The organism is Pseudomonas sp. IT-P12 (genome assembly GCF_949767465.1).
Lineage (GTDB): Bacteria > Pseudomonadota > Gammaproteobacteria > Pseudomonadales > Pseudomonadaceae > Aquipseudomonas.
Window position 1 is genome coordinate 504079 of sequence record NZ_CATKPY010000022.1, and the last position, 56281, is coordinate 560359.

The following is a 56281-nucleotide window of genomic DNA, read 5'->3' on the forward strand; positions in this document are numbered from 1 at the left end:
TCATGGATTACCTGGAACTGTGCCGGCGCTTCGATCACTGGTTCATTGACCAGTTGCCCAACCTCGCCGACTGTTCGATTGCCGCACAGCAGCGTTTCATCAACCTGGTGGACGTTCTGTATGACCAGGACAAGCACCTGACCCTGATTGGCCAGCGCTCGCTGTGCGAAAGCCTGGGCGGCGAGGCCATCGACCTGGCGCGCACGCGCAGCCGGTTGGGGCAATTGGTGGTCATTGGAGAATCGGACTGACGGCACACCGACCGTCACCGCACATTTGCCGCTATCATGTCGCCTTTTTTCAGGCCCCGGCCCCTTCCCCTCGATCAATAGCGAACCTTTACATGGACACCCTTGCCCAACTGCGCGCCGGTCTGCTGGCCGGTGCGACTCGCCTGGACCTGGCCGCCGACCTGACGCAATTCCCCCGGGAAATCCTCGATCTGGCAGACACGCTGGAGGTCCTCAATCTCAGTGGCAATGCCTTGAGCAGCCTGCCGGACGACTTTCACCGTCTGCACCGCCTGCGTGTGTTGTTCTGCGACCGCAACCGGTTTACCGAGCTTCCCACGTGCCTGGGACAGTGCGCGGCGCTGACCATGGTCGGTTTCAAGGGCAACCGCATCGAAAGCGTGCCGGGCAAGGCGCTGCCGCCGTTGTTGCGCTGGTTGATCCTGACCGACAACCGCATCGCTGAACTGCCGAGCGAACTGGGTGAACGGCCGTACCTGCAAAAACTGATGCTCGCCGGCAATCGCCTGACACAGTTGCCCCAGAGCCTGCGCAACTGCCATCGCCTGGAACTGACCCGCATCGCCGCCAACCAGTTGACCGAGTTACCCGACTGGCTGCTGACGCTGCCAAGCCTGACCTGGCTGGCTTACGCCGGCAATCCGCTGGAAACCGAAGCCGATGCCGCCGCGCTGGAGGCCACACCGACCATTGCCTGGTCGCAACTGAATCTGGGGAAAAAGCTCGGCGAAGGCGCGTCCGGCATCATCCATCAGGCCCTGTGGAAGCACAGCCAAGCCGTTGCGGTGAAACTCTACAAGGGCGAAATGACCAGTGACGGGTCACCCCTGCATGAAATGAACGCCTGCATCACCGCCGGCCTTCACCCCAACCTGATCCGGGTCGAAGGGCGGATTGTCGAACATCCGCAGGCACAGGCCGGGTTGGTCATGGCGCTGGTCGGTCCAAGCTATCGCAACCTCGCCGGGCTGCCGAGCCTGGAATCCTGCAGCCGTGATGTATACGCCGACGACACTCGGTTCAGCGCAACGGTGGCGTTGCGGATTGCCCGCGGCATCGCGTCGGTGGGCGAGCACCTGCATCGCCAGGGCATCACCCACGGCGACCTCTACGGCCACAATATCCTGTGGAACGAACAGGGTGATTGCTTGCTGGGAGACTTTGGCGCGGCGTCGTTCCATGCCACGCAGGACAGCCTCGAAAGCCGTGCGTTGCAACGGATCGAAGTGCGCGCATTCGGCGTGCTGCTCGGGGAATTGCTGGAGCGGATCGACTCAGGGTTGAGCGATTTGGATCGGGCGCGGCTTGAAGACTTGCAGCAGCGCTGCTGTCAGCCCCGGGTACTGGAACGGCCGGGGTTTGCTGAGATTGTGCAGGCGCTGGAGGGTTTGTGACCGCCGAGCGGTCATTCGCGAGCAGGCCCGCTGCCACAGGGATCGTACAGAACCTGTGTCAGCGGGCCTGCTCCGGGAGGCATTCGGGCGATGACGCCATCACCCAATCAGCCCGTTAACCGGCCAGGCCGACAAACATCTCCTGCACGTCATCGTGGTTATCGAGGCCTTCCAGGAATGCTTCGACTTCCGCCATTTGCTCGTCGCTCAAGCCGCTGACCGGGTTCTTCGGCTTATAGCCCAGCTTCGCCGACAACACCGTGAAACCCTGTTCAGGCAGGGCCTTCTGTACCGAATCCAGGTCGCTGGCCTCGGTGATGAACAGGGTCGCGCCGTCATCGGCCGGTTCGAAATCCTGTGCGCCGGCTTCGATGGCGGCGAGCTCCGGATCGGCGTCCGGGCTGTCCGGGGACGCCTCGATCATGCCCACATGGTCGAAGTCCCAGGCCACGGAGCCGGAAGCCCCCAGTTGGCCCTTGCGGAAGGCCACGCGGATTTCGGCGACGGTGCGGTTGATGTTATCGGTCACGCATTCGACGATCAGCGGCACCTGGTGCGGCGCGAACCCTTCGTACGTCACGCGATGGTATTGCACGGTTTCGCCGAGCTGGCCGGAGCCTTTCTTGATCGCACGTTCCAGGGTTTCGCGGGGCATCGAAGCTTTCTTGGCCTGTTCAACCACCAGTCGCAGGTGTGCGTTGGTGGCGACATCAGCACCGTTGCGCGCAGCAATGGTGATTTCCTTTACCAGTTTGCCGAAGATCTTGCCCTTGGCATTGGCTGCCGCTTCTTTGTGTTTAACCTTCCACTGTGCGCCCATTACTCACTCTCTTGGTCTGTGGCGCCGAGACATCTATTGGCCGACGCTTTGCGCAAGTTTATACGGCCTAAAGTTGGCAATCGACCAAAAATTCGATCCCGACGAATCGACATTTTCACCGAAAGTTGTAGGGCGATTCGGAAACCTCGATCGTGATGACCCTAAAGTGTCGTGGTTTCGTACCCTCTGCGCCTGTCCCCCCCTGGCCGAGGCGCGTTCGATGCATAACAACAAGGAAAGACCCTACACCCTGACCCTGCTCAACGGAGACTTGAGCTTGCAGGTCTTGCAGTTCAATGGCCATGAAGCACTCAACCAGCCGTACCGGTTCGAAATCGAAGTGATCGGCCTGGCCCCGGCCATCAATCTGGATCGGCTGCTGCAACAACCGGTGTTCTTCAGCTTCGCCGATGAGCAGGGCGTGCACGGCATCATTCACAGCGCCAGCCGTGAACATCGCGGCACGCAGCGGATCGACTACCGGCTGGTGCTGGTGCCCTGGCTGCAAAACCTTGACCGCCAGCGCTCGCGCCGGGTCTTTCATCAACTCAATGTCCCCGCCATCCTGCGCCAGTTGCTCGAAGAAAACGGCTTGCCTGAAGACAGCTACCGCCTTGAACTGCCGGACGGGCGGTATCCCGCCAGACCGTTCTGCATCCAGTTCGACGAGAGCGACCTGACCTTCCTGCAACGGCTGTGCGAAGAGGAAGGCATCCACTACCACTTCGAACATCGACGTGACGGTCATGTGCTGGTGCTGGCGGACGACAGCCAGAGTTTCCCCGAGGAACCGCTGTTGATGCGTTTCCAGGGCGACACGTCTGCCGGCGAACAGGGTCCGGTGATCAGCGAGCTGTTCCAGCGCCACACCTCGCCGCCCCATTGCGTGCCCCCCGCCCCGCCACCGCTCGACCACGAGCGGCTAAGCCGACGAATCCTCGAGCGCCTGCGCTGTCGGCAGGGGCAGTTGCAGGGGCGCAGCAACCAGAGCGCGTTGCGCAGCGGCGCACTCCTCCAGGTGTCGGAACATCCGCTGCCCCATTTCAACGATCAGTGGCTACTGATTGAAATCCGCCACCAGGGCCAGCAGCCTTCGATTCTCGAGCGCCGAGCCACCGACAGGGCTCGGCATTACAGCAACCAGTTCACCGCCCTTGTCTGGTCGACGGTGTTCCGACCCGCGCTCACCCACGCCAGGCCCGCCATCCCGGGTTTCCAGGCGGCGCGGGTGCTGGGCCCGGTCGGCGAACCGGCACCGCTGGACGAGCAGGGACGGGTCAAGGTTCGGCTATGGCCAACCACGCAGAGCGCTGACAATGAAGCCGACGGATTCTGGATACCCATGGTCGTCGCCACGCCCCATAGCCGGGTCGATCCACAGAGCCTGCCGATGGCTGGCAGCGACGTGCTCGTCAGTTTTCTCGACAGTGATCCGGATCGCCCGGTGCTGTATGCCGCCGCCAGCAACCCGCCGCGGCCTCGTCCTGGCCGGCAGCCCAAGGGCGATGATCGCCTGTTGTTCGACTGGCTGCTGAACCGCAAGGCTTGATCCGGCTCGCTCCCACAGGTTCCGCACATGCCTTTGTGGGAGCGAGCCGGCTCGCGATGGACTTGAAAGCGCCGCTGGATGTCAGGCCCCCGCGTAATGTTAAACGCCCCTCGTCGGCACGCCGCCCGGAACGAGGTCGCTCGTGCAAATCAGGTGGTGGCGTTGTATTCATACTCGCGCTGCAACGCCCGCGTCTGAACCACATTCAGCACCTCGCAGCCTTCCCTGGTGAGCAGGTGCACGGCGCGGATGACCCGTTCCAGATCACAATCGGAGGTGTTTTTCAGGTTCAGACTGGACAGCGTGTCCATCAGATCGCGCACCACCGTGAAGCGGTGCATGGCGCAGGCGGTGAGCTGGCTGAGTTCTTTGTGGGTGTTGACGAAGAGCACCGGAGATTCGGCGTCGTAGGTGTCGATCGGAAGGTACCGCGGCATGACTTCAAACATTGTGCAACTCCTGTAGTTGGAGCTGCCACCCTTCGCGGCCAAACGAGGTAGGTGGCAGCTGCACGCGGGTTGGCCGACCGGGTACAGGATCCGGCACACCCGAAGGTGTCCCACGCACAGCTGCCATAAAACAACACGTCAGGCACAAAGTGCCTGAGGTGGTGTTGATGCGCTGTAACGTTTCCTGCACCGACCGGCCAAGGTCGTTCGCGGATGATTCCGCGAGCCCAGACTATGGCGCCGATGCCGAAACGCGGCAATAAGATACGTTGTGGGAAAGGTCTTGAAAAGTTGTGTTCTACCCGATCATCCGTTCGGCATGTTGCGTGGGAACTGACCGGCTGAAAGCGATTTTTCTGTCAGCCTTTGCGTCGAATGTCACGGCGCCAGCTCGAAAAACGCCTGGATCAAGCGCAAATCCCGTCGCCGTTCCATGCACCCCATCCTGTGCCGGTTCACCAGGCTTTCACCGCTAATCTGCACCGCCACCACACGCGGGTCATTGATCAGCCTTTGTCGGCCTTTCCTGCGGCTGCCGCGAACTTCGCCAGACGCACATCCAGGTGCCGTGGCCGGCGTCCATGGTCTTCGGCGCGCTCCTTGCGGCGGATGGCGTTGCGCACCATCAGCGAGCCCAGGTAACGAATCGGCTCCGGCGGAAAAAAACCCAACGGGCCGTTGACCAGCGCGGAGCGGGTCCAGGCATTGTCGAGGCCCCGGACCATCGAGGCGAGAATCTGACCGCCCATGTGACAAGGCCCCACCCCGCTGCCGGAATAGCCAAATCCGTAGAACACGTTGCCGTGGGGACTCATTTGTCCGAAGAAGGGAAATCCGGTGACCGAGCGATCCGAGGGACCGTTCCAGGTCGCGTCCACCCTGACCCCGGCAAACGAAGGGAAAAAATCCGTCAGGCTGTGTTGCAAATGGTCGGCATACGGCGACGGCTGATCGAACACGGGCAGCATTCGCCCGCCGTAGGCGAACGTGTTGCCACCCTTGCCGAGCATGATTCGGCCGTCCGGGGTGTTGTGGTAGTAGTGCACGAAAATCCGCGAATCGAGCACCGTGACACCGCTGGTCAAGCCGATCTCGGTGAGCAGGTCCGGTCGTGGTTCGGTGATCAGCATGTCACTGGAAACGATCGCCACGCTGCGCTCGAACTGCGGGAACGCACGGGCCATCCAGGCGTTCATCGCCAGCACGACCCGGTCGGCGCGAACCCGACCCTTCGGGGTCTGGATGCCCGCCGATCGGCCTTCCTCCAGACCGGTCATTGCCGTGTTTTCATGAATCCTCACCCCAAGCTGCAAGGCCACCCGGCGCAAGCCGCGCACCAGTTTTCCTGGCTGCACGCTGGCCGCGGCTGGCGAAAACCAGCCTTCCAGGTGTTTGCTGGAACCCGCCATCCGTTGCACGTCCGCGACCGGTCGCTGTGTAAACGAATTGATGCCGTTGCGCTCCAGTGCGGCGATCACCGCGTCGGTCGAACCGCATTGCGCGCGGTTGGTCGCGGTGTAGAGCGTGCCGTCGAGGCGGTAATCGGCGTCCACGCCGTACTGTTCGCAGAAGGCGCCGATCGCCTGGATGCTGCGCTCGGACTCCTTGACCAGCCGCACCGCCTCTTCGACGCCGAACAACCTCTCCAGGGTGAAATACTTCGCCGACCACGACAGCGCACATCCGCCGTTGCGGCCGCTGGCGCCAGCCCCGCAAATGTCGGCCTCGATCAGCACGACATCCAGCTCCGGGTCCTGCTCCTTGAGCATGATTGCGGTCCATAACCCGGTGTAGCCACCGCCAACGATGCAGACGTCAGCGCAGGTGTCTGCGGACAAGGGTTCGCACGGCGCGCAGGACTCAGCCTCCAGCGCCTGTTCCAGCCAGAAAGGTCTCATCGGTCATTCCTTATGTTCGCAGGGTTTTGACACTCATCGGCCGGTTCGGCACGAAGGCGGTATCGGCACGCAGGCCAGCCGGACGGCTATTCCAGTGCGGGATCAGCACCAGCGCGGAAAACATCGCGCAGCCGGCAAAGATGATGAACACGGTCACGGAGTCGAAGTAGCCTGGCAGCAGACCTCCCAGAATCGCCCCGACCGAGCCGCAGCCGTTGACGAACCCGGCCGCCGTCGCACCGGCCTTGGCGGTGCCGAAATCGATGGCGGCCGCACCGCTGATCATCGAATCCGGTCCGTAGAGGGTCAGCCCCATCACGAACAACAGCGCCACCACCAGGATCACACTGCCGGTGTGCAGGGCGCCCATGAACAAGGCGAGCGATACGGTCAGCGCCAGCAGGCTGATCACGCAGGCCGGCATGCGGCGGGCGCCGAACAGTTTGTCCGACGCCAGCCCGAGCAGGATAGGCCCGAGCAACCCGGCCAGTTCAAAGGCTGTCGGAATGATCGCTGCACCGACCTTGCCCACCGCCGGCATCTGCTCGAACACAATCACCGGCCCCCACAGCAGAATGGCGTAGCGCGCCGGTTTCAGCAGGAAATACGCGAGGCCGAGAATCAGCACCGTGCGGTTGCGCAGGATTTCCTTCAAGGGTTCCAGTACGCTGAGCCGGCTTTGAACATACGCCTGTTCAGCGGTCAGCTCGGGTTCCGGCTCCACGGCCGGCAAGCCCACGTCCTCCGGCTTGTTGCGTTGAAAAATAAAAAACAGCACGGCGACCAGCCCGACGACCGCCGCACTGGAAACGAACGCCGCGTGCCAGGTGCCGACGAGCGTATAGGCCCACCAACCGGCAAACGGCGAAGCCACGAGCCCGCCAAAGGCATAGCAGGAACTCCATAAACCGAGCACCCGACCGCGCTGTTCGGCGGGGAAGAAACTGCCGATGTTCTTGCACAACCCCGACCATCCCGTGGACTGGGCCAGACCTTGAATCAGCATGCAGGTGGCGAAAATCGGCACCGTTGCGAAGTTGCCCATCACCAGCGCCGCCGCAGCGGAAATCACCAACCCGCCGAGCACCACGACTCGCGGGCCAAAGCGATCGGCAAGGATGCCCCAGGTGAATTGCCCGATGGCGTAGGCGCCGAGGTAAATGGCGTCGAGGTTGGCCATGGCCATTTTGTCGAGCGTGAACGTGGGGTCTTCGGCGATCCCCAGTTTGGCCACGGAAAATGCTTTGCGGGTGAAGTAGAAAGCGGCGTAGGCGAGCCAGGTGATCGCGAAGATCTGCACGCGCCAACGCTTGATGGTGCCGATGTGCTTGTTCATTGTGGTTCTGACCTCAGGGTGTGAGTGTGCCGGCAGAAATTGAGAAATAACGCCTGTCTTTTTATTGTTGAGCACTGCGATATCGCTGCTTCCCTAGGCGATACCGGTCAGATGAGTCCTGCAGTTGCACGCACAGGCTCATGGTCACCGCGCTGTTCGACTGAACAGTCACCGCGACTGAGGCTGATAAAAACAACTACTGATAAATAAGTGAAATCGATTTATCGTATTTCAAATATAAGCCCAGCTTGTTACTGGAGGTTTCGATGTCGGTTTCCCATGCCCAGCTCAAAGCCTTCCACGCCGTGGCCGTCCACGGAAGCTTCACCTGCGCCGCCGAGCGGCTTTTTCTCACCCAGCCCGCCATTTCCGATCAGGTGCGAAAACTCGAAGAGCGCTTCGGCGTGCTGCTGTTCCACCGCAATAAACGTTCGGTGCGCCTGACCGACCTGGGTGAGCGCTTGCTCAGCATCACGCAGCGGCTGTTCGTGATCGAGGCCGAAGCCCAGGAACTGCTCCACGACTCCCGGGCCTTGCAAACCGGCAGCCTGATCCTCGCGGTGGACGCGCCGGTACACGTGCTGCCGCAGATCGCGCGGTTCTGCGAACGCTACCCCGGCATCAGCGTGAAAATCGAAACCGGCAACACCGATGAATCGCTATACCGCCTGTTCAACTATCAGGCCGATCTGGCGTTGCTGGGGCGCGATGTCAGCGACGAGCGCCTCCTCTCCCTGCCCCTGCGCAATGACCCGATGGTGGCATTTGTTTCGCGCAATCACGCATGGGCGAATCGCGAATCGATCTGCCTGAAGGACCTCGACGACACGCCGCTGGTGTTGCGGGAGATCGGCTCGGTCACGCGCCAGACCCTGGAAGACGAAATGGCCCGGGCGGGCTTTCGCATTCGCCCGGCGATCCAGGTTGAAGGTCGGGAAGCGGCGCGTGAGGCGGTGGTCGTCGGGATCGGCGTCGGTGTGGTGTCGGCCGCCGAGTTCGGTGCCGATTCGCGGGTGTGCGCCTTGCCGATCATCGATTGCACCCGGCGCCTGACGGAGACGCTGGTGTGCTTGCGCGAGCAGAGTTCACGGCGGGTGGTGGCGACGTTTCTGGAGATGGTGCGCGAGAGTCTGGTGTAGGCAGGTCCGGCCGCTTCGCGAGCAAACCGGCTGCCGCGTTTGACGGTGTTCTACCTGAATGGACTCGCTCTACGGAGTGGGCGCCAGCTCGAAAAACGCCTGGATCAAGCGCAAGTCCCGTCGGCGTTCCATGCACCCCATCATGTGCCGGTTCACCAGGCCCTCACCGATAATCGGCACCGCCACCACCCGCGGGTCATGGCTGACCTCGACCGACGACACCACCCCCACGCCCAACTCTGCGGCGACCGCTTCGGTCACCGCCTCGCGGCTGTCCAGCTCCAGCAACACCCTCGGGTTGACCATCGCCTGCGCGCACGCCTGGTCAAACGTGCGGCGGGTGATCGACCCCGGCTCGCGCAACACCATGATCACCTGGTCCAGCGCCTTGAGCGGCACACCTTTGGGTTTGTGCGTCCACGGATGCCCCTGAGGCACCAACGCACACATCCGCGATTCGCTCAACGCTTGCAAATGCAACCCCTTGCGCGGTTCGACCTCGGTCAATACCGCGATGTCGGTATGTTCGGACAACAACGCAGCAAGGGTCTCCTGGGCGTTGCCCAGGCGCAGGTTCACAGTGATGCCCGGGTAGCGCGCACGCAAACTGGCCAACATCGGCATGACCATGTGCGGCCCGTCGGCGGCCACCTCCAGGCGTCCGGTGAGCAACTGCCGATTGGCCTCGAGCATCACCTGGGCCTCCTCCGCCAGGCTAAACATTGCCCGGGTGATGGCGGCCAGCTTTGTGCCCTCCTCCGTCAGTTCGACCCGACGCGCCGTGCGCCGCAGCAGGGTGATCTGATAGTGCTCTTCCAGGGCCTTGATGTGCCCCGTGACGGCGGGCTGGCTGATGAACAATCGCTCGGCGGCGCGGGTGAAGCTGCCTTCGCGGGCGACCGCATCGAAGGCTCGGAGCTGAAACAGGTTCATGGATAAGTCCCACTGATGACTGGCATAACAACAAACAATTTGATTGATGAGACGGCAAATTGCAATTTAAGCCCCGTAGCTTCATCCCACCGTTTGCGAGGACACGAGAATGAGTATTGCCGAACCCATCCTGCTCACCCCCGGCCCACTGACCACTTCGGCCCGCACCCGTCAGGCGATGATGGTCGACTGGGGTTCATGGGATGATCGCTTCAACCAACTGACCGCCAGCCTTTGCGAACAACTGCTGGCAATCATCAACGGCGCTGACAGCCACCACTGCATCCCGTTGCAGGGCAGCGGCACCTTCGCGGTCGAAGCGGCGATCGGCACGCTGGTGCCCCGTGACGGCAAGATCCTGGTGCTGATCAACGGCGCTTACGGCAAACGCCTGGCGAAGATCTGCGAAGTGCTCGGGCGTCCCTTCAGCACGTTTGAAACAGCCGAAGACGAGCCCACCACCGCCGCCGACGTTGACCGCCTGCTGCACGCCGATGCCGGGATCACCCATGTCGCGCTGATCCACTGCGAAACCAGCACCGGCATTCTCAACCCGCTGCCGGACATCGCCCAGGTCGTAGCACGGCACGGCAAACGCCTGATCATCGACGCCATGAGCTCCTTCGGTGCGTTGCCGGTGGATGCGCAGCAGGTGCCTTTCGACGCCCTGATTGCCGCCTCCGGCAAATGCCTGGAGGGTGTGCCGGGCATGGGCTTCGTTTTCGCTCGCAAGGATTCGCTGGCCCAGTCGGCCGGTCACTCGCATTCGCTGGCGATGGACCTGTTCGACCAGCACAGCTACATGGCCAAGACCGGCCAGTGGCGCTTCACCCCGCCGACCCACGTGGTCGCCGCCCTGCATGAAGCCCTGCTGCAATACAACGAAGAAGGTGGCCTGCCGGCGCGGCATGAGCGTTACGCCGCCAACTGCCAGGCACTGATGGAAGCAATGAGCAATCTGGGGCTGCGCAGCTTCCTGCCGGCGGCGATCCAGGCGCCCATCATCGCCACCTTCCACGCCCCGACGGACCCGCGTTATCAGTTCAAGGAATTCTACGAGCGGGTCAAGGCCAAGGGTTACATCCTCTACCCCGGCAAACTGACCCAGGTCGAGACCTTCCGCGTCGGCTGCATCGGTCATGTCCAGCCGGCCGACATGCGCCTCGCCGTGGCCGCCATCGGCGAGGTACTGCGGGAGATGGAAGTGCTGGAAATCTGACCCACACCCTTTTTGCTCGCTCCCACGAAGAACCGACCTTTGCCACAGGAAACGATCATCATGAATTACACCCAACCCACCAAACTCCAGGCTGCCATCCTCGACTGGGCCGGCACCGTGGTCGACTTCGGCTCGTTCGCGCCCACGCAGATCTTTGTCGAAGCGTTCGCCGAGTTCGACGTTCAGGTCTCCATTGAAGAAGCCCGTGGCCCGATGGGCATGGGCAAGTGGGATCACATCCGCACCCTGTGCGACCAGCCGGCCGTTGCCGAACGCTATCGCAAGGCCTTCGGCCGCACGCCGACCGACGCTGACGTCACTGCCATTTACAATCGCTTCATGCCGCTGCAGATCGAGAAGATCGCCGAGCACTCGGCGCTGATACCCGGCGCGCTGGACAGCATCGCGCAGTTGCGTGCCCAGGGGATCAAAATCGGTTCCTGTTCCGGCTACCCGAAGCAGGTCATGGACAAGGTGGTCGAGCTGGCCGCCACCAATGGCTACATCGCCGATCATGTGGTCGCCACCGACGAAGTGCCCAACGGCCGCCCATGGCCGGCCCAGGCATTGGCCAACGTCATCGCGCTGGGCATCGACGATGTCGCGGCGTGCGTGAAGATCGACGACACCGTGCCGGGCATTCTCGAAGGCCGCCGCGCCGGCATGTGGACCGTCGCCCTGCTCTGCTCGGGCAATGCGCTGGGTCTGGACTACGACGGTTACCTGGCCCTCGACAGCGAGCGACTGGCCAGCGAGCGCAAGCGTATCCAGGCGCTGTTCGAAGGTTCGCGCCCGCACTACATGATCGACAGCATCGTCGATCTGCCGCCCGTGATCGCCGACATCAACCGGCGCCTGGCCCAGGGTGAGATGCCGCAAAGCAACTGATCCAGTGGTCGTGAACCCCAGAAGGAGCGAGCCTGCTCGCGAAGGTGTCAACGACAACGCCGGGCGCCTGACACCCAGCGGTGCGCTGAACGCCATCGCCAGCAGGCTCGCTCCGACAGGGGCGGGCAAAGCCGACCAAACAGGATTACAGTTAACGCACACCGTCGGCCAAGAACGGTGGCTTGAACCGACCTGTGAGGAACGCCGTATGCCCTGGAAGAACTCCGAATCCCGGTACAGCACCGTCTCGATCACGCTGCACTGGTTGATGCTGGTCCTGCTGGCGCTGGTTTACGCCTGCATCGAGTTTCGCGGGATCTTCCCCAAGGGCAGCGGTGGCCGAACGCTGATCACCGAGTCGCACTTCATGCTCGGGCTGACGGTGTTCGTGCTGGTCTGGTTCAGGCTGTTCGCCCGCAGCCTCGGCCCGGCGCCTCAGATTTTCCCCGCCTCGCCGAAGTGGCAAACCACGCTTGCGCGCCTGATGCACGGGGCGCTGTACGTTTTCATGATCGCGATGCCGATCCTCGGTTGGCTGGTCACCAGTGCCAAGGGCCATCAGGTGATGTTCTACGGCTTTGACCTGCCGCTGCTGGTCGCGGAAGACAAGGCGTTCGCCAAACGCATCCAGGACTGGCATGAACTGGGTGGCACGATTGGCTACTGGCTGATCGGGCTGCATGCCCTGGCGGGGATCTATCACCACTATGTGGTGCGCGATAACACACTGCTGCGGATGATGCCCAAGCGCGACTGAACCGCGATCATTGAAAACCGCGACGGCCCTGCAAGCCGCCGGTGTGGATGAAGATCAAACGCGTGCCCCTTTCGAATCGTCCTGCTTCGACGTGCTGCCTGAGCGCCAGCAACGCCTTGCCGGTGTACAGCGGTTCGAGGGGAATGCCAGTGGCGTGTTCGGTCCGGGCGATGAAGTCCAGCAGCAACGGATCGACCTTGCCGAACCCGCCACGGCTGGCGTCGAACAATTCACAGCGCAGCCCGGGCGAGCCCGCCTCCTGTGCAATCGCCTCGACCTGCTGCGCCACGCCATGGTCGCCGGGCACCGCCAACGCACCGTAGACAGGATGTTCGCCCGCTTCGGCCAGCATCAGCCCCGCCAGCGTGGTGCCGGTCCCGCACGCCAGCCACCAGCCGTCGTAACCGCTCCAGCCCAACCTGCTCAGTTGCGGCCCGACCATCGCCTTCAACGACAGGCAGCCCTTGGCCCCCGGCCATCCACCACCCCCTTCGGGCACCGGCCACAGCTCCGGGTATTGCGCCTGCCAGGGCGTCCAGAAACCGGCCTCGTGCCGCGCGCGATAACCGCCGTAACCGAGCCAGTGCAATTGCATGCCGAACGCCTGCAGATCGTTGACCGTTGGCGTCTGCTGCGCATGCCCACGCAGCAGCCCCACGGTGCGGAAACCAAAGCGCTGGCCAGCAGCGGCCAGCGCGTGCAAGTGATTGGAATGGGCACCGCCCAGGCTGATGATGCCTGCTGCCCCCGCACGGTCGGCGGCCCTGAGGTGCTCGATGAGCTTGAACCACTTGTTGCCGCTGATGAACGGGTCGATCAGGTCGAGGCGCAGGATCGCGAGTTCGAGGCTGGCGGCGCTGAGCCAGTCGAGGTGGAGGGGTTCGAGCGGGGCCTGGGGCTGCCAGTCGCGGGGAGGGAGAAGCATGGAGGCCGGCTCTGGGTAAAGAGCCGGCATCTTAACAGCCTTGAGGACGCTATCGCGGGCAAGCCCGGCTTGGATCTCCAGTGTTTGCAAGCCCTTGTGGGAGCGAGCCTGCCCGCGAAAGCCACCGGCAGGATCAACCGGCGTGTTACAGCTCGGCCGCCAGGCGCGACCCCTGGTTGATCGCCCGCTTGGCATCCAGCTCCGCCGCCACGTCCGCGCCGCCAATCAAGTGCACCGTCTGCCCCGCCGCGACCAGGCCGTCGTGCAGTTCGCGCAGCGGGTCCTGGCCGGCGCAGATCACGATGTTGTCCACCGCCAGCACCTGCGGCTCTCCGGTTTCGCCGATGCGAATGTGCAGCCCCTGGTCGTCGATCTTCAGGTACTCGACGCTGTTGAGCATCTGCACGTGCTTGTTCTTCAGACCGGTGCGGTGGATCCAGCCGGTGGTCTTGCCCAGGCCGTCACCGACCTTGGTTTTCTTGCGTTGCAGCAGGAACACTTCGCGTGCCGGGGCATGGGGTTCAGCCTTGATCCCGGCCACGCCGCCGCGCGCCTGGAGCTGGGTGTCGATGCCCCATTCTTTCCAGAACGCTGCACGGTCCAGGCTGGTCGCCACCCCCTCATGCACCAGGAACTCCGACACATCGAAACCGATCCCACCGGCGCCGATCACGGCCACACGCTTGCCCACCGGCTTGCGCTCGAGAATCACGTCCAGGTAGCTCAGGACCTTGGCGTTGTCGACGCCCGGGATGGCCGGCGTACGCGGCGCGATACCGGTGGCCAGGATGATCTCGTCATAACCGCCTTCAACCAGTTGCGCCACGTCGACGCGGGTGTTCAGGCACACCTCGACGTGGCTGGTCTGCAGTTTGCGATTGAAATAACGCAGGGTTTCGTAGAACTCTTCCTTGCCCGGCACACGCTTGGCGACGTTGAACTGGCCGCCGATTTCGCTGGCCGAATCGAACAGCGTCACCTGATGCCCGCGCTCGGCGGCCACGGTGGCCGCCGACAGCCCGGCGGGACCGGCGCCGACCACCGCGATTTTCTTGATCGACTGCACCGGCAGGTAGTTGAGCTCGGTTTCGTGGCAAGCCCGCGGGTTGACCAGGCAACTGGTCAACTTGCCGCCAAAGGTATGATCCAGACACGCCTGGTTGCAGCCGATGCAGGTGTTGATTTCATCGGCACGGCCCGCGGCGGCCTTGTTCACGAAATCCGGGTCGGCCAGGAACGGGCGCGCCATCGACACCATGTCGGCATCGCCTTCGGCCAGGATCTGCTCGGCCACTTCCGGGGTGTTGATGCGGTTGGTGGTGATCAGCGGGATGCCCACCGAACCGCGCAATTTCGCCGTGACCTTGCTGAACGCCGCACGCGGCACCTTGGTGGCGATGGTCGGGATGCGCGCCTCGTGCCAGCCGATGCCGGTGTTGATGATCGTCGCGCCGGCCTGTTCGATGGCCTTGGCCAGGGTCACGATCTCTTCCCAGCTGCTGCCGCCTTCGACCAGGTCGAGCATCGACAGGCGGAAGATGATGATGAAGTTCGGGCCGACCGCTTCGCGCACACGGCGGACGATTTCCACCGGCAGGCGCATGCGGTTTTCGTAGCTGCCGCCCCAACGGTCGGTGCGGTGGTTGGTGTGCGCGGCGAGGAACTGGTTAATGAAATACCCTTCCGAGCCCATGATCTCGACACCGTCGTACTCGGCTTTTTGCGCCAGCATCGAACAGGTGACGAAATCGCTGATCTGCTTCTCGATGCCTTCCTCGTCCAGCTCCCGGGGCTTGAACGGGTTGATCGGCGCCTGGATGGCGCTCGGTGCAACCTGTTTCGGGCTGTAGGCATAACGACCGGCATGGAGGATCTGCATGCAGATCTTGCCGCCCGCCTCGTGCACCGCGCGGGTGACGATCTGGTGTTTGAGCGCTTCTTCCTCGGTGGTCAGCTTGGCCGCGCCGGAATACACGCCACCTTCGTCGTTAGGGCCGATACCGCCCGTCACCATCAGGCCGACGCCACCACGGGCACGCTCGGCGAAGTAGGCCGCCATGCGTTCGAAACCGCCGGGTTTTTCCTCGAGCCCGGTGTGCATCGAACCCATCAGGGTGCGGTTGCGCAACGTGGTGAAACCCAGGTCCAGCGGGGCCAACAGGTGCGGATAGTGAGCGGCGGTCATCGAAAACTCCACGTCGAGCGATCACGGAAAAAGTGAGGGCGCTCTTGGGCGCCCCTCTGTCATGCACAACAGATTATGGGCACTCGACCGGGCGCTCAATGACCGAAACTGACAACTTGATGATCTAATTGCGCAGCCGACACCCCTCTGCGTGTCGAAGGTTATTTTCGTATCACAGAGGCAAGGGTCGATCCTGCACGACCCGCTTCATAACGAGCGTCGACGTCAGCCTCTGCACATTCGGCAACGTCGAAAGACTCTCATCGTAGAGTCGCTGAAAGGCTGGCAAATCTTGAGTAATGACGTGAAGCAGGTAATCCGGTTCACCAAAAAGCCGTTGAGCATCGACTATCTGGGGAATTCCGAGGAGCGCCGTTTCGAAAGCCTCAACAGCTTGTCTGTCACCTTCGCGAAGGGTAGCGAACACCATGGCGGAAAAGTTGAGGCCCAAGGCGCCAGGGTCCAGTTGGGCTCTGTAACCGAGCAGTACTCCCGACTCCTCCAGCGCTCGGACTCGACGATGGCAAGGTGAAAGGCTCAATCCGACACGCTCGGCGAGTTCAGTCACTGAAAGTCGGCCGTCTTTTTGCAATTCAGAAAGAATCTTTCGATCAATTCGGTCCATTTGGAAGAATCTCCCTCATTCACGCGATACACCGAACATCTTTGAAAGTAAATTCTAACAACATTTCACTATTCTTCCTCGCATCCAATTCTTCCGGAGCAGGACGATGAGTTATCAGCAAGACACGTGGGTGGCGCCATGAGTCTCAGTGTGTTTATTGCCTTCTGGGCGGTGTCGATTCTATTCGTCATAACCCCGGGCGCAGACTGGGCCTACGCCATATCCGCCGGTTTGAAAGGAAGGGTCGTCATACCTGCCGTGGGCGGACTTCTGTCCGGCCACCTGATTGCAACCATGGTGGTTGCCGCAGGCGTCGGCACGCTGGTAGCCAACCACCCTTTGGCCTTGACCGTGCTAACGATTGCCGGAGCGGCCTATCTGCTTTGGCTGGGAATCAACATGCTTGCCCGCCCTTCGACACCCCATGCCGATGATGTTCAGGTTTCGAACTCCTGGACACGCTGGGCGATCAAGGGCCTGTGCGTGAGCGGGCTCAACCCGAAAGTGTTTCTGTTGTTCCTGGCGTTACTACCGCAATTTGCCCACGCCTCCGCCCCTTGGCCCGTGCCGCTACAGATGATTGCACTTGGTTTGGTCCACACGATCAGTTGCGGGGTGATCTATCTTTTGGTCGGCTTCGGTTCTCAGGCCGTTCTGCATGCACGACCCACGGCGGCTCGGTTCGTCAGCCGGTTCTCTGGCGCGGCAATGATCATCATCGCAGTCATTCTGCTCGCCGAGCAGATACTGGATTAATCCTTTTTTATCGAGGCAGTGTTCATGAGCGATCAGCCCGCACCTTACGGCAACGCAACTCACGCGCAGGCGGCGACCCGGGTGCGCATACCGCATCTGAAACAAATGAAAGTGGAAGGCCGGAAATGGGCGATGCTCACTGCATACGATATGTATAGCGCTGCCATTTTCGACGACGCGGGTATACCGGTTCTTCTGGTGGGCGACTCTGCCTCCAACAACGTCTACGGCAATGAGTCCACGCTATCGGTAACCGTTGATGAACTGATTCCGCTGGTTCGGGCGGTCAGTCGCTCCACTCAGCGAGCCCTGGTGATTGCCGATCTGCCTTTCGGTTCTTATCAGGCCTCGGCCGAGCAATGTTTCCATACCGCCGTGCGCTTCATGAAAGAAGCCGGTGCCCACGCGGTCAAACTGGAAGGTGGCATCGAGATGCTGCCTCAAGTCGAGAAGCTGACGAGTTCAGGCATACCGGTCATGGCCCACATCGGTTTCACGCCACAGTTCGAACATCAATTGGGCGGCTTTCGTGTCCAGGGCCGGGGCGAGGATGCACAGCGTTTGCTCGACAGTGCCAAAGCTTTTGAAGCCGCAGGCGCGTTCGCGATTTTGATCGAGATGGTGCCAGGCGATGTGGGTCGAGCGATTACCGAAGCGGTTTCAATTCCAACGGTTGGTATCGGCGCGGGAAATCAATGCGATGCCCAAGTCCTCGTCTGGCAGGATATGGCCGGACTGCGCACCGGTCGCATGCCGCGTTTCGTCAAGCAATACGCCGATCTTCGCTCGGCTCTTCACAACGCGGCGAAGGATTTTGCAATGGATGTAGGTGCTGGAACTTTTCCCGGCCCCGAGCACACTTTCTAGCCCAAGGATCTGCTATGAAAAGCCTCAGAGAACGCGCTGCCGAAGGTCTTCAGGTCGGAGACCGCTTCACCATCGATCGTTGTTTTTCAGATGAGGATATCCGCCGATTCGCGCAGATCTCTCGGGATTACAACCCTGTTCACTGCGACGCGCGTTATGCATCGATTCGCGGATTCAAGACACCTGTAGCCCATGGCCTACTGACAGCCAGCCTCATTACCGAAATCGGCGGACAAATCGGTTGGCTGGCCAAAGGAATGAGTTTTGAGTTCAAACGACCGGTTTACCCAGGAGAACAGATCATCTGTCACTGGCTTATTGTGAACATCGATGAACGCGGTCACGCAAAAGCTGAAGTCAGTGTTTCCAATGCACAAGGTGTCATCGTGCTGGAGGCCACGACCACGGGGGTACTGCCCGGCGTCGATGAACGAGAACGCATGAAACAGATGCTTTCTGAAGGCGACCCCACCAACGGTGCTGCCTCTTCGTCGAGGTGATGGCCACGCGTTGGCGACTGTCCTGTCTGTATCTGAAAAAAATTGCCGTAGCGGGGCGTCCTTGCCCCGTCTGCGACGGACTCACGCAGCCTTAAGCGTCCTGAAGCGAATGTTCAATGCCTCGACCGCAAGTGAGAACGCCATTGCAAAATAGACGTAACCCTTCGGTACGTGCATCCCCATCGCATCGGCAATCAGCACGACGCCCACAACAATCAGGAACGCCAGGGCCAGCATTTTCAGGCTCGGATGCTTGTCGATGAACGCACTGATCGCCCCGGCCGCAAGCATCATGATCAACACAGCGACGACGATAGCGGCAACCATCACCGGTACATGAGAAACCATTCCGACAGCTGTGATCACCGAGTCCAGCGAGAAGACGATATCGATGATCGCAATCTGAATGATGGTGCTCAGAAAGCCCGCCCCCTTTTTACCAAACTCAGCCTCCCCCTCTTCGCCACCTTCCAGTTCCTGGAAGATTTCGCTGCTGCTTTTCCATAGCAAGAACAATCCACCGAAGAACAGAATCAGGTCACGCCCCGAAATCCCTTGATCGAAGACATGAAACAGATCGGTAGTCAGTTGCATGATCCACGTGATGGACAGCAGCAGAAGAATGCGCGTGACCATGGCCAGTGCCAAACCGAAGAAGCGGGTTTTGGGCTGCATGGCTTTGGGCATGCGGCTGACCAAAATCGAAATCATGATGATGTTGTCGATACCCAAAACAATTTCCAACACTGTCAGGGTAAAAAACGCGATCCAGATTTCCGGATTGAGAAACCATTCCATAACGTCAAAACTCTCGATTGCCCAGAAAAAAAGGCATCACCAAATTCGGTGATGCCCGCATGCTCAAATGAGCGAGTCGTGGTAAGCCACATCGCCTCGACGGGGGCGACCAAACCAATCGTCGGTGCGGCGATGCACTGATGGCACCTGTCAGCCAATCAGACGGTGAGAAGCGAGTTGCCATCCATCTCAGACGGAATCGGCAAACCCAGCATCTGCAACAGGGTTGGAGCGATATCGCACAACCGGCCATGCTTCAGCCCGTGTCGCCCAGGTTGCTCACTGACCAGAATCAGCGGTACCGGATTCAAGGTATGCGCCGTGTGGGCCTGGCCAGACGTCGCATCGAGCATTTGCTCAACGTTGCCATGGTCGGCGGTAATCAAACATTCACCACCAACTGCGAGGGTTGCTTCAACCACGCGACGCAGGCATTCATCGAGCACCTCGACTGCCTTGACGGCAGCATCGAAGGAGCCCGTATGACCCACCATATCGCCGTTGGCATAGTTGCAAACGATCAGATCGAATGTGCCGCCGGCGATAGCGTTGACCAGTTTGTCAGTCAACAGTGGGGCGCTCATCTCAGGCTGCAAATCGTAGGAAGCAACGTCAGGCGACGGAATCAGGATTCGCTCTTCACCCTCAAAAGGCTGCTCTCGACCGCCGTTGAAAAAGAACGTCACGTGGGCGTACTTCTCGGTTTCGGCAATGCGCAATTGCGTTTTCCCAAGTCTGGCCAAGTGTTCCCCCAAGCTGTTGTGAATAGCTTCAGGAGGGAATGCACACAGGCAACTCAGCTCTTCGGAATACTGCGTCAATGTCAGCAAGCGATCCTTGTCCACCACTAACGGCCGCTCGAACGCCGTGAAATCCGGTTGGATCAACGCCTGGGTCAACTCTCGCGCCCGATCGGGGCGAAAGTTCATGAAGATCATGGCGTCATCGACACCGACTCTGACGGGTTGTCCAATCGTGGTTGGCTTGACGAATTCGTCCGACTCCCCACGTTCGTAAGCGGCAGACAAAGCTACCGACGCCGTTTCAGCCTGATGTTCGGCTTCGCCGCCGACAATCAATCGGTAGGCCGATTCCACACGCCCCCAGCGGTTGTCGCGATCCATTGCATAGTAGCGACCGACCAGCGAAACAATGCGCCCGGCGCCCAGTTTCACAAACGCGTTTTCCAAAGCCTCAAGCGAGGCTAAAGCGCTCTTGGGCGGCGTGTCTCGACCATCGAGAAAGCCATGCACATAAACTTTCCCGACACCTTGCTCAACCAGGCAACCACAAGCCGCGATAATCTGATCGATATGACTATGCACGCCGCCCGGAGAAAGGAGCCCCATCACGTGCACGGCACCATCGCGACTCTTTACCCCTTGGAGCAACAACTGTAGTGCCGGGTTGTGTGAGAACTCTCCGTCCGAGAGTGCTTTATCAATTCGGGTCAGGCTCTGGTACACCACCCGCCCCGCGCCGAGGTTCATGTGACCAACCTCGGAGTTCCCCATCTGCCCCTCGGGCAGTCCAACAGCAAGACCTGACGTCGCGATCTCGCTGTGGGCGAAACGTTTGAGCAGCGCATCAAACGTCGGCTTCCTCGCTGCGGCGAAAGCATTCGATTCAGTAGCCTGCCGAATACCGACACCATCAAGAATAATCAAAGAGCGCGTCGTCATCGTGCCCCCTAGAAGATGTAATCAGTGGTCAAGAAGCTCGACTCGCGATTGCGAATGATGTCGCTGACCAGTTCCTTGTTACTTTCCTGGAACTTGGTGGCGACGAGCGTGCGGATGGAGAACACGCGCAAGGCGTCATGAACGGAAAGCGTCCCTTCGGCAGAGTTTTTGCGGCCGTTGAATGGAAAGCTGTCTGGGCCGCGCTGGCATTGCGCGTTGATGTTGATACGCCCCACCTGATTGGCGAAGGCATCGACCAAACGACCCACTTGCGCGGAATCCTTGCCGAAGATACTGAGCTGCTGGCCGAAATCGGAATCGAGGACGTATTCGATGACTGTTTCCAGATCACGGTAAACCACCACAGGTACAACCGGACCGAACTGTTCTTCGTGGTACACACGCATGTCAGAAGTCACCGGGTACAGCACCGCGGGGTAGAAAAACGTCTCACAGACTTCTCCCCCGCCGGCGTTGACGACTTTGGCACCTTTGCTGACAGCATCGGCCACAAGTCCGGTCAGAAAATCAGTCTTGCCCGGTTCTGGTAGCGGCGTTAAAGCGACCCCCGTCTCCCACGGCATACCCGGTTTCAGCTGGGCCAGCTTCGCCTGAAACTTGTCGAGGAAAGCGTCAACGACGTTCTCATGAACGAACAGGATTTTCAGCGCAGTACAGCGTTGCCCGTTAAACGACAACGAGCCGGTAACAGCCTCGGAAACGGCGTTATCCAAATCGACATCGGGCAGGATGATGCCAGGATTTTTCGCGTCCAGACCCAGCGCGGCACGCAGACGGTGTGGCTTTGGGTGCAGCTTTTTCAGGTCGCTGGCAGCCTTGTTGGTTCCGATGAACGCAAAAACATCGATCTTGCCGCTGGCCATTAAAGCGCTGACGGTTTCCCGGCCGCTGCCGTAAATGATGTTGATAACTCCGGCCGGGAAGCTGTCACGGAATGCCTCGAGCAAAGGTCGAATCAGCAACACCCCGAATTTTGCGGGTTTGAATACAACGGTGTTGCCCATGATCAACGCTGGAATCAGGGTCGTGAACGTCTCGTTCAACGGGTAGTTGTACGGTCCCATGCACAGCGTCACGCCCAAAGGAACGCGACGAATCTGTCCCAGGGTGTCTTGTTCAAGCTCGAAACGGCTGGAACGACGATCCAGTTCCTTGAGGGCGTTGATGGTGTCGACGATGTAATCACAGGTGCGGTCGAACTCTTTCTCCGAGTCTTTGAGATTCTTGCCGATTTCCCACATCAACAACTTCACGACCGCTTCGCGTTGTTCACGCATGCGGCTGAGGAAGGACTCCACGTGTCGAATACGCTCGACCACGCGCAGGGTTGGCCAGATGCCCTGGCCACGGTCATAGGCTTGTACCGCTGCTTCCAGTGCGGTCATGGCCGTTTGCGCGTCCAGAAGTGGGGTACTGCCCAAAATCACGGACTCGTGACCCGATTCTTTTTTCAGGCATACAGGACTGCGGACGGGAGCGAGCGCGCCGTCCCACAACCGCAGCTCGCCATTGACCAGATACTCGCGCTGTTCAATGGAAGGTCCTGGACGAAACGCAGCAGGGATTTCGTCTGCGCTGGGGAAGAGAGTTTCAAGTCGGTTGTTCAACGTCATTTTTCATACCTCTGTGCGCACTGTTCAGTGCCGGGAGAGAAAGAACCGGGCACGCTGTGCTTTGCACGTTCAAATAGAATTCAGATCACAACGAATTCGGCAGCCGGCGCCGTTTGCGCCGCCCAGCAGATGGCAGCAAAGGACATCGCATCCAGCGAAGCTCCGCCGATCAGGCCACCATCGATGTCCACTTGATCAAACAATTGCTTGGCGTTATCGGCCTTCACGCTCCCGCCGTACAGAATCCGGCAATCGACGGCGGCTGCGCGATCATGCTCAGCCAGCCACTTGCGGATGTGCCGATGAACAGCTTGCGCCTGCTCTGGCGTCGCGGTTTCGCCTGTACCAATGGCCCATACGGGCTCATAGGCAATCACCCCCTTGACCAGGTCCTGAATGCCCACTGCCTTCAGAACTGCACTCAATTGTTGGGTGACGATTGCCTCAGTTTCACCGCCCTGTCGCTGAGCAAGTGTTTCACCCACACACAACACCGGGATAAGTCCGGCGCGAAGCGCGGTAGCGAATTTCTTTGCCACACGTTCATCGTCTTCTGCATAAAGCGCACGGCGCTCCGAATGCCCGACAAGTACGTAGCGGCAGCCGATATCCCGGAGCATGGAAGCACTGACTTCTCCGGTATGTGCACCTGACAGATGAGCGCTCAGATTCTGGGCTCCCAGCGAAACATCAGAATCGTCCAGCAGATCAGCTACGGTCGCCAGGTAGGGAAACGGTGGGCAAATTGCCGTCTCGACACTTTCAAAGCGTGAAACCACCGGAAGCAGGCTACGCAGCAACGAAGCATTGGCCGCGCTGCTGCCGTTCATTTTCCAATTGCCGATAACCAGTTTCTTTTTGTGAGAAGAGCTCTGCATGATTCAGGCTTTCCTGTTCAAAAGTGCGGCAGCGTCATAGGGCGCACGCCCTTGCAAGGCCTCTTCAATACGCAGCAAACGGTTGTATTTGCCCACCCGATCCGAACGACTCAGAGAGCCGGTCTTGATCTGTCCGGCACAGGTTGCGACGGCAAGGTCGGCAATGGTGGTGTCCTCGGTTTCTCCCGAACGGTGAGAAATGACCGCGGTGTAGCCTGCGTCTTGCGCCATACGAATGGCGTCCAGCGTTTCACTGAGAGTGCCGATCTGGTTGAACTTGATCAGAATCGAATTACCAATCCCTTTCTGAATGCCCTCACGCAGAATTTTGGTGTTGGTCACAAACAAGTCGTCACCCACCAGTTGCACGTGGCCGAGCTTCTGAGTCAGCCCCGCCCAGCCATCCCAATCGCTTTCATGCATCCCATCTTCGATGGAAATGATCGGGTACTTGTCGCATAGCATCGCCAGGTAATCGGCAAAACCTGCCGAATTGAAGGACTGGTCTTCGCCGGCGAGTACATAGTTGCCGTCCTCGTAAAATTCTGAGGCAGCACAATCCAGCGCCAGCGTAATGTCCTTGCCCAGCTCGTAACCCGCTCGACTTACAGCCTCCTTGATAACAACCAATGCTTCTTCATTGGAAGCCAGTGAAGGAGCAAACCCACCCTCATCCCCCACTGCAGTGCTCAGGCCGCGCTCCGTCAAAACCTTCTTCAAGGAGTGGAACACCTCGGCGCCCATGCGCAGGCCTTCGCGGAACGACGAGGCTCCGACTGGCTGGATCATGAATTCTTGAATATCGATGTTGTTATCGGCGTGCTCGCCACCGTTGATGATGTTCATCATCGGAACGGGCATGCTGAATTTGCCAGGTGAGCCATACAGCGCAGCCAAGTGTTCGTACAGCGGAACCGCCTTAACCGCAGCCGCAGCCTTGGCGCTGGCCAGGGATACCGCGAGGATCGCATTGGCCCCCAGAATGCTTTTACTCTCGGTACCATCCAGGGCAATCATCGCATTGTCGATTTCACGCTGATTCAGGGCATCCAGTCCGATCAGGCATTCACGAATCGGGTTGTTCACATTCTCGACCGCGCGCATCACGCCTTTGCCCATGTAACGCGATGCATTGTCTCTTAGCTCGAGCGCTTCACGGGAGCCCGTGGACGCACCTGAGGGAACGCTGGCCGTTGCACTGACGCCACACGCGAGGGTCACAACCGCTTCGACGGTGGGGTTGCCTCGCGAGTCCAGAATTTCACGGGCAAGGATGTGCTGGATACGGCTGTTCTTGTTAAACATGATTTGTCCCCTTCGTATGATTCACTGCCGTTGCCTCTTGGCCTTGCGTACCGAGCAATTCCTGCTGCTCGGCATACTGCGCCCGAAAATCGAAATCCCGTGGCCATGATGCAAAGTCGTGTTCTTCAACGACTTTGTGATCAGTAGAATTCGTCTCACTCATCAGAGCATCCTCAATCAGCGGATCGCTTCGCCTACGCGCACAACACGAAGTGAATTGGTCCCGCCTTGGGCGTTGGCGTAGTCGCCTTTGGTAATCAGAACGTGATCGCCTGCCTTCACCACACCACGGCGGGTCAACTCATTCACAGCTTTCTCGTTGACCAATTCAGGGGCGAAATCATCGCTGTCGAACGGAATGGTCGTGACACCACGAAACAACGTGACCCGATTTTGGGTGGCCAGATTGCGAGAAAACGCAAAGATCGGAAGGTGCGAGCGAATGCGCGACATCAAGCGAGGTGTATCGCCGCTTTCCGTCATGCAGATGATGGCTTTGACACCGTGCAGGTGGTTGGCCGCGTACATGGCGGACATAGCAATGGACTCGTCGATCTTGTGGAACACCTGGTCGACGCGATGTTTGGAACGATGGGATTGAGGATGCTTTTCTGCGCCGATGATGATCCGGTGCGTGGCCTCGACCGTTTCGATGGGATAAGCACCCGCCGCGGTTTCGGCGGAGAGCATCACCGCGTCGGTGCCATCAAGCACTGCGTTGGCAACGTCGAACACTTCTGCACGAGTCGGCATTGACTGCGTGATCATCGACTCCATCATCTGAGTGGCGGTGATCACCACACGATTAAGCGTGCGGGCACGTTCGATAATCAGCTTTTGAACGGCGACCAGTTCCGCGTCACCAATTTCCACCCCCAGGTCACCCCGGGCCACCATCACGCCTTCAGATGCTTCGATGATCTCATCGAGAATTCGCAGGTCATTGACGGTTTCTGCGCGTTCAATCTTGGCAATCAGGCCGGCCTGCCCTCCTGCCTCCTGCATCAGGCGACGAGCCAGGTGCATATCCGAGGCGTCGCGTGGAAACGAGACAGCCAGGTAATCCACCTGCATGTGTGCAGCCGTTTTGATATCGGCGAAATCTTTTTCGGTCAGCGCCGATGCCGACAGTCCACCGCCTTTGCGATTGATCCCCTTGTTGTTGGACAGCGGTCCGCTTATCAGGACTTCGCAGATCAATTGCGTCGCTTCGACGTTCAGAACCTTCAACTCGATTCGTCCGTCATCGAGTAACAGAATGTCGTCTGGGCGGCTGTCTGTGATCAAGGCCTCGTAGTCGATTCCGACCCGCTGATTGTCCCCGGCATTTTTGTCCAGCGCAGCGTCGAGAACGAATTGCTGCCCCTTCTCGAGAACGACTTTTCCTTGCGCAAACCGTGCGATGCGAATTTTAGGACCTTGCAGATCGGCCAGTACTGCCACGAAACGACCATGTTTGGCAGCCAGCTCACGCACCAGCCGGGCACGAGCAATGTGATCTTCAGCCTTCCCATGGGAAAAGTTCAGGCGCACGACATCAACGCCCGCTTTCACCAATCCCTCGAGGGCTTCGAATGATTCTGTTGCTGGCCCCAACGTGGCCACGATCTTGGTTCTGCGCTGCATGACAGATGCTTCCTCAAACAGGGTTTTATTATTGAACGCAAAGGAAATCTGGAGGCGCTTGTGATTATTTGCGTGCAAATAATCAATCAGCGCGAAGCAATCCAATTGACTGCTAAAACTGCAAGGGACCGACAAATAGCTTTTTACCTCAGTCTTTTCATGCTAAACGCCCAGCACCCGCTAAGCGTCATCGAAAAAACGCCTAAAAAATCTTGGCACATTGACACACCAAAATGCAATGCTATTTTAGTCAGCACAAATACACGCATCCGGCCACGACCCGGATCGCACTACTCTGCCGAAGGGATATTGATCATGCTGCCAAGACGCCTCTCCATCGCCAGTCGAATGGTTCTCGGGTTCGTCATCATTGCCGCGCTGAGCATTGCGCTAGGGGTTTTCGCCTTACGTCAGATCGATGAAGTGCAGGTCCAATCGACCCAGATAAAAGACAATTGGCTTCAACGGGTACGTGCTCTGGGGGCGGCGAATGCCGCACTGAACCGCTATCGGATGGGATCGATGCAGCACATTCTTTCGGTCAGCGAGAAAGACATGCAGTCTTACGAGGACAAAACCGCCGGGCGGTTGCGTCAGGTTCGCGAGCAAATGCAGATCTATGCCCAGTTGCTCACGAACGAGGACGATCAGGGACGGTTGAGCGCGTTCAATGCCAGCCTTGACGTGTACGCAAAAAATCACCTCGAATTGCTCACGCTTTCTCGCAAGGGTGACAAGACGGGCGCCAGGGAATTTCTGATGACGATCAGGGATTCCTACGATCAGATGACGCAAAACTTCGAAGACCTCATCGACCGTTCAAACCAAGGCGCAGAGATGGCAGGTAACGAGTCGATTGATGCCTATCAACGCGCCGTCCAAGGCGTGGGATTGGTCATCATCCTGGTTGGTATCGGGACAGTTCTGGTGGCATGGCTACTGACTCGCAGCATCACTGCTCCCTTGAATGTGGCCGTTAAAGCCGCGAAAACAATTGCCGAAGGTGATCTGAGCCAGCCCATTCAACCAACGGGCAACGATGAAGCTACTCGTCTGCTCGAGTCCTTGGCGACCATGCAAAGCAATCTGATAAAGACCTTGGGACAGATTTCAGGCTCATCCCGCCAATTGACCAGCGCCACTGCCCAACTAAACACGGTCACGGAAGCCTCCAGTCAGGATATTCAACAGCAACACGCCGAGATTGAGCAGGCAGCCACCGCGGTGACCGAAATGACCGCAGCCATTGAAGAAGTCGCCCGTAATGCGCTATCCACGTCCGAGCTGTCCGTGGCGTCACGGGACATTGCCCTGAAAGGGCAACAACGCATGGTCGAAACATTGGACGCCATAGAGACGCTCACCCGAGATGTGCAACTCAGTTCGGAGCAGATTGAAAGCCTGGCCGAACAGTCGCAGCGTATTGGCAAGGTACTGGACGTCATTCGCACGATTGCCGAACAAACCAACCTGTTGGCACTCAACGCCGCCATTGAAGCGGCTCGAGCAGGCGATGCGGGTAGAGGTTTTGCCGTCGTTGCAGATGAGGTGCGCGCCCTCGCCCACCGCACTGCACAGTCGACGCGGGAAATCGAAGAGATGATAAGTGGCATCCAAAGCGGAACGGATACTGCCGTTTCAACCATGCTCAGCAGCAGTGAGAACACCCGTCTCACGTTGTCTTTGGCCCAATCCACTCAAAGCGCGCTGGCAGAAATTGTCGCCGCCAACGACGACATCAATCAACGCAATCTAATGATAACGACAGCCACGGAAGAACAAGCGCACGTTGCACGTTCCGTTGACCGCAACTTGCTCAATATCCGCGATCTGTCCGTTCAGTCGGCTACGGGCTCACAACAAACCACTGACGCTTCGATATCCCTCGGCCATTTGGCTGTCGAACTCAACAGCATGGTGGGACACTTCAAGATTTAATCAGTGCAATTTTTTGCATAATGCCACGTTAAAAAGTAGTCAACGGCGACGAAACCTGTTCGAATCAAGCCATGCTTCATTCGCTCTCACTCGCCACTAATGCGGAAAGTGATCGTCGCCACTCTATTCGTAAGTGATCAAAAAATATGGCCTCAAGTGCCCTCGTACTACGCATCGCCGCTGAAATCCGGCAGAACATCCAGACAGGTAAGCTACCCCTGGGTGCTCATCTGAGCGCACAAAAAGTCGCCGACGAGTTCAACGTCTCCCGCTCCCCTGCACGCGAAGCGCTGGTGCTGCTCTCCGAGCAAAACATTCTCGAACAACTGCCAAATCGTGGGTTCTTTGTGCTGGAGCTCGTGCACGATCCGTCGCAAATCCACGATGAGGTACTTCCGCTTGAAGAGCCGGACGAATACTACCGACTCTCGGAAGACTGGCTGAACAATGCAATCCCCAACGAAGTGACAGAGCAGTTTCTGCGCACTCGCTACAACCTGACAAAGGCCCAGGTCATAGACATTCTCAACCGGGCGGCAAAAGTCGGTTGGGCCGAGCCGAAACCGGGTTATGGCTGGCGGTTCCTGGACGTGGCGAAGACACCGGAAACTCTCGAACAGATCTACAAGGTGCGCTCGTTGATCGAACCGGCAGCGCTGCTGGAGCCGACTTACCATCACGACCTGAGCAAGCTCCAGCGCTTGAAAAAAGAGCAGCAGGACATGCTCAACGGCGGCATTGATAACCTGCCGGCTGATGTGCTGCTCAAAAATGGTATTCGCTTCCACGAAGAGCTAATCAAGCTCTCCGGCAACCCGCTTTATCACATGATCCTGGTCCAGATGAACAACATGCGGCGGTTGATCGAATATCGCTCGATGATCGACCGCAAGCGCCTTTTCAAACAGTGCGCCGAACACATCCGGATGATCGAACTGGTGGAACAAGGCAACAACCTTGAAGCCGCGCATCTCATGAAACAGCACCTGAGTGGATCCTTCGCTCACAAATCGCCAATTCTGAAATTAAGGCCCGAATCCGCCGAGGCCAGCCTCTCACTTTCAGGCATCGGCACTGGCCTCACATCACTTCTCGAGGAGAGTACAAGTTGAGCACCGAAGAACAATTGCGCGAAGAAATCTGCACCGTCGGCAAAAGCCTGTACGAACGCGGTTATACCGTGGGTAGCGCAGGCAATATCAGTGCACGCTTGGAAGATGGCTGGTTGATCACCCCCACCGACGCCTGCCTGGGAAGATTGAAGCCGGAAGAAATCGCGAAAGTCAGCAAAGACGGCACCTGGGTATCCGGCAACAAGCCTTCGAAAACTTTGGAGCTGCATCGTCAGGTATACGACCGCAACCCGGAAGTGAATGGTGTCGTGCACACGCATTCGACGTCGCTCGTGGCTCTGACGCTCGCTGGCGTCTGGAAAAACGACGACATCCTCCCTCCACTGACGCCTTACCAAATCATGAAAGTCGGCCACATCCCATTGATCGCCTATCAGCGCCCCGGTTCTCCTGACGTAGCGGCACAAGTTGCGCAATTGGCCAACGATGTGCGCGGCGTCATGCTGGAACGGCTAGGTCCAGTGGTTTGGGAAACCTCAGTATCAAAAGCCAGCTTTGCGTTGGAGGAGCTTGAGGAAACGGCAAAGCTCTGGATGATGAGCAATCCGAAGCCTGCACCGCTAGGTGAAGAGGCAATCGAAGACTTGCGTCGGGTGTTCTCAGTCAAGTGGTGATGCCTCCAAGAAGCAACACAAGTTGTTGAATTGAATAATGCGTTGATACTCGCCTTGTTAATCATGATCTCCATTCATCTCGCTACAGAGGTGACTAGCAAGGCGAATGCCCGCTTGCATATTTGACACTATTTGACCCTCAACCTGGGTCATGCAGCCTGACCGGGCACTATCTAACTGAATTTCCGCGCTATTACGCTCGTTCTTCGAATTCGGGGTAGATCCGTAAGGTGCGCCGATGGAGAGTGACGGCCGGCTGCGAGTTATTTTCAGTCCATGCGCCAGGCAGCAATCGATTTCTGCGCTTCATGAAATGCAGAAAACGAGTGTGTATTCAATCGGTCGATGCAACAGATTGGCTAAATGAATCGCCTCTGGTTTCGTAGACATCTCGAACGGCTGCAAAGGGTCGATTACTGTCCTTGGTGATAGGCAGAAATCGGCCAATAGCGGACTATCCGCTCGGCCAGACCTTGGCCGCGCTTTTCATCTGGCGACTCGGACTGACAACCTTCGAATGCTCCGTTAACCCCCTAATGCCGTCACATTCATCTTGTTTGGGTCGCTGGCATCCGCCGGCGTTTTAAACCTTGCGGCGTCTCTGGCAGGCGGCAACCCGAACAAGCGTGCGTACTCACGGCTAAATTGCGAGGCGCTTTCGTAGCCAACAGTGAATGCGATGGCGGCCGCGTTGTGTGTTTCGAATAGCAGGAGCCATCGCGCTCTGAGTAGACGCAGGCGCTTTTGGTATTGGATCGGTGTCATTGCGGTAATGGCTTTGAAGTGCCGATAGAACGCCGCGACGCTCATGTCGGCCATGGCCGCTAAAGGTTCTACACGAAAGGGCTCGGTGTAGTGCTCGCGTATCCATTGGGTAGCTCGGCGGACCTGTGAAACTCGGCCATCCGGGCGAGCAATCTCGCGCAACATCTCCCCAAAGGGCCCTTGAAGCGCGCGAAACAAAATCTCGCGCTCGATCATCGGGGCAAGCACCGGCGCCTCATCGGGATGGTCAATCAGGCGCAGCATGCGCAACCAGGCATCAAGCATTTCAGTTGGCGCCGCAACAGGCGCGAAGCAACTGGGGGGAGGCTGACTTTCCGTTTTTGGTCTGTCCGCCAGCAACGACGCGATGATGCTGGGTTCCAGGGTCAAGCTGATGGCGAGATAGGGCTCGTCCGGCCCGCCTGGGTAAATCTCCCCGGTAGCCGGTACATCAATGGGCACCACAAAATACGTGGCCGCTCCGTAACTCAGCACCTGGTCGCCAATGGACAAGGCTTTCGAGCCTTGCAGTACGAGGTGCAGCATCGGCTGGTAAACCTGGCTGGCACAAGCCTCCGCATTCACCATCGCCACACGTGGCAACCCGGTTTCCGTCCACTGGCTTTGAGCGCGCATCACGATACTGCGCAATTCATTCATGGTGTCGTTCATGTGAGCGACGATGGCGTAGACCGATGTATAAAGCAATGCAGATGAGAAGAATAGGCAAGAGTGCGAGAAGAACCGGCAACGGCTTTACGCGGCGCGGACCCAATACTGATGGCAAGCAGCGTTAGGCCTTCGGAACTGATCGGAGGTCAATAACGGACGCTGCGTCACTTGCCACTTTAGAAAGGTCTCCTATGAAACTTGAAGGAAAAATCGCGGTAGTAACGGGTGCTTCCAAAGGCATCGGTGCTGGGATTGCCAAAGCAATGGGTGCAGCCGGTGCAACCGTCATTGTCAATTATTCATCCAGCAAAGACGACGCGGATTCGGTGGTCGCACATATTCAAGCACAAGGCGCGAATGCCGTTGCCATACAAGCGGACATGGGCAACGGCGCTGACGTGACTCGCCTGTTTGCAACCGTCGCAGCTGACTTCGGAAAGCTGGATATTCTGGTGAACAACGCGGGTGTTGCCGTGTTTCAAATGATTGAAGACCTCACCGAAGAGGCCTTCCATAAGCAGTTCAACCTCAATGTGCTGGGATATCTACTGGCGGCGCGCGAGGCTGTGAAACTGCTGGGCACATCCGGCAGCATCATCAATATCAGCTCAATCCTCAGCACCGACCCCTACCTTGCTTCGAGCGTTTACTCGGCTACCAAAGGCGCAGTCGATACGTTGACCTTCGCGTTGGCTAGAGAGTTGGGGCCGCGGGGTATTAGGGTTAACTCCATCCTCCCAGGCCATACCAACACACCTGCCACAGACGGCAATTTCGCCGGTGATTTTGGCGAGCAACTTATCGCCGGTACGCCGTTGCGTCGCTTTGGCGAGCCTGAGGACATTGCGCCGCTTGCCGTGTTCTTAGCGTCCGAAGATGCCCACTGGGTGACAGGTGAATCCATCCGGGCATCCGGTGGTGTGCGCGGCGTGGGCTACTAACGTCTGCCGAACAACTCACGGGCGTTCGGCAACGTGCGCCTGTATGCCTTCAGGTTTCGACAATGACGGATAGTTTAAAAGCCGCATCTCCTTTGGCGTTATCAACTACTCCAAGCACCCAGTCCCCACCGGCCTCTTGGAGCGCAGTTGTTGCCATCGGCGTAGGCGCGTTCACGCTGGTGACCGCAGAATTTTTACCCATGGGGCTGTTGCCGCAAATTGCCCAGAACCTTGCGGTCAGTGAGGGGCAGGCCGGCCTTATGGTCACGGTACCCGGCATCGTGGCCGCCGGTGCGGCGCTGTTAACCATCAGCGTGGGCAAGCGTATTCAACGTCAGCACGCATTATTGGTGTTGCTCAGTCTGTTGGTCATTTCCAATGCACTGGTCGCCTGCGCCAATAGCCTTGGCGTTCTTCTCGTGGCTCGGATGCTTCTCGGCGTCGCGGTGGGCGGTTTCTGGACCATTGGGGTTTCACTGGGCCCCAGACTAAGGCCCGACGCCATTGGCCGGGCAACGTCCGTCATCTTTTCCGGCGTGACAGTGGGCACCGTAGTCGGCGTACCAGCAGGGACATTCCTTGGCGGGCTACTGGGATGGCGATTAGCGTTTGCAGCCTTCGCGGCGCTGGTTGTGCTGGTGGTGGTGGCGTTAGTGGTGCTGCTGCCGCGTATTCCACCTGAAAGATCCCTGGGCGTCGCTCAAGTACCGGTGGTGATGAGGATGAACACCGTTCGGGCAGGGCTCGTGGCGGTTGTGCTCATTTTTATCGGGCAGTTCGCCGCCTACACCTATATCGCACCGTTTCTAACGCAAATTAGCGGTATCGAGTCGGGCCGCCTGAGTGCGTTGCTACTCGCCTATGGCGTGGCGGGAGTTTTCGGCAACCTTTTTTGCGGTTGGTTTGTCGAGCGCGATGTACGCAGATCGGTGCTGGCCACATCGATATTCTTGGGTGGTGCCATGTTGGCGCTGGGTATCTGTGGCGCGAGCTCAGGGTGGGCGGCAGCAGCGGTCGTCGCCTGGGGTGTTGGTTTTGGCATGCTGCCTATCGCCATCCAGAGTTGGATATTCAACGCCGCGCCCGATCAACTTGAGGTTGTAGCAGCGCTATTCGTTGCTGCCGGGCAGTTGGCGATGGGGCTCGGCGCACTGATCGGCGGTGTAGTGGTTGATCACTTCGGCGTTCAAATGGCTATGGGGGTGGGAGTGGCGGGTACGTTGGGCGCCACATTGTGGATTGTCGCGAGCTTCCCCAGGTAGCCCCTTAGGGCAACACGTGTGGGTGGGCAGCGAAATGGTCCACCAGCCAATCGACAAATGCGCGCACGCGAACGCTCAAGTGTCGGTTGGGCATGTACACCACCGACAGCGGGTTGGGCTCGGCCTGCCAATCTTGCAACACCGGCACAAAGGTGCCGGCGTCGATATACGGCTGCGCCATAAACCGTAACGTATGGATCACCCCTAATCCTGCAAGGCCTGCGGCGAGGTAGGCGTTGCTGTCGTTGACGGCCACCACGTAATGGCCTTGCACGGCGAAGTGTTCATCGCCCTTGATGAACTCAAGGTTGTTCTGCCTTCCGGAGCCCGGGAAAAAGTAACGTACGAGCGCATGGCCATCTTCCAGTTTACCTGGGTGGCTGGGCACACCGTGCTTAGCCAAGTAAGCCGGCGTTGCGCAGGTAACAAACGGCAGGCTTCCCAGCCGTCGCGCAATCAGCGAGGAGTCTTGGAGGACGCCGCCGCGAATCACGCAGTCAATGTTTTCGCTGGCCAGGTCTGCTGTGCGATCACTCGCACCAATATCAATTTGCACCTGCGGATAGCGGGCGTGAAAGTCAGGCAGCGCCGGTATCACCAGTAGGGTGGCAATGGTGGTGCCCATATCAATTCTGACCTTGCCTTTCGGGGCCGACTGGGTGAGCGCAATTTCCGCCTCCACCTCCAGCCAGCGATCAAGCACCCTACTCATCTGTTCGTAATAGACGCCGCCTTCATTGGTCAGCGTGACCCGCCGCGTGGTGCGGTTAAGCAGCTTTACCCGCAGGTGTGCTTCCAGCGCTTGTACCAGCTTGGTCACGGCATTGGGGTGCAGGTCCATTTGCGTGGCTGCTTTGACGAAGCTGCCGGTTTCGACAATGCGGTTGAACGCTTGTACGGCAAGAAAGTAGTCCACGCGGGCACCGTTTGAGGAATCTGGAGAAGTACGTTTATCACCAAAGCAGTGATAGAGCATACCGATTAGACCAGTTTATCCCCGCTTGGGTGGTGGTTAGTGTGACGGCACGGTTTGTCATTCGCGACTGGCCCCTCACTACACAGGAAGAAAATCATGAGCAAGTCCTTGGCAGGTAAAGTTGCATTGGTTACCGGTGGCTCACGTGGCATTGGTGCCGCTATAGCCAAACGTTTGGCCGCCGAAGGTGCTGATGTGGCGTTCAGCTACGCCACATCAGCGGAGCATGCCCGTACGATGGCGCACCACATCGAATCACTGGGTGTGCAGGCGTTGGCCCTGGTTGCCGATCAGGCGGACGCTAATGCCGTCGCTGCGATGGTCAACCAGGTACACGCGCACTTCGGTCGCCTGGACATTCTGGTGAACAGCGCTGGGGTGTTTGTCACCGGCGTAATCGGCGATCCGCAGGCCGATATTGCCGAGCTGGAGCGCCAGCAGGCCATCAATGTGGGTGGCGTTGTCGCGGCTGTTCGTGCGGCGGTGCCGCTGTTGGCTGACGGTGGACGAATTGTTTCCATCGGCACCATGTTTGCCAGCCGTGCGCCTTTCCCAGGTATCGCTGACTACGCTGCGAGCAAGGCGGCAGTCGCTGCTTATAGCCGTGGTTGGGCGCGCGATTTAGGCGGGCGTCATATCACTGTCAATACCGTGCAGCCGGGCCCGATCAACACCCAGATGAACCCAGAAACAAGTGATGTGGCTGCCATGGTTAAACAGATGACGGCATTGGGTCGCTACGGCCAGCCAGAAGAAGTGGCGGGCGCCGTGGCGTTCTTGGTGGGGCCTGACGCTGGATATATCACAGGCGCCACCTTGAATGTAGATGGTGGTCAGAACAGCTAAACGGCTTAAGCCCTTGTGTCCGCCAAAATTCGCGCGGCATCTCGCGCCGGCGGCAAGCCAAAAACACGGGCGTAGTCGCGGCTGAACTGGGTGGGGCTTTCATAGCCCACTTCAAAGGCCGCCGTGGTGACGCTCTTGGCGCTGGCCACCAACAGCGTGCGGGCCTGGAGCAGCCGAACGCGCTTCTGATACTGCAATGGGCTCAAGTTGGTCACTGCTTTGAAATGGCGGTGGAAGGCCGAGACACTCATCGCTGCTTTCTCAGCCAAGTCGTCGACACGAATGGGCTCGGCGAAGTCGCGACGAATCCACTGGATGGCCAGGCTTACTCGGGCCATGGCGGTGTCCGGGGCTGCGATTTCACGCAGCATCCAGCCTTGAGGCCCCTGCAAGACGCGGTAGAGAATTTCCCGCTCATACGCCGGCGCCAGAGCGGTGATGTCTTGCGGACGCTCCATCAGTCGTAACATACGCACCCACGCGTCCATCAGTTCGGGCGTGACAGCGGCTACGGAAAAGCCGTTTTCCTGTGCTGCCCGCTCGGCAGGTTTGGGCAGATCCGCCAACAGCGTGGCGAGAATCGTCGGGTCCAACGTCAGGCTCACGGCTAAGTACGGCTCGCCCGTGGCGGCGGGGTGCACCTTGCCCACGGCCGGCAACTCGATGGACATTACAAAGTAGGTCGCCGGGTCGTAGCGCAAGGTGCGGTTGCCAACAGTCATCGACTTACTGCCCTGCAAAATCAGGTTGATCATCGGGTCGTACACAGCGGCCAACAGATGTTCCGGTACCTCGCCTTGCACCATGGCGACACGTGGAATGCCGGTTTCGGTACGCCGGTTCTCGGCATGGGCGGCCAGCGCCCGGAGTTCGTTCAGTTGATTATTCATGCTGAGCATCTGACGCCAAAGCGGGTACGCCGCGCAAGCAAAAAGCAGAAACAGGCAGGTTTCAAGTAGGAATGGCTGCGTGGCTGCGCACGGTGATAGCTACTGTGGCATCTCAACTAATCCACACCGGAGCACACCATGAGCGTCATTCTGATCACCGGGGGCAGCCGTGGCATCGGCGCTAGTACAGCCACCCTCTGCGCCGAACGAGGTATGGGCGTAGTCCTGACCTATAACAACAACCCGAAAGCGGCGCAGGCAGTGGTCGAGCAGATTCAGGCAGGTGGTGGCAAAGCCGTTGCGCTGAAACTGGATGTGGCCGACGTGAGCACCTTTGGCGCTTTTGCTGAAACAGTTCAGCATGTCTTGCAGCAGGTATGGGATGTGGCGCACCTCGACGGTGTCGTCAACAACGCCGGCTACGGGCTGTTCAATCCAATCGCGACGGTCAGCGAAGCGCAATTCGATGGGTTGTTCAACGTCCACCTCAAGGGCCCGTTTTTTCTGACCCAGACGCTGCTGCCGTTGCTGGCCGATGGTGCCAGCATCGTCAACCTCACCAGCGCCACGACCCGCGTGGCCACGGCGGGCGTTGCGCCGTACGCCGCGTTGAAAGGCGGGCTGGAAGTGCTGACCCGTTACATGGCCAAGGAGTTTGGCGAGCGCCGTATTCGCGCCAACGCCGTCTCGCCAGGGGCCATTCGTACCGAGTTAGGTGGCGGCCTGAACGATGAGTTCGAAGCGTTGCTCGCCGGGCAAACCGCGTTGGGCCGGGTAGGCGAGCCAGAAGATGTGGGTCTTGTTATCGCCACGTTGCTCTCGGTGGAGAGTGCCTGGATCAATGCCCAGACCATTGAGGTTGCTGGCGGTTATATGGTTTAGAACACTCCACACACCCCTTTAAGCGAGGAAAACACCATGCTTGACCATATCTTTATTTCTGTCGCAGACCTGGAGCGCTCCATCGCGTTCTACAGCGCCGCGCTGCCACCGCTGGGCATCACCAGCCGTCTTGACTACGACGGCAAGGATGGCCCGCCCGGCCATCCCGACCTCAAGGGGTTTGGGGCTCACGGGCGCGTATTTTTCTGGCTGCGCGAAGGCGTTGTTCAAGGGCGCGCGGCGCATATCGGCTTTGTCGCCAATAGCCGCGCGCAGGTAAATGCCGCCTACGCCGCCGCTATTCAGGCCGGCGGCACAGACAACGGTCCGCCTGGCGCCCGTTTGCACTACGACCCCGAGTACTACGCCGCCAATGTGTTGGACCCGGACGGCTATAGCCTCGAATTCGTCTACAAAAAATGGCAGCACAGCGCATGAAAAAACTATTGATATACGGCGCTGCGGGTTACACCGGCGCCATGGTTGCAGAACAAGCCAAGGCCGCTGGTCTGAACGTTGAAATTGCCGGTCGCGATGCCGCCAAGCTGCGAATACTGGCCGAGCGCCTGGACGTGCCCTACCGGGTACTTTCGCTCGATGAGCCGCTGTCTAGGGCCTTGGAAGGAGTGAATGTACTCCTGAACTGCGCGGGACCGTTTGCACTCACCGCGCAACCCTTGATGAACGCCTGCATTGAGGCCGGCGTCAGCTACCTGGACATTACCGCCGAAATCAACGTTTACCGGTTGGCTGAACGGCTCAGCGTGCAGGCTGCCAAAGCGGGGGTGATGCTGCTGCCCGGTGTTGGCTGGGACGTGGTGCCAACCGACTGTCTGGCCATGCACGTAGCGGAGCGTGTGCGTAGCCCTCAATCACTGCGTGTTGCACTTCAGGTGGCGGGGTCCATGTCGAGAGGTTCGGCAATCAGCGCCAGCGAAATCATCGGCGCAGGCTTGATGGCGCGGATCGATGGGCGATTGGTTGCCACCCCCGACGCCCAGCCACAGTTGTTCGACTTTGGTAACGGCCCGGTCCTCTGCGCACCGCTGTCTTTTGGTGACCTGATTACCGCATGGCATTCGACGGCTATCCCCAATATCGCAATGTACGTTCACGTCACCGGTAATGCATTTCCCACAGGTGATCTGGCACAACTCCCTGATGGCCCGAGCGCCGAGCAGCGGCTGGCTCAACCCGCTCACGCGGTCGCTGAAGTGACCGGCGCTGACGGAACCGTGGCGCGCTCGGTGATCGGGACGGTGAACGGTTATTCCTATACGCCTCTGGCCGCAGTAGAGGCAGCGCGCAGGGTATTGGGAGGTGAAGTCAGGCAGGGCTTTGCAACGCCGGCACAGGTGTTTGGCGTCGGCTTTGCTCAAAGCATTCCTGGTACGTGGGTGACTGACCGGTAGATGGGCCGCTGATCATTCTTACGCGAATAGCGCTCAATCCTGCGGGCCTGACAGTTCATGGCTGATGAACCTGCCTGCGATCTGCGCCACGTCGATCAGTCGTTTGCGCGACATGCCATTGCACGCGGAGGCTGAAAGCCCGCGCAACGTAACCGTAATGTAATCCGCGAGGGTTTGCGCGTTACCCGGCTGCACGTCGTCCAGGTACGCCCGTATGACCTTAAGGCCGCCGTTAGCCAGGGTTTCAGCCATCGTGCGGGCCACTTCGTCATCGGCACGCAGGCCCTCGGTAATCATGCAGCCACGCAATGTGGTGTCTTTTCCATATTGCTTTGCAGCGGCGACCAACAGCGCGCAAAGCGCCTCGCCGGGCGGGTGCTCCGGCGCGAGGATCTTGTCCAGCGGGAGGGCGTTTTCGCGGGCGTAGAGCTGCATCGCCCGCTCAAACAACTCGGCTTTGCTGCCGTATGCCGCGTAGAAGCTTGGCGGCTTGATATCCATGGCGTCGACCAGGTCGGTAAGGCTCACCGCGTCGAAACCGTGTTCATGGAACATGGCCTGAGCGATGGCGACTCCCGCTTCTCTGTCGAAGGCCGGGCGACGTTGGCGAGTTTTCTCGTTCATGGTGACCTCGTGGATAAGCGTCCAGTGTAGCGATCACTAAATTCAACATCAATTGTCCGATGCGGATCGCTCAATTTATGTAGCGATTACTAAATGTGTTGCGTGGCTGATCGTGCTTATGTAGTGTTCGCTACATAAATTCAATCTTCCAAATCGCCTGTAGAGGACATCGCAATGCAATTTCAAGACAAAGTCGTTCTGGTCACCGGTGGGTCGTCGGGCCTTGGGCTCGCCATTGCCCAGGAGCTGGTGGAGCAGGGGGCTCATGTAGTCATCACCGGTCGCCGGGAGGCGCAGCTCAATGATGCCGTGGCCATCCTGGGTGATCGTGCCACCGCAATCGTGGCGGATGTTTCAATCGCGGCAGATTTGGCGGTGTTGTTCGGCAAGGTCAAGTCGCGCCACGGCCGCATTGACGTACTCGTGGCAAACGCCGGTATGGGCGAAGTAGAGCCTCTGGGCAGCATCACCGAAGCGTATTTCGACCGGGTGTTCAACACCAATGTGAAAGGCGTGACCTTCACCGTTCAGGGGGCGCTCGCCCTTATGGGAAAAGGCAGCAGCATCGTCATTATTGGCTCAACGGCCTCTATCGATCCGGGCCCAGGCCTGAGCGTCTATGGCGCGACCAAGGCCGCACTGCGAGCGCTGGTAAGAAGCTGGGTGCTCGACATTCGCGGCAGTGGGGTGCGGATCAATATGGTCAGTCCGGGCCCCGTCGACACCGATTCGTTGCGCAAGATGCTGGCCGAGCAGGCCGATGAAGTCATCAAGGCATTGAGTGAAAAAAGCACCATCGGCCGTATAGGCCAGGCCCACGAAATCGGTAAGGCCGTGGCCTTTCTGGCCAGTGATGCCGCGAGCTACATCAATGGCGTGGAGCTATTCGCCGACGGCGGCGCCTCTCAGGTGTGACCCCATCGCTGTCACCCCGGCTCGCCCTTAATCCCTGGAGAAAAACATGAGTGATACCCCACAACTGCTTGCACGTCTCGCCGCCGAGAGCGCCATCCACCGCCTCCACGCTATCTATATTCATCGTCTGGACAGTGGCGATTTTACCGGTGTGGCAGACGTGCTTCAGCATGCCGTGCTTCATGTTCTTGGCACCGAAGCGTCCACTCGGGAGGGCTTGCTGGCGTTCTTCGAAGCCGGCCTGCAAATGCATGAAGACGGCACGCCACGCACCTGGCACTCGATCACCAACGTGCTGATTGATGTCGCACCCTCGGGCGACAAGGCGAGTTCGGCCAGCTATTACACCGTGCATCAACAGCTTGATGGGTTTCCCTTGCAGCCTATCTGCACCGGCAAGTACCTCGACGAATTTGAATTGCACGATGACGAATGGCGATTCAGTCGTCGCGAGGTGACGTTGCGCTTCGCCGGTGACCTTCAGCACCACGTGCAAGGCGCGCAGCGCCATCTAGTTGCTTAGAGCGCCTGATGGGAAAAGCACGTCCCGCGCCGTTCCTGAATGGTGGGGGGCGGCTTGGCTTCTCGCTCATTTCGCATAAATGCCTGTCTCGCCAAGGCGTTTTTTATCCCGAGGAATTCAAATTTGAATAACAAACGACAGGCGCTGATCACCGGTGCCAACAAAGGCATTGGGCTCGCGATTGCCAAAGGTCTTGCCGAGGCCGGTTTTTTTGTCTGGATCGGCGCACGCGACGTTGCACGTGGCGAGCACGCCGTTGCTGAGCTGCGTAAAACAGGGCTCGACGCCGGCTTTCTTGAATTGGATGTTGCAGACGACGCCAGCGTGCAAGACGCTGCCACGACTCTGGCTGCGCACATTGAAGCGCTTGATGTGCTGGTCAACAATGCGGGCATTGCAGTCGACATGACGCGGGCGCCCAGCCAGGTGCGCATGCAGGACATGAAGGCTGTTTATGAGGTCAACCTGTTTGGCCCAGTGCGCGTCACCCAAGTGTTTTTGCCGTTGCTCAGGGCCGCCGATCAGGCGCGGATTGTCATGATGGGTAGCGGCGTTGGCTCGCTCACATTGATCACCGACCCCACCTCGCTCTATTCGACCGTCAACCTGCTTGATTACACCTCGTCGAAAGTCGCGCTCAACGCGGTCACCGTCTCCTTCGCCAAGGAGCTGGCGCCGTTGGGCATCAAGGTGAACGCGGTCGAGCCAGGTCATGTAAGGACCGACCTTAATGGCAACTCGGGTGTGCTCACCCCTGAAGAGGGTGCGGCTATCGCGATCAAGATGGCATTGCTCGAATCCGACGGTCCTACTGGTGGCTTCTTTGGAAGCCATGGCCGGCAACCATGGTAGTTCCTAACTACTTAATTTGATGATCCGCAGGAAACCTAAGCGCAGCGAGGGTAGCGCTGCTTCCAGTCGCGTTGTCAGGAGGACAGAGGCGAGTGCTATTGGCCGACACCGCTCCTTCGCGACCGTCAGCAATTGGCCGATTTCTGCCTGTCATTAGGGGTAGAAAACGCCCCAAAGCAGTCGATCAATAATGGATAATGGCAAAAACCGGCCCAAGAAAACTTCAGTTGCTAAACCTCTACGGCAAATTGGTCTCTGCAATGGACTGCAAATGTATGATTACTACAGTGAACCAGGATGATCGCTTAGACTATTTCGTCGTCGTGCATGGCATTGACGCTCAAACCTACGAACGGATGGCTGTTCACTTTGAATGTCGTCGCGGCGGAGTGCGACCGACAGACCAAAGCAGGTATATCTCTATCCCAGTAACGGTTGGCACTCTGGATAGCACCCTTGCTTGGATCAAAGCCGAGGTGAACGGACACCATGACGAGCTGTATGTGATAGTGTCCGTCGCGACAAATTTGTCTTGGGGCGAGGTTATAATTCCCGCGAAAATAGCTTTGCTCGCTGGTCAAGCTGAGGCCGCGATTAAGATTGCGTTCCAACTCAAGCGAACCTAATCCAATGGCAGGCAGTGCTTGCTTTGGATCCGCCTGCCCCGAAGGCCTGCTTTTGGCCGTTTGCTGCCTATCACAACTAGATGAAACTGACCCGTTGCTACCAGTGGAAAAGACAGAACGATCCGCCGCTACGATTGATCGCGTTCAATACATAGAGCTAAACAGCTGCTCAGAGTTCTTCAATTCACACGCCGCTTCTGCCTCCGCTCGCGTTGGAAAATGAAGGGGTAGACGGGACTTTTCCTTGTTGTCATAAATGTCGAATCCAGACGACTCCGTTCGCGAATAAAAGCGCACACCACACCTTGCAGATTCTGTCTCTTTAGGTGTTGCTGGTACGACAACAAATCTCAATACCATCTCCTCACCTATAGTTTTTTATTCCTAATTCTTTTGTTTTAGCGGCATATAGCCATCTTATCAATCTCCCGTCATGGGTCTCGACGAGTGGAAAGTACCTAGCCCAGATACAGAGTTAACCGATGGTGAGCCGATGAAAGCTTCAGGCCGAAGGCAGCTCAATATTTCGCTGTTTCGACCTGGAAATTTGTTCCGATGGCTATGCACGGCGGCAAGAAAATATCTGCCGTGGTTTTACAGCCCTCATGGCCCTCTGACAGTCTGCGCGCTTGGTTTTTAGCCACTTTGAAGGCGGCATCCCGCGATGCACTTCCCGCCTCCCTATCAGTTGCTCACCTGCGAAACGACCTTGCGCACGACATACGGCAGGATACCGCCCTCCTTCAAGTAGAGAATTTCCTGTTGCGAATCCAACTGTAGAATCAACGGCAGCGAGGTCTGACTTCCGTCCGCGCGATTGATCACCAGGCAAAGCGGGTTTGCCCCCACCTGCATTGTCTCCAGACCGTTGAAGTCCAGTGTCTCATCCCCTTTTAACTGCAAGTTCGTCGCGTCGACGCCTGCCGCAAACGTAATGGGCAAGATGCCCATGCCGATCAGATTGCTACGATGGATACGCTCAAAACTCTGCGCGACGACAGCCTTGACGCCCAAGGTGGCTTGCGCCTTGGCTGCCCAGTCACGACTGGAGCCCGCTCCATAGTTGAATCCGGCGAAGATCACCAGCGGCACGTCCTTGGCAACGTAGCTCAGAGCTGCGTCGTAAACGCGCTGGATCGAACCGTCAAAAGCCGTTGCAAAACCACCCTCCCCCGGCTGTTGCTCCAATAGCCGATTCTTCACTGCTCGATTCACGAATGCACCGCGCATCATCACTTCGTGGTTGCTGCGGCGGGTCGAGTATTGATTGAGATCGTTCGGGTTTTCGCCGCGCTCGATCAGCCACTGTCCAGCCTGGCTTTCGAGTGGAATCGCACTGGCCGGTGAGATGTGGTCAGTGGTGACGTTGTCGCCCAGCACCATCAAAGTTCTTGCACTATGAATCGACAACTCGGGTGAAGCTTCGGCTTTGACGTTTTGCAGGTAAATGGGGCGGCGCAGGTAAGTCGAATTCGACGCCCAAGGAAACTGCACGCTGCCACTCGCTGACAGTGCCTGCCAGTGATGAGTGCCATCCCACAGCATCGCGTTACGCTGGCGGAACAAATCCGGGCGAACGGTCTGGCTGACCAGTGCCTGAATCTGCTCTTCACTGGGCATCAGTTCATGCAAGTACACATCGTTGCCTGCCGCATCCTGTCCTAACGGCTCAGTCTGGATATCCATATTGATGGTGCCTGCCAAGGCATAAGCCACGACCAGCGCCGGCGAAGCCAGGTAGCCGACCTGTACGCGAGGATTGACCCGCCCCTCGAAGTTGCGATTGCCCGACAGCACCACCACGGTTTTGAGGCCCTGGTCCGAGAAGCGCTCCATGTGTTCCTCGAGGCTGCCGGAGTTACCGATGCAGGTCATGCAGCCAAACCCGGCGAGATCGAACCCCAAGGCCGAGAAGTCGCTCAGCAGATCGGCCTTTTCCAGGTAGTCCGCGACTACGCGTGAGCCGGGCGACAGAGATGTCTTGACCCAGGGCTTACTGCGCAAACCGCGACGCTGAGCGTTGCGGGCCAGCAATCCCGCCTGGATCATCTGGCTCGGGTTTGCAGTGTTGGTGCAACTGGTGATTGCCGCCAGGGAGATGGCGCCATGGGTCAGGGCCTGGCCAAACGAAGGCTCGAAGTATTCGGCTTCAGCATCCGAAGAACGCGCTATCACGCCCTCCCGCTCACCCAGAATTTCCTGACGAAAGGATGGCGCGGCGTCAGCCAGTTTGCGCCACTGATGCGGTTGATGAGGTCCAGCAACACTTGGCTCGATGGCCGCGAGATCCAGCTCGATCAAGTCATCGAAATGCGGTTCGGGCAGTGAGTCGTGGCGCCACAGGCCTTGCGCTTGGAGGTAAGTTTCAATACGCGCAATGGTGTCTTCGCTGCGACCGGTCAGGTGCATGTACTCCATCGTGCTGTCGTCGAACGGGAAGAATACTACGGTGGCGCCATACTCAGGGGCCATGTTCGACAGCGTGCCTCGCGCCGCCCAACTGAGCTTCGACAGGCCAGGGCCGCAGAACTCAACGAACTTGCCCACCACGCCCTTCGCACGCAATATTTGCGTGATGCGCAATGCCAGATCGGTGGCCGTCACCCCGGGCCGCAGTTCATTGCTCAAACGAATGCCGACGACTTCAGGAAAGCTGATCGGCACCGGCTCGCCGAGCATGGCAGCCTGTCCCTCCAGCCCACCCACACCCCAGCCCAGAACGCCGATGGCGTTGATCATCGGCGTGTGGCTGTCGGTTGCTACGATATCGTCAGGATGCAGCAGTGGCTGGCCATCGGCGGTCTGGCTTTCCCAAACCACGGTCGCCAGCGACTCCATGTTGACCTGGTGAATGATCCCGGTACCGGGCGGAACCACCTTGAAATTGGTCAGACTCTTCTGTGCCCACTTGATGAATTCGTAGCGTTCGGAGTTGCGGCGGTAGTCGATGTCCAGGTTCTTCTCCACCGCGTCCGCTTCGGCGTAGCGCTCGACAATCACCGAATGGTCAATGACCAGCACCGCAGGAATCATCGGGTTCATGGTTTCCGGTGCGCCACCCATCTCCGCCACCATGTCGCGCATACCGGCAAAGTCAGCAAGCGCCGGCAGGCAGGTCGTGTCGTGGAACATCAGCCGGTTGGGGTAAAAAGGCACTTCGCAGGCCGGCGCCCCTTGGCGTATGCATGCGATGAAGTTGTCCAGCGACGCCCGTGAGCACCGCGCCACATTCTCCAGCAGAATACGGATTGAATAAGGCAAGCCAATGAGCTCGGCCGGGGTGAGTATCTTGTGCAGATCCACGTAGGCGTAACGGGTGTCGCCCACTTGAAGATGACTTTGATGACGTGCGTCGATGGTGGAAATCATGGGCTTACCGTTCACCGGTTGAGTGCGTACGCAAACGAGTCTATTCGGTCGTTCAGTTGAACCCAGCGTAACGAAAGGCCGAGCCGGGGAAAATTGAACAATGAGCAAGTCATCGTTCGCCAACGGAGAACGCAGCCTTGATGAGTCTGAAATTGTCAGGTCTTGCTCACTTCCCTACTCTCAGGGGCGACGACAATTTCCATGGAGACCATTTATGCTCGCCCCTACCGCAAAAGTCCTTGCAGAGCTTGCCCCGACTGGTGTGCTCAAAGCTGCCATCAACTTCGGCAATCCGGTGCTTGCACAGCGCAATGCCGAAACGGGCCAACCTCAAGGTGTATCTGTCAGCCTGGCGGTGGAATTGGGCAAGCACCTGGGCGTTCCTGTCGAGTTCATCACCTACGACGCTGCGGGAAAAGTGTTCGAGGCGTTGGCACAAAATCAATGGAACATCGCATTCCTGGCCATCGAACCTGTGCGTGAAGCTCAAGTCGCCTTCAGTGAACCTTACGTGATTATCGAAGGTACCTATCTGGTCAAGGACAGCTCCCCATTCCGCAAGATGGAAGATCTGGATCAACCCAAGGTGCGGATCGCCGTGGGCAAGGGTGCAGCTTATGACCTGTACCTGAGCCGGACTCAACAGCACGCAACCCTGGTTCGCGCGTCAACCTCTGCCGGAGCGGTGGACCTGTTTCTCGATGAGAACCTGGATGCGGCGGCGGGCGTGCGTCAACCGTTGCTCAAGGTCGCCGAAGCCAACAAGGAATTGCGCGTCCTGGACGGTTACTTCACGTCAATTCGCCAGGCAATGGGCGTACCCGTGCGATGCGCCGCGGGTGCGGCGTATGTCAGAGCATTCCTGGAAGAACAGAAAGCCAACGGTTTCGTTACCAAGGCACTTGCCGCAAGCGGCCAAAGTGACGTCACGGTTGCCCCGCTTCAAGTCAATTGAGACCGCTGCGATAAGGGGATGAAACGCACTTGCCTGCTCAGCGGCGAAGGCGTTTCAACCAGATTTTATGCACCGGCTCAGCGCAGAGCATCACCACTATCAAGCGCATGATCTGCATTGCCGTAACGATGCCAACGCCCAGGTTCAAGGCTTCGGCCGTCAGGTACATTTCCGTACTGCTGCCCGGCATCATGCCCAGTGCCAGCGTCATCAAAGGAAAGCCCAGCAGATAACCGATTCCAAGTGCCAGCAACAAGGTGCAAACAATCATGCTCAAGGTGAACACCGAAACCTTGATCAGGAATGTCGGTGAGGCCTTGAAGAACTGGCGATCAAAATAGCCTCCCAGCGCGCAACCGATCATGAGCTGACCGTAATGGCTCAGCTCAACGGGTAATGCCGTCTGCAGATTGAAGCTGGCAGTGAATAGCGCGCACAGCGCCATCGGGCCGAACATCCAAGGGTTCGGCAACTTGTACCGTTTCCAGATAATCGCCGTCAGCGCCCCGCCGAGCAACAATGGCAGCAGCCAATACCAATCACTGGGCAATCGGGCATGAACCACAGATGGAGAGATTTTCGAGCTGAAAAACATCGCGGGCGGAACACAAAGCACAATCAGCACAAGCCGAACACTGTGAGCTGCAGCGATCTGACTGACGTTGGCCTTATGCCTGATCCCCGATTGAATCATCTCTGCAAAGTTCGCAGGCATGAAGGCGAAAAAGGCAGTCGTCAGATCCATGCCTCGACGCCGCATGAACTCGATGCCGAGCAAGGCAAGTAACAAGGTGAGAAATGCCGCGAACAGCATCATCGCGAAATGACCCAGGATCTGCTCCAGCACCGCGGGTGTGAAATGCAGGCCTATGGATGTCGCAATCATCCATTGCCCGGTCAATCGACCATTGGGGATCTCCCCCACCCGCCAGCCGAGACATCGCACCAGAATAACCGCCAACATCGATCCAATGATCCAGGGCAAAGGCCAGTTCAGGTAACTGGCAATCAGTGCGCCGGCCACTCCAACCAGCGGTGTCGCCCACCACAATCCCATTGAGGTGAAAAACGCTCTCATAGGTTGGTGCCACCAAAGACCATACACACTGGACTTCCTGTCTCAATCACCTCACCCGTCGGGGTCAAGCTGCCAGTCGTTGGGTCAATACTGAAAACCACGATGGTGTCGCTGTCCTCATTGGCCACATACATGCATCCGCCGTCGGGCGACAACGCGAAAAATCGAGGAGTGAGGCCTTGCGTTGGCGTAGCTGATTCGAATGTCAGCCAGCCCGATTGAGGATCGATGCTGAAGCACGCAATGCTGTCGCTTCCCCGGTTGGAGGCGTAGACGAAGCGCCCTGCCTTATCGACTTCGATCTCTGCGGCCGTGCTGTCGCCGGTGAAAGAATCCGGCAGCGTAGAGAGCACCTGCTGCGGCTGCAGCTCACCACTTTCGCTGTTGAAGCGATAGGTTGCGACGGTCGAGTCGAGCTCATTGACCGAGTAGACAACGGGTAGTCCCGGATGAAAAGCCACATGCCGCGGCCCGGCCCCTTTGCGGGTGGCAACAGATGGACAGGCTGTCGGGAGCAGCTTGCCCGACAGTGAGTCGAATCGGTAAGTGAAGATCCGGTCGAGACCTTTATCCGGTACGACGACTAGCTTTCCACTGGGGTCGAATGGATTGAAATGCGGTTTCGGGCCTTTTTGTTCAATTCGATGGGGTCCGATCGGCCCTTGCGTCATCACTTGATCGCAGAGTTCGCCGAGTTCCCCCGAATCGAGAATCGGTAAAACAACAACAGAACCACTGTAATGGTTGCTCACCACCAGGAAGTCGCCGTCCGGTGAAATCGCCAAATGTGCGGGATTGTGGCCATGGGTGCTTTGGCTATTGAGGTAGCGCAGCGTGCCATTGGCGCCGATGCTGAATGCGCTGGCCTGATCCGTATCACCATGGACGCAGTACAGGAAATCCTCCTGTTTACTGATCGCAAGAAATGAAGGGTTTACCAATCCATCAACCAACTGCACATGAGACAGGCGCCCAGTCTTTGAGTCGACGCTGTAGACGTTGATCCCGTTGCCACGGGCATTCCTTTCACGAGTGGTGCGACAGCCTACGTAAATGAACATGAAGTCATCTCAAAAGGCGAGCAGGTGCATGGATGGCACCTGTCACGCGGTCAAGTGTGCGACGAACGCGCGAGCGGTAGGAGGGAGCGCTTCGAATCGTCGAGCAACAATATTCAACTGACGCTTGGCCCATGGCTCGGCCAACGTGACAGCCTGCAAATGGAAGGAACGCAGATAGGGACGCAGAACATCGCGAGGCAAAATGCAAATGCCCAGATTGGTCGAAACCATCCGGCACATGCATTCAAAGCTGGAAACCCGAACCCGCTGCCTGATTGGCTTACCTAACAATTCGGCTTGTTCAGTCAGCAGCAAATGCACCGAGCTTTCCACATGAGGACCAATGAACTCGAAGATCAGCGCCTGCTCGAAACTGGCTTGCGTCTGCGCCGCCAATGGATGCCGTTCTGGAACCGCAATCACCAACTCATCCACGCGATAAGGAACGGATTCCAACCCTTGTGAAGGCGTCTGTTCGGCAATGATGCCGACATCCGCACGACCGTCCGACACCGCTCGTACGATTGCCGCACCGACGCGCTCCTCGATATCGAACTTGATATCGGGGTAGGTTTCCATAAATGTGCCGATATCCAGACTCAGCTGTTGGGCCAACGCCGATGTGATGGCGTGCAATCGAACATGGCCCTTGATTCCAGCACCATACTCACTCAACTCCTGGTCCATCTTCAAAAGAGTTTCGTTCACCTGCAACGCGTAATGGCGCAGCGACTGCCCCGCAGGGGTCAGCTCCATTCCGCGCGGATAGCGAATGAACAAGGGAGAACCCACCTTCTCTTCAAGCTCGCTGATCCGCTTACTGACTGCGGAGGTCGCCAGGTGGCAGAGCTGCGATGCCTTGGTCAGGTTTCGCTGCTCCGCCACAGCCATGAAGATTTCCAGGCTGAGCAGATCATGGCGCATTGGCCAATGCCTTCTCGAAGAAGTCTACCGTGCCGAAATTGCCGGATTTCAGCGCCAAGGCAACCGGGTCGTCGCGCAAGCCGAGTGTCCAAGGCACACCAGGATCGATGGTCGCACCAATTCGCAGAGCCTTGACTTGCAGTGCCTTGACTACCGCACCCGATGTCTCGCCGCCGGCAACCACCAGCTTGCGAACACCCATGCCGTAGAGGCCGACAGCGACGGCGGACAATGCGTCTTCAACGATCTGCCCAGCAGCCTCAACGCCTAGCTTTTGCTGAGCAAGCTTGACCGTCTCTGGATGCGCGCTTCCGTAGATCAGGACGGGACCCTTTTGAATCAGATCCTTTGCCCATTCAAGTGCTTCAGCAACCTGATCATGACCATTGGCAAGACGCAGCGGATCAATGGAAAAGCTCGGGCGGGTTTTCTGCCAGTGCTCGACCTGACCATTCGTCGCTACCGAACAACTGCCGGAAACAACGGCGCCCAAGCCCTCGATGACAGGCAGTACCGATGCCGTTTCGGACTGACCGAGCTTGCCCGCACGACGGAAGTTTTCAGGTAGACCCAGCGCAACGCCAGAACCGCCGGTAACCAGTTTATGGTCCGCTACGGCAGTGCCTATGGCATACAAATCTTCATCATCGATCGCATCGACAATGGCATAACCTCGACCTTGGGCAGTGAGGCTGTTGAAAGCCGCGGAAATGGCTTGCGCGCCCTTGTTTACGACCGAATGTGCAACAAGACCTACCGGTTTGAGCGTCTGCTGTTGCAATACCCGAACCAGATTGGAATCGGTCATTGGCGTCAATGGATGATTACGCATGCCGGATTCGCTCAACAGCACATCGCCGACGAACAAATGACCGTTAAAAATCGTCCGTTTGTTCTCCGGGAATGCAGGACAAGCCACAGCGAACGAGACGTTCAAAGCTTCAGCAAGTGCATCGGCGACAGGGCCGATGTTTCCGCGAGAGGTCGAGTCAAACGTCGAGCAATATTTGAAAAAAAACTGTTGGCAGCCTGCCGCACGCAACCATTCCAGCGCTTCGAACGATTGGGTAACGGCTTCTTCCGGGCTGACAGTACGGCTTTTCAGGGCAATGACGACAGCATCGATGTCGTCAGGCAGTGGCCCTTGCGGCACACCGATCACTTGTAGCGTGCGCATGCCGCCACGTACCAGCGTACTGGCCAAATCCGTACCGCCGGTGAAGTCATCAGCGATGCAACCGAGTAGTAATTGACTCACTGTGGTCTCCTCGTGCCCTCCTCCTTTGGATACCTAAAAGGAGAACAGGCGTTTTCTTGTTATAGATCCGCAACGCTCCAGATAACGGGCGACATGCCTGGCATGCCACCCGTTTCAATCAGCCCAGAATGACTTTGGCTACCGCTTCGCCGAACGCTTTGGTACCGCTGGAGCCGCCCAGATCAGGCGTGCGCTGCTTAGGATCCTGCAGCACAACATCCACTGCCTTTTCCATTTCCAGGCCGGCCTTGATCAGCGCTTCCTTGTTGTGGTGCTCGCCCATCCACTGCAGCAGCATGCCAACGGACAGAATCATCGAAACCGGGTTGGCCTTGTCCTGCCCGGCGATATCCGGCGCAGAGCCATGCTGGGCCTGAGCGCAGCAATGAGTGTCGCTGGCCATCATGGAACCGGCCAGACCCAGGCTGCCCGACAGTTCACTGGCAAGGTCGCTGATGATGTCGCCGTAGAAGTTGGTCGCAACCAGAACGTCGAAGCGCTCAGGGCTACGTACCAGGTGGGCAGTGGAGGCATCGACCAGCAGATCGTCCAGCGCGACCTCCGGGAAGTCCTTCGCTACATCACGAACGCATTCCAGGAACAGCCCGTCGGTCATGTGGAAGCTGTTGGCCTTGTGAATGGCGGTGACCTTCTTGCCACGCTTCATCGCCAGCTCGAATGCACGGCGGGCGATACGCTCGCTGCAATGACGAGTGATTTTACGAGTGGATAAAGCCATATCCGGAGTCGGCATCACTTCGCCCCAACCGCGGCTCATGTTGCGATCTGGATAAAAGCCTTCAGTCGCTTCACGCATGATCACCAGGTCCATGGTCTTGCCTTCCTTCATGTTGGAAGTCAGGAATGGACGGGTACGGGCAGGACGTACGTTGGCGTAGAGATCCAAGCCGATACGGAAACCGGCAGAAACGTTGCGACCGCCTTTTTCAGGCACTGGATAATCGGCGTGCGACTGGGTGCCGAGAATGATGCCGTCGTAGCCTTTGGCCTTTTCCAGCACTTCATCACGCAAGGTGGTGCCGTATTTATCCAGGCTTGTGAAACCGACATCGTCGTAATCGAAGCTCAAGCCCAGATCGAATTTTGTGTTGGCAGCCTTGAGCACCGACATCGAAGATTCAACGATTTCTGGACCAATACCGTCACCAGGAAGAACCAAAATACGCATCGCATACCCCTTACTTATTGTTTGAGCTGAATTTTTTCGAAGCCTGTGCGTGATGAACCGGCCCCATTTCTGTACATCGTAAATACAAAGTACAATATTGACGAGGCGAAGTCCTTAACCTTTTGCTCCCGTTCGTCCTGAGACGTTATGAGGAGCAGTTGCGCTATCGACCTCGACAGATTGCATTTTATTGCATGAATATTCAGTTTGTGCAACCTTTACGCTCAACGGTCACCCAATTCACCTTCCCAGGAGATTCCGCATGACAGTTAAAACCTCCGATCTTTGCGATCAATACCCAGACTCAATTCGCGTACTGGCCCCGATTTTTCAGGACTTTGGCGGCAAAAATGATTTCGAGGGACGCGCCTTCACCCTCAAATGTTTCGAGGACAATTCCCGAATCAAGGAAATAAGCAGTCTGCCGGGGCATGGCCGGGTGTTGGTGGTGGACGGAGGCGGCAGTGACCGCTACGCGCTGTTCGGCGATGTGATCGCTGAAGATCTGGTCAAGAACGGCTGGGCCGGTGTGATGATTTACGGTTACATCCGCGACAAAGCGGCATTACGTGACATGCCGATCGCCATCAAGGCACTGGGCACATCACCGCGAAAGACCGTCAAACGAAACGAAGGGCAGATTGGCATATCGGTGGAATTCGCCGGGCACACCATCGCCGATGGCGACCAGCTGTTCGGCGATGATGATGGTGTGGTGTTGTTAAACGAGCTGAGCGCTAGCTGACGACCGATATCTCAAGGCTGCGCTGGTATTCCAGCTCATCCTTGGCCTCTTTATCTGTTTTTTGCCGCCCGACCACATCAAGGTGGTTGCGTAGAAATTCCGCCGCCGCCTCTCGCTGTCCACTTTCGATGAGATCAAGAAGATGGATGTGTTCTTTACATTGGTTGATCAGGCGAGGCCGATCCACGTTGGCCTTGTAGGCCATGAAACGACGCAATTGGTTCTGGCGGCGGATTGCCTCAAGAAAAAAAGCGTTGCCCGAGCAGCGCACCACCAGCTCATGAAGCTGCGAACCGATCTGAAACAGCTGCGATCGCGACAAGGTGAAAATGTCGCCATCGAGCAATTGCTGCTGGATTTCCCGCGCTTTGGCAAACGCTGGCTTATCCACCTCGTAACCAGGTTCCAAAACGGCGGCCGGTTCGATTGCCATGCGAAAACGGTAGCTCTGAATATGGGCTTTGGAGTCATGCAGAAAACTGTTGATCTCCCACCCCTGCCCTGGCTTGCGCTCAATCATTGCCTCATTGGCCAGTCGGGTCAGAACCTTCATGAGCTGCCCTCTGGGCACCTCATATTTGCGCATCAATTCGGCTTCAAAAAAAGTCGTGGGAATGTCACCACGCAAGACGTCGTCAACAACGCGCAGGTAGAAGTCTTCAAAGGGATCGACTTCCAGAGGGAGCTTGCGACTGTCGATTCCTCGCGCGTCAGCCGTCAGGAAATAACCCCGGTTCGGCTCCTTGGTCGCCAGACCCAATTCGGCCAACAACGCAAAACCGCGTCGAATCGGAGACCGGGACACTCCCAACTCCTTGGCAAAAGACTCCTCGCGCAAAGGATCACCAGCGCGCATCGACCGGGCTCTGGCCATGTCGATGATCTTGGGTGCCAACTGCTCCGCAAGGTCTTTCTTTATCTTGGGCTTCATTTTGGCTGGTTCGCCCACCAAAGATTGTTGAAGAGTCGATTCTGCTGAATTCATGGAAACCGGTAATCAAAGGAGGATGACGTGCATAACCTGGTATGGAGTGATTACACCCGAGTCCAAGCTTTAAAGAAAAATAACACACCTGATGCACATCAACACGCCAGTGACCATTCAGGGCTTCACCGTACGACCACTTGACCTACAGCAACCAGGAAACCGTCATGACCGCACCACGCATCTATTTGATCCATGCAACGCCAGTAGCCATAGATCCCATCACTGAGGCGTTCACACGACTATGGCCTGAAGCCAGGCTGGCCAATTTATTGGAGGATTCACTCTCTAGCGATTTGACCGAGGCCGGTGAACTGACCCCGGACTTGAGCCAGCGGTTCTTGAAACTCGCGACCTACGCCGCAGAGTCCGGTGCTGATGCGATACTGTTTACGTGTTCGGCATTTGGTGAGGCGATCGATTTGTGCAAGCGCTCGCTGAGCATTCCGGTGCTTAAACCGAACGAAGCCATGATCGAGGCGGCCCTTCAACGCACAGCAAGAATCACCATCCTTGCGACATTCCAGCCGGCCATTGCATCGATGACCGAAGAGTTTTTAGCCCACGCGGGACAAACGGGCGTCGATATCGAGCTCGATACCCTTGTTTGTCCAGAAGCACTCGCCGAACTGCGCAAGGGAAATGCTGAACGCCATGACGCGCTGATCGTCGATTCAGCACGCTCCCCAACCAATAGCGAATTGTTGTGCTTTGCCCAGTTCTCCATGACCAGCGCAGCACAACAAGTGAGCCAAGCGAGTGGCTTGCCCGTACTGACAACACCCGACAGCGCCGTGTTGAAGCTGCGTGACCTTCTCAAAGCCTGATACAGATTGAATATTCAAGGAGTCCCCATGACCAGGTTGAACGCACACATCGGCTTCCAGTTTACGGAGTTGCCTTTCCTGGAGCGGTTCTCGGCAGCGGCCAACGCGGGTTTTCGAGCGGTCGAGTTTCCCTCGCCCTACGAATACGAAGCAGCGCAAATAGCCGAGCTTCTCTGCGAACATGAACTGCAGATGGTGCAATTCGCCGCGCCATCAGGACCAACCAAAGGCACTACCGGCATTTGCAGTTCAAAAGAAGTATTTCGATCGGATCTGATAAAAGCCGTCGACTATGCAAATGCACTCGACTGCCGAATGGTTCACCTGATGTCAGGCGTGTCGCAGGCTGCACTTGGGGTCATTGCCGATAGCAGCACTTACCGACGCAATTTGAAGTACGCCGTAGAGTTCTTGTCTGGAGAAGGCATCGAGCCTTTGATTGAAGTCATAAGCTCAGACGAAGTCCCAGGTTACCTGATGAGCCGATACGACTTCGCCGAAGAGATGCTTCAGACACTGCCCAGCCTCGGACTCATCCTGGACACGTACCACACCGAGCTTCTAGGCGAGGATTGCCTGCGCAAGCTCAATCAATGGTGGTCACGGGTAAGTCACATCCAGGTCGCCGACTTTCCCGGCCGCAACGAGCCAGGCACAGGCAACATCGATTTCCCAAAACTGCTCTCCATGCTGGAAGACCGCGCCTATCAGGGCTGGGTGGGTTGCGAGTACCGCCCTCGCTCCTCGACTCTCGATGGGCTGGAAGAACTCCGGAGGATCATGAAGCCGCATCCTCACGAGGATGACCGTTGGTAAGAAATCGTTTCTTTTTGGAGAAATTGTACTGCGTAATCTTGCAAAACAATTTCGAGTGGAGTTTATTAGCCATCAGTAGCCCTCGAAGGTTGCAGGCAATACTCCCAACAAAAAACACAACAGGAGTTTACGCATGAGCAAAAAGATCGCATTTGTTACTGCTGGCATGGGAAACCTGGGGACTGCAGTGTGCCAACGACTGGCACGTGACGGGTTCACCGTCGTCGCAGGGTGCGGCCCTGACTCCCCTCTGAAGGACACCTGGCTCGCCCAACAAAAGGAGCTCGGTTTCAACTTCATTGCTTCTGAAGGTAGCGTTGCTGATTGGGAGTCCTGCCAGAAGGCTTTCGATCAAATCAAGAAAAATGTCGGCCCCGTTGACGTTCTGATCAACAATGCTGGTACTGCTCGTAATGTTGTATTCCATGACATGCAGCCCAATGACTGGGCTACCGTCATCGACACCAATCTCAATTCGCTATTCAACGTAACCAAACAGGTTATCGATGGCATGGCCGAACGAGGCTGGGGACGAGTGATCAACATCTCATCGGTAAACGCTCAACTGGGCCAGGTGGGTCAGGTCAACTACTCCACTGCCAAATCCGCAATTCGAGGCTTCACTCGCGCACTGGCACGAGAAGTCGGCTCCCGTGGGGTCACCGTCAATACCGTCTCTCCTGGATACATTGCCACTGCCAAGCTCAAATCAGTCACCACGGCGGACGCGATGGATCGCATCATTCAGGACATTCCGACTCGTCGCCTGGGAACACCCGAGGAGATCGC

53 protein-coding genes and 2 pseudogenes (2 of these 55 running past the window's edge) are annotated in these 56281 nt (G+C 58.2%); 28 read left to right on the forward strand and 27 right to left on the reverse strand.

Features of this window, described 5'->3' with window-relative positions; all coding sequences use genetic code 11:
• Both zapE and ACM6IM_RS17080 read left to right on the forward strand, forming a co-directional pair.
• A protein-coding gene (gene zapE, locus ACM6IM_RS17075) for a cell division protein ZapE (protein WP_414865779.1) crosses the window boundary here: on the forward strand, positions 1–251 show its end. It extends 880 nt beyond the left edge of the window; only the last 251 of its 1131 coding nucleotides appear in the window; its start codon lies off the left edge, out of view; its stop codon occupies positions 249–251.
• Between the two features lie 92 nt (positions 252–343).
• Positions 344–1645, forward strand: coding sequence for a leucine-rich repeat-containing protein kinase family protein (locus tag ACM6IM_RS17080; RefSeq protein ID WP_414865780.1), 1302 nt, complete (start codon positions 344–346; stop codon positions 1643–1645).
• Between the two features lie 115 nt (positions 1646–1760).
• Here the strand turns inward: ACM6IM_RS17080 and ACM6IM_RS17085 are convergent, their stop codons facing one another.
• Positions 1761–2465, reverse strand: coding sequence for a YebC/PmpR family DNA-binding transcriptional regulator (locus ACM6IM_RS17085; RefSeq protein WP_192304463.1), 705 nt, complete (start codon positions 2463–2465; stop codon positions 1761–1763).
• Between the two features lie 220 nt (positions 2466–2685).
• Here ACM6IM_RS17085 and ACM6IM_RS17090 point away from each other — a divergent pair, with 220 nt between their 5' ends.
• Positions 2686–4014: a type VI secretion system Vgr family protein gene (locus tag ACM6IM_RS17090; protein WP_414865781.1), complete on the forward strand. Its 1329-nt coding sequence runs from the start codon at positions 2686–2688 to the stop codon at positions 4012–4014.
• A 149-nt stretch (positions 4015–4163) separates the two neighbouring features.
• On the opposite strand, the gene ACM6IM_RS17095 is transcribed toward ACM6IM_RS17090, so the two are convergent.
• From ACM6IM_RS17095 to ACM6IM_RS17110, 4 genes and pseudogenes are all read right to left on the reverse strand, one after another.
• Complete coding sequence (locus ACM6IM_RS17095; RefSeq protein ID WP_192304467.1) at positions 4164–4463, reverse strand: hypothetical protein; 300 nt, start codon at positions 4461–4463, stop codon at positions 4164–4166.
• 378 nt (positions 4464–4841) lie between these two features.
• Positions 4842–4967, reverse strand: a pseudogene (locus tag ACM6IM_RS17100) (LysR family transcriptional regulator); the annotation flags it as partial.
• Between the two features lie 2 nt (positions 4968–4969).
• Positions 4970–6361, reverse strand: a complete 1392-nt coding sequence (locus tag ACM6IM_RS17105) for an FAD-dependent oxidoreductase (protein ID WP_414865782.1) — start codon at positions 6359–6361, stop codon at positions 4970–4972.
• Positions 6362–6371: 10 nt separating this feature from the next.
• Positions 6372–7697 carry an MFS transporter gene (locus ACM6IM_RS17110; protein WP_192304471.1) on the reverse strand — a complete coding sequence of 442 codons (1326 nt, stop codon included), beginning with the start codon at positions 7695–7697 and terminating at the stop codon, positions 6372–6374.
• A 266-nt stretch (positions 7698–7963) separates the two neighbouring features.
• Between ACM6IM_RS17110 and ACM6IM_RS17115 the strand changes: the two genes are divergently transcribed.
• Positions 7964–8836 (forward strand): LysR family transcriptional regulator, encoded by an 873-nt coding sequence (locus ACM6IM_RS17115; RefSeq protein WP_192304473.1) that lies wholly within the window; start codon positions 7964–7966, stop codon positions 8834–8836.
• Between the two features lie 69 nt (positions 8837–8905).
• Here ACM6IM_RS17115 and ACM6IM_RS17120 read toward each other — a convergent pair whose 3' ends face one another.
• A complete protein-coding gene (locus ACM6IM_RS17120) occupies positions 8906–9769 on the reverse strand; it encodes a LysR substrate-binding domain-containing protein (RefSeq protein ID WP_414865783.1) in 864 nt (287 codons plus the stop codon).
• A 109-nt stretch (positions 9770–9878) separates the two neighbouring features.
• Between ACM6IM_RS17120 and ACM6IM_RS17125 the strand changes: the two genes are divergently transcribed.
• From ACM6IM_RS17125 to ACM6IM_RS17135, 3 genes are all read left to right on the forward strand, one after another.
• Positions 9879–10988, forward strand: a complete 1110-nt coding sequence (locus tag ACM6IM_RS17125; RefSeq protein ID WP_192304477.1) for a 2-aminoethylphosphonate--pyruvate transaminase — start codon at positions 9879–9881, stop codon at positions 10986–10988.
• A 60-nt stretch (positions 10989–11048) separates the two neighbouring features.
• Positions 11049–11876 (forward strand): phosphonoacetaldehyde hydrolase, encoded by an 828-nt coding sequence (gene phnX / locus ACM6IM_RS17130; protein ID WP_192304479.1) that lies wholly within the window; start codon positions 11049–11051, stop codon positions 11874–11876.
• A 208-nt stretch (positions 11877–12084) separates the two neighbouring features.
• Entirely contained in the window at positions 12085–12633 is a 549-nt protein-coding gene (locus ACM6IM_RS17135) for a cytochrome b (RefSeq protein ID WP_414865784.1), read from the forward strand.
• A 7-nt stretch (positions 12634–12640) separates the two neighbouring features.
• On the opposite strand, the gene ACM6IM_RS17140 is transcribed toward ACM6IM_RS17135, so the two are convergent.
• The 3 genes from ACM6IM_RS17140 to ACM6IM_RS17150 form a co-directional block, all read right to left on the reverse strand.
• Entirely contained in the window at positions 12641–13558 is a 918-nt protein-coding gene (locus tag ACM6IM_RS17140) for a 1-aminocyclopropane-1-carboxylate deaminase/D-cysteine desulfhydrase (RefSeq protein WP_414865785.1), read from the reverse strand.
• A 145-nt stretch (positions 13559–13703) separates the two neighbouring features.
• A complete protein-coding gene (locus ACM6IM_RS17145; protein ID WP_414865786.1) occupies positions 13704–15743 on the reverse strand; it encodes an FAD-dependent oxidoreductase in 2040 nt (679 codons plus the stop codon).
• A 172-nt stretch (positions 15744–15915) separates the two neighbouring features.
• Complete coding sequence (locus ACM6IM_RS17150) at positions 15916–16368, reverse strand: Lrp/AsnC family transcriptional regulator (protein ID WP_007973385.1); 453 nt, start codon at positions 16366–16368, stop codon at positions 15916–15918.
• A 138-nt stretch (positions 16369–16506) separates the two neighbouring features.
• On the opposite strand from ACM6IM_RS17150, the gene ACM6IM_RS17155 reads away from it, so the two are divergent.
• From ACM6IM_RS17155 to ACM6IM_RS17165, 3 genes are read left to right on the forward strand one after another with little or no spacing between them, the layout of a single operon-like run.
• Positions 16507–17124 (forward strand): LysE family translocator, encoded by a 618-nt coding sequence (locus ACM6IM_RS17155; RefSeq protein WP_414865787.1) that lies wholly within the window; start codon positions 16507–16509, stop codon positions 17122–17124.
• A 24-nt stretch (positions 17125–17148) separates the two neighbouring features.
• A complete protein-coding gene (panB, locus tag ACM6IM_RS17160; RefSeq protein WP_414865788.1) occupies positions 17149–17991 on the forward strand; it encodes a 3-methyl-2-oxobutanoate hydroxymethyltransferase in 843 nt (280 codons plus the stop codon).
• Positions 17992–18005: 14 nt separating this feature from the next.
• Positions 18006–18491, forward strand: coding sequence for a MaoC family dehydratase (locus tag ACM6IM_RS17165; RefSeq protein WP_131106816.1), 486 nt, complete (start codon positions 18006–18008; stop codon positions 18489–18491).
• Between the two features lie 81 nt (positions 18492–18572).
• On the opposite strand, the gene ACM6IM_RS17170 is transcribed toward ACM6IM_RS17165, so the two are convergent.
• The 7 genes from ACM6IM_RS17170 to pyk all read right to left on the reverse strand — a co-directional run bounded on the left by ACM6IM_RS17170 (position 18573) and on the right by pyk (position 26414).
• Complete coding sequence (locus tag ACM6IM_RS17170) at positions 18573–19289, reverse strand: TerC family protein (protein ID WP_414865789.1); 717 nt, start codon at positions 19287–19289, stop codon at positions 18573–18575.
• 158 nt (positions 19290–19447) lie between these two features.
• A complete protein-coding gene (gpmI, locus tag ACM6IM_RS17175) occupies positions 19448–20971 on the reverse strand; it encodes a 2,3-bisphosphoglycerate-independent phosphoglycerate mutase (protein ID WP_414865790.1) in 1524 nt (507 codons plus the stop codon).
• An 8-nt stretch (positions 20972–20979) separates the two neighbouring features.
• Positions 20980–22605: an NADP-dependent glyceraldehyde-3-phosphate dehydrogenase gene (locus tag ACM6IM_RS17180; protein ID WP_371049586.1), complete on the reverse strand. Its 1626-nt coding sequence runs from the start codon at positions 22603–22605 to the stop codon at positions 20980–20982.
• Between the two features lie 80 nt (positions 22606–22685).
• Positions 22686–23483 (reverse strand): triose-phosphate isomerase, encoded by a 798-nt coding sequence (tpiA, locus tag ACM6IM_RS17185; RefSeq protein WP_414865791.1) that lies wholly within the window; start codon positions 23481–23483, stop codon positions 22686–22688.
• A gap of 3 nt (positions 23484–23486) precedes the next feature.
• A complete protein-coding gene (eno, locus tag ACM6IM_RS17190) occupies positions 23487–24788 on the reverse strand; it encodes a phosphopyruvate hydratase (RefSeq protein WP_371049588.1) in 1302 nt (433 codons plus the stop codon).
• The gene (locus tag ACM6IM_RS17195; protein WP_371049589.1) at positions 24781–24951 is read right to left on the reverse strand and encodes a hypothetical protein; all 171 of its coding nucleotides are present in this window, start codon (positions 24949–24951) and stop codon (positions 24781–24783) included. Before ACM6IM_RS17195 ends, eno begins: the two co-directional genes overlap by 8 nt.
• 14 nt (positions 24952–24965) lie before the next feature.
• Positions 24966–26414, reverse strand: coding sequence for a pyruvate kinase (gene pyk, locus ACM6IM_RS17200; protein ID WP_414865792.1), 1449 nt, complete (start codon positions 26412–26414; stop codon positions 24966–24968).
• A 315-nt stretch (positions 26415–26729) separates the two neighbouring features.
• On the opposite strand from pyk, the pseudogene ACM6IM_RS17205 reads away from it, so the two are divergent.
• The 4 genes and pseudogenes from ACM6IM_RS17205 to ACM6IM_RS17220 form a co-directional block, all read left to right on the forward strand.
• Positions 26730–27263, forward strand: a pseudogene (locus ACM6IM_RS17205) (MCP four helix bundle domain-containing protein); the annotation flags it as partial.
• Positions 27252–28352 carry a methyl-accepting chemotaxis protein gene (locus tag ACM6IM_RS17210; RefSeq protein ID WP_414865919.1) on the forward strand — a complete coding sequence of 367 codons (1101 nt, stop codon included), beginning with the start codon at positions 27252–27254 and terminating at the stop codon, positions 28350–28352. The pseudogene ACM6IM_RS17205 and the gene ACM6IM_RS17210, both read left to right, overlap by 12 nt.
• A gap of 146 nt (positions 28353–28498) precedes the next feature.
• A complete protein-coding gene (locus ACM6IM_RS17215; RefSeq protein ID WP_414865793.1) occupies positions 28499–29464 on the forward strand; it encodes a GntR family transcriptional regulator in 966 nt (321 codons plus the stop codon).
• Entirely contained in the window at positions 29461–30099 is a 639-nt protein-coding gene (locus ACM6IM_RS17220; protein ID WP_007946566.1) for an aldolase, read from the forward strand. The genes ACM6IM_RS17215 and ACM6IM_RS17220 overlap by 4 nt, the downstream gene beginning before the upstream one ends.
• Positions 30100–30624: 525 nt before the next feature.
• On the opposite strand, the gene ACM6IM_RS17225 is transcribed toward ACM6IM_RS17220, so the two are convergent.
• A complete protein-coding gene (locus ACM6IM_RS17225; RefSeq protein WP_414865794.1) occupies positions 30625–31536 on the reverse strand; it encodes an AraC family transcriptional regulator N-terminal domain-containing protein in 912 nt (303 codons plus the stop codon).
• A 191-nt stretch (positions 31537–31727) separates the two neighbouring features.
• Here ACM6IM_RS17225 and ACM6IM_RS17230 point away from each other — a divergent pair, with 191 nt between their 5' ends.
• Entirely contained in the window at positions 31728–32477 is a 750-nt protein-coding gene (locus tag ACM6IM_RS17230; RefSeq protein WP_414865795.1) for an SDR family NAD(P)-dependent oxidoreductase, read from the forward strand.
• 62 nt (positions 32478–32539) lie between these two features.
• Positions 32540–33739 (forward strand): MFS transporter, encoded by a 1200-nt coding sequence (locus tag ACM6IM_RS17235; protein ID WP_414865796.1) that lies wholly within the window; start codon positions 32540–32542, stop codon positions 33737–33739.
• A gap of 4 nt (positions 33740–33743) precedes the next feature.
• Here the strand turns inward: ACM6IM_RS17235 and ACM6IM_RS17240 are convergent, their stop codons facing one another.
• On the reverse strand, positions 33744–34655 hold the full coding sequence (locus ACM6IM_RS17240; protein WP_414865797.1) for a LysR substrate-binding domain-containing protein: 912 nt from the start codon (positions 34653–34655) through the stop codon (positions 33744–33746).
• A gap of 156 nt (positions 34656–34811) precedes the next feature.
• Here ACM6IM_RS17240 and ACM6IM_RS17245 point away from each other — a divergent pair, with 156 nt between their 5' ends.
• Positions 34812–35561 (forward strand): SDR family NAD(P)-dependent oxidoreductase, encoded by a 750-nt coding sequence (locus ACM6IM_RS17245; protein WP_414865798.1) that lies wholly within the window; start codon positions 34812–34814, stop codon positions 35559–35561.
• Positions 35562–35566: 5 nt separating this feature from the next.
• Here the strand turns inward: ACM6IM_RS17245 and ACM6IM_RS17250 are convergent, their stop codons facing one another.
• Positions 35567–36451: an AraC family transcriptional regulator N-terminal domain-containing protein gene (locus ACM6IM_RS17250; RefSeq protein WP_414865799.1), complete on the reverse strand. Its 885-nt coding sequence runs from the start codon at positions 36449–36451 to the stop codon at positions 35567–35569.
• A 138-nt stretch (positions 36452–36589) separates the two neighbouring features.
• Between ACM6IM_RS17250 and ACM6IM_RS17255 the strand changes: the two genes are divergently transcribed.
• The 3 genes from ACM6IM_RS17255 to ACM6IM_RS17265 are packed head-to-tail and all read left to right on the forward strand — an operon-like array spanning position 36590 to position 38745.
• Positions 36590–37333, forward strand: a complete 744-nt coding sequence (locus ACM6IM_RS17255) for an SDR family NAD(P)-dependent oxidoreductase (protein WP_414865800.1) — start codon at positions 36590–36592, stop codon at positions 37331–37333.
• Between the two features lie 36 nt (positions 37334–37369).
• A complete protein-coding gene (locus ACM6IM_RS17260) occupies positions 37370–37771 on the forward strand; it encodes a VOC family protein (protein ID WP_414865801.1) in 402 nt (133 codons plus the stop codon).
• A complete protein-coding gene (locus ACM6IM_RS17265; RefSeq protein ID WP_414865802.1) occupies positions 37768–38745 on the forward strand; it encodes a saccharopine dehydrogenase family protein in 978 nt (325 codons plus the stop codon). Before ACM6IM_RS17260 ends, ACM6IM_RS17265 begins: the two co-directional genes overlap by 4 nt.
• A gap of 33 nt (positions 38746–38778) precedes the next feature.
• Here the strand turns inward: ACM6IM_RS17265 and ACM6IM_RS17270 are convergent, their stop codons facing one another.
• A complete protein-coding gene (locus tag ACM6IM_RS17270; protein ID WP_414865803.1) occupies positions 38779–39369 on the reverse strand; it encodes a TetR/AcrR family transcriptional regulator in 591 nt (196 codons plus the stop codon).
• Positions 39370–39543: 174 nt separating this feature from the next.
• Here ACM6IM_RS17270 and ACM6IM_RS17275 point away from each other — a divergent pair, with 174 nt between their 5' ends.
• From ACM6IM_RS17275 to ACM6IM_RS17285, 3 genes are all read left to right on the forward strand, one after another.
• A complete protein-coding gene (locus ACM6IM_RS17275) occupies positions 39544–40284 on the forward strand; it encodes an SDR family NAD(P)-dependent oxidoreductase (protein ID WP_414865804.1) in 741 nt (246 codons plus the stop codon).
• A 46-nt stretch (positions 40285–40330) separates the two neighbouring features.
• Positions 40331–40807, forward strand: coding sequence for a nuclear transport factor 2 family protein (locus ACM6IM_RS17280; protein ID WP_414865805.1), 477 nt, complete (start codon positions 40331–40333; stop codon positions 40805–40807).
• Positions 40808–40930: 123 nt separating this feature from the next.
• Complete coding sequence (locus ACM6IM_RS17285) at positions 40931–41659, forward strand: SDR family oxidoreductase (protein ID WP_414865806.1); 729 nt, start codon at positions 40931–40933, stop codon at positions 41657–41659.
• Positions 41660–42969: 1310 nt separating this feature from the next.
• Here ACM6IM_RS17285 and acnA read toward each other — a convergent pair.
• Entirely contained in the window at positions 42970–45654 is a 2685-nt protein-coding gene (gene acnA / locus ACM6IM_RS17290) for an aconitate hydratase AcnA (RefSeq protein ID WP_414865807.1), read from the reverse strand.
• A 214-nt stretch (positions 45655–45868) separates the two neighbouring features.
• Between acnA and ACM6IM_RS17295 the strand changes: the two genes are divergently transcribed.
• Complete coding sequence (locus ACM6IM_RS17295) at positions 45869–46609, forward strand: ABC transporter substrate-binding protein (RefSeq protein ID WP_414865808.1); 741 nt, start codon at positions 45869–45871, stop codon at positions 46607–46609.
• Positions 46610–46646: 37 nt separating this feature from the next.
• On the opposite strand, the gene ACM6IM_RS17300 is transcribed toward ACM6IM_RS17295, so the two are convergent.
• The 5 genes from ACM6IM_RS17300 to ACM6IM_RS17320 all read right to left on the reverse strand — a co-directional run bounded on the left by ACM6IM_RS17300 (position 46647) and on the right by ACM6IM_RS17320 (position 52119).
• Positions 46647–47687: an AbrB family transcriptional regulator gene (locus ACM6IM_RS17300; protein ID WP_007946576.1), complete on the reverse strand. Its 1041-nt coding sequence runs from the start codon at positions 47685–47687 to the stop codon at positions 46647–46649.
• On the reverse strand, positions 47684–48748 hold the full coding sequence (locus ACM6IM_RS17305) for a lactonase family protein (protein WP_414865809.1): 1065 nt from the start codon (positions 48746–48748) through the stop codon (positions 47684–47686). The genes ACM6IM_RS17300 and ACM6IM_RS17305 overlap by 4 nt, the downstream gene beginning before the upstream one ends.
• A 42-nt stretch (positions 48749–48790) precedes the next feature.
• Positions 48791–49672 (reverse strand): LysR family transcriptional regulator, encoded by an 882-nt coding sequence (locus ACM6IM_RS17310; protein ID WP_414865810.1) that lies wholly within the window; start codon positions 49670–49672, stop codon positions 48791–48793.
• A complete protein-coding gene (gene otnK, locus ACM6IM_RS17315; protein WP_414865811.1) occupies positions 49662–50930 on the reverse strand; it encodes a 3-oxo-tetronate kinase in 1269 nt (422 codons plus the stop codon). The genes ACM6IM_RS17310 and otnK overlap by 11 nt, the downstream gene beginning before the upstream one ends.
• A gap of 118 nt (positions 50931–51048) precedes the next feature.
• Positions 51049–52119, reverse strand: a complete 1071-nt coding sequence (locus ACM6IM_RS17320; RefSeq protein ID WP_414865812.1) for an isocitrate/isopropylmalate dehydrogenase family protein — start codon at positions 52117–52119, stop codon at positions 51049–51051.
• Positions 52120–52381: 262 nt separating this feature from the next.
• Here ACM6IM_RS17320 and rraA point away from each other — a divergent pair, with 262 nt between their 5' ends.
• A complete protein-coding gene (gene rraA / locus ACM6IM_RS17325) occupies positions 52382–52864 on the forward strand; it encodes a ribonuclease E activity regulator RraA (RefSeq protein WP_414865813.1) in 483 nt (160 codons plus the stop codon).
• On the opposite strand, the gene ACM6IM_RS17330 is transcribed toward rraA, so the two are convergent.
• Entirely contained in the window at positions 52857–53795 is a 939-nt protein-coding gene (locus ACM6IM_RS17330) for a GntR family transcriptional regulator (RefSeq protein WP_371049674.1), read from the reverse strand. The genes rraA and ACM6IM_RS17330 overlap by 8 nt on opposite strands.
• A 221-nt stretch (positions 53796–54016) precedes the next feature.
• Between ACM6IM_RS17330 and ACM6IM_RS17335 the strand changes: the two genes are divergently transcribed.
• From ACM6IM_RS17335 to phbB, 3 genes are all read left to right on the forward strand, one after another.
• Positions 54017–54676, forward strand: a complete 660-nt coding sequence (locus ACM6IM_RS17335; protein WP_371049598.1) for an aspartate/glutamate racemase family protein — start codon at positions 54017–54019, stop codon at positions 54674–54676.
• Positions 54677–54703: 27 nt separating this feature from the next.
• Positions 54704–55492 carry a hydroxypyruvate isomerase family protein gene (locus tag ACM6IM_RS17340; protein WP_414865814.1) on the forward strand — a complete coding sequence of 263 codons (789 nt, stop codon included), beginning with the start codon at positions 54704–54706 and terminating at the stop codon, positions 55490–55492.
• A 133-nt stretch (positions 55493–55625) separates the two neighbouring features.
• On the forward strand, positions 55626–56281 hold the 5' portion of the coding sequence (gene phbB / locus ACM6IM_RS17345) for an acetoacetyl-CoA reductase (RefSeq protein WP_056854789.1). It continues 88 nt past the right edge of the window; the window shows 656 of its 744 coding nt (coding positions 1–656); the start codon lies at positions 55626–55628; its stop codon lies off the right edge, out of view.

Coding starts and splice junctions, on each gene's coding strand:
- ACM6IM_RS17305 (WP_414865809.1), bottom strand. CDS start 48,748: ATGTTCATTTACGTAGGCTGTCGCACCACTCGTGAAAGGAATGCCCGT.
- ACM6IM_RS17295 (WP_414865808.1), top strand. CDS start 45,869: ATGCTCGCCCCTACCGCAAAAGTCCTTGCAGAGCTTGCCCCGACTGGT.
- ACM6IM_RS17275 (WP_414865804.1), top strand. CDS start 39,544: ATGCAATTTCAAGACAAAGTCGTTCTGGTCACCGGTGGGTCGTCGGGC.
- pyk (WP_414865792.1), bottom strand. CDS start 26,414: ATGCAGCGCAGAACCAAGATCGTGGCCACGTTGGGGCCAGCAACAGAA.
- phnX (WP_192304479.1), top strand. CDS start 11,049: ATGAATTACACCCAACCCACCAAACTCCAGGCTGCCATCCTCGACTGG.
- ACM6IM_RS17225 (WP_414865794.1), bottom strand. CDS start 31,536: ATGAACGACACCATGAATGAATTGCGCAGTATCGTGATGCGCGCTCAA.
- ACM6IM_RS17340 (WP_414865814.1), top strand. CDS start 54,704: ATGACCAGGTTGAACGCACACATCGGCTTCCAGTTTACGGAGTTGCCT.
- ACM6IM_RS17265 (WP_414865802.1), top strand. CDS start 37,768: ATGAAAAAACTATTGATATACGGCGCTGCGGGTTACACCGGCGCCATG.
- ACM6IM_RS17320 (WP_414865812.1), bottom strand. CDS start 52,119: ATGCGTATTTTGGTTCTTCCTGGTGACGGTATTGGTCCAGAAATCGTT.
- ACM6IM_RS17155 (WP_414865787.1), top strand. CDS start 16,507: ATGAGTCTCAGTGTGTTTATTGCCTTCTGGGCGGTGTCGATTCTATTC.
- gpmI (WP_414865790.1), bottom strand. CDS start 20,971: ATGACGACGCGCTCTTTGATTATTCTTGATGGTGTCGGTATTCGGCAG.
- ACM6IM_RS17335 (WP_371049598.1), top strand. CDS start 54,017: ATGACCGCACCACGCATCTATTTGATCCATGCAACGCCAGTAGCCATA.
- ACM6IM_RS17280 (WP_414865805.1), top strand. CDS start 40,331: ATGAGTGATACCCCACAACTGCTTGCACGTCTCGCCGCCGAGAGCGCC.
- ACM6IM_RS17145 (WP_414865786.1), bottom strand. CDS start 15,743: ATGACCGCCGCTCACTATCCGCACCTGTTGGCCCCGCTGGACCTGGGT.
- ACM6IM_RS17170 (WP_414865789.1), bottom strand. CDS start 19,289: ATGGAATGGTTTCTCAATCCGGAAATCTGGATCGCGTTTTTTACCCTG.
- ACM6IM_RS17270 (WP_414865803.1), bottom strand. CDS start 39,369: ATGAACGAGAAAACTCGCCAACGTCGCCCGGCCTTCGACAGAGAAGCG.
- ACM6IM_RS17105 (WP_414865782.1), bottom strand. CDS start 6,361: ATGAGACCTTTCTGGCTGGAACAGGCGCTGGAGGCTGAGTCCTGCGCG.
- ACM6IM_RS17095 (WP_192304467.1), bottom strand. CDS start 4,463: ATGTTTGAAGTCATGCCGCGGTACCTTCCGATCGACACCTACGACGCC.
- ACM6IM_RS17215 (WP_414865793.1), top strand. CDS start 28,499: ATGGCCTCAAGTGCCCTCGTACTACGCATCGCCGCTGAAATCCGGCAG.
- ACM6IM_RS17330 (WP_371049674.1), bottom strand. CDS start 53,795: ATGAAGCCCAAGATAAAGAAAGACCTTGCGGAGCAGTTGGCACCCAAG.
- ACM6IM_RS17250 (WP_414865799.1), bottom strand. CDS start 36,451: ATGAATAATCAACTGAACGAACTCCGGGCGCTGGCCGCCCATGCCGAG.
- ACM6IM_RS17120 (WP_414865783.1), bottom strand. CDS start 9,769: ATGAACCTGTTTCAGCTCCGAGCCTTCGATGCGGTCGCCCGCGAAGGC.
- ACM6IM_RS17180 (WP_371049586.1), bottom strand. CDS start 22,605: ATGACGTTGAACAACCGACTTGAAACTCTCTTCCCCAGCGCAGACGAA.
- ACM6IM_RS17255 (WP_414865800.1), top strand. CDS start 36,590: ATGAGCGTCATTCTGATCACCGGGGGCAGCCGTGGCATCGGCGCTAGT.
- rraA (WP_414865813.1), top strand. CDS start 52,382: ATGACAGTTAAAACCTCCGATCTTTGCGATCAATACCCAGACTCAATT.
- ACM6IM_RS17140 (WP_414865785.1), bottom strand. CDS start 13,558: ATGCTTCTCCCTCCCCGCGACTGGCAGCCCCAGGCCCCGCTCGAACCC.
- tpiA (WP_414865791.1), bottom strand. CDS start 23,483: ATGCAGAGCTCTTCTCACAAAAAGAAACTGGTTATCGGCAATTGGAAA.
- ACM6IM_RS17150 (WP_007973385.1), bottom strand. CDS start 16,368: ATGGACCGAATTGATCGAAAGATTCTTTCTGAATTGCAAAAAGACGGC.
- ACM6IM_RS17115 (WP_192304473.1), top strand. CDS start 7,964: ATGTCGGTTTCCCATGCCCAGCTCAAAGCCTTCCACGCCGTGGCCGTC.
- ACM6IM_RS17210 (WP_414865919.1), top strand. CDS start 27,252: ATGGCAGGTAACGAGTCGATTGATGCCTATCAACGCGCCGTCCAAGGC.
- panB (WP_414865788.1), top strand. CDS start 17,149: ATGAGCGATCAGCCCGCACCTTACGGCAACGCAACTCACGCGCAGGCG.
- eno (WP_371049588.1), bottom strand. CDS start 24,788: ATGTTTAACAAGAACAGCCGTATCCAGCACATCCTTGCCCGTGAAATT.
- acnA (WP_414865807.1), bottom strand. CDS start 45,654: ATGATTTCCACCATCGACGCACGTCATCAAAGTCATCTTCAAGTGGGC.
- ACM6IM_RS17310 (WP_414865810.1), bottom strand. CDS start 49,672: ATGCGCCATGATCTGCTCAGCCTGGAAATCTTCATGGCTGTGGCGGAG.
- ACM6IM_RS17080 (WP_414865780.1), top strand. CDS start 344: ATGGACACCCTTGCCCAACTGCGCGCCGGTCTGCTGGCCGGTGCGACT.
- ACM6IM_RS17085 (WP_192304463.1), bottom strand. CDS start 2,465: ATGGGCGCACAGTGGAAGGTTAAACACAAAGAAGCGGCAGCCAATGCC.
- ACM6IM_RS17165 (WP_131106816.1), top strand. CDS start 18,006: ATGAAAAGCCTCAGAGAACGCGCTGCCGAAGGTCTTCAGGTCGGAGAC.
- ACM6IM_RS17110 (WP_192304471.1), bottom strand. CDS start 7,697: ATGAACAAGCACATCGGCACCATCAAGCGTTGGCGCGTGCAGATCTTC.
- ACM6IM_RS17195 (WP_371049589.1), bottom strand. CDS start 24,951: ATGAGTGAGACGAATTCTACTGATCACAAAGTCGTTGAAGAACACGAC.
- ACM6IM_RS17260 (WP_414865801.1), top strand. CDS start 37,370: ATGCTTGACCATATCTTTATTTCTGTCGCAGACCTGGAGCGCTCCATC.
- ACM6IM_RS17245 (WP_414865798.1), top strand. CDS start 34,812: ATGAGCAAGTCCTTGGCAGGTAAAGTTGCATTGGTTACCGGTGGCTCA.
- ACM6IM_RS17090 (WP_414865781.1), top strand. CDS start 2,686: ATGCATAACAACAAGGAAAGACCCTACACCCTGACCCTGCTCAACGGA.
- ACM6IM_RS17135 (WP_414865784.1), top strand. CDS start 12,085: ATGCCCTGGAAGAACTCCGAATCCCGGTACAGCACCGTCTCGATCACG.
- ACM6IM_RS17235 (WP_414865796.1), top strand. CDS start 32,540: ATGACGGATAGTTTAAAAGCCGCATCTCCTTTGGCGTTATCAACTACT.
- ACM6IM_RS17125 (WP_192304477.1), top strand. CDS start 9,879: ATGAGTATTGCCGAACCCATCCTGCTCACCCCCGGCCCACTGACCACT.
- ACM6IM_RS17230 (WP_414865795.1), top strand. CDS start 31,728: ATGAAACTTGAAGGAAAAATCGCGGTAGTAACGGGTGCTTCCAAAGGC.
- ACM6IM_RS17300 (WP_007946576.1), bottom strand. CDS start 47,687: ATGAGAGCGTTTTTCACCTCAATGGGATTGTGGTGGGCGACACCGCTG.